Source organism: Legionella cincinnatiensis (assembly GCF_900452415.1).
Classification (GTDB): Bacteria; Pseudomonadota; Gammaproteobacteria; order Legionellales; family Legionellaceae; genus Legionella; species Legionella cincinnatiensis.
Genome location: NZ_UGNX01000001.1, coordinates 979,246 through 1,036,916 on the forward strand (window position 1 = coordinate 979,246; position 57,671 = coordinate 1,036,916).

The following is a 57,671-nucleotide window of genomic DNA, read 5'->3' on the forward strand; positions in this document are numbered from 1 at the left end:
TTACGGCAGCACAAAATGCGTTTGCACAAGCTAAAGAAAAAAGTTTGCTTGATCAGGTCACGTTCGCAAGTTTTATTAATTTAGCAGGGAAGAATGGAAAATTTGAAGCAGCTCAAAATGCCTTTGAGTTAGCTAAAGAATATAAACTAGTCAATGAATTTACATTTAATTGTTTCATTAACATCGCAGGAAAAAATAGACAGTTTGAGGCAGCCCAAAGGGCTTTCGAATTAGCCAAAAAAATGAGATTGGCTAATGCAGTTACGTTTACTAGTTTCATTGATATAGCCGGAAAAAATGGGCAGTATGAGGCGGCGCAAAATGCTTATGAGTTAGCTAGAAAATGGAAATTAACGAATCATTCAAATGTTATTTAATGAGAATATTGTACTAAGCTCTGAAACAGCGTAAATACTTTTTTAGTCCGACGTAAACGAGATGATGTTTCAATTGTTTACCAGAAAACACATCTTTTCGAGCAAATATTTGCATTGGAAAGCAGATGTTGCTTAGGTCGTTTGTTATAGCGAACAAACGAACTGGTATATTACCAGTTCGAAGTTTATAAATTCAGATAATTACGCAGCCATTGCCTTTACACGTGCTACTAAACGGCTTTTAATTCGTGCAGCTTTATTTTTATGAATCAAACCTTTTCCTGCAGCTTTGTCAATAATAGGTTGGGCTTTGGTATAGGCAGCATGAGCAGCTTCTTTATCACCTGATTCAACAGCTTTAAGCACATTTTTGATGTAAGTGCGGAACATAGAACGTGCACTGGCATTATGTTGACGCAGTTTAACGTTTTGGCGAGCGCGTTTGATTGCTGATTTAATATTTGCCACTTAAAAATCTCCACTCATTCAGTAGGTACAAAAGATGTTGATCATGCACAACAAGATATAAATTGTCAATATAATTTATTTGTCCAAAGCTCTTTATTGTGTTTCGTTATTGAGACATCTATAATTGCGTTGCAAATTTCATCCGTAATTTACAGGATATTAATGAATACTGTCTAAACAGAGTTGGGTTTATCTATGTTCGGTATAAAAGGCATTTTTATGCTGTTTCTGTCGTTAAATAGCACTACAAAAAGAGAGTAACATTGAATTCGTTGAGTACAGGATGATTTTGCGTTATTTGTTTCTCAGTGATGAATGATGGTTTCATCTCTCATGCATTATTAAGATTATGTAAGAGAAAGGATTTAGGTATATCATAAGATATCTTTCGTTTTATTTTTAAAATTATGTCAGCAACAGATGCAGAAATTATGGTACCTAAACGACAAAGCTTATTGCGCTCAACTACGTTAGTATCAGTGATGACGTTTATTTCACGTGTTGTGGGTTTTGCGCGTGATATGGTTCTTGCCAATTTTTTTGGTGCTCAAGCCGGTATGGATGCTTTTTTTGTGGCATTTCGTATTCCTAATTTTATGCGTCGCTTATTTGCGGAAGGGGCTTTTGCACAGGCCTTTGTTCCGGTACTGGCAGAATATCAAAAAACACGTACTCCAGAGGACGTTCGTGTTTTTATTGCTCGTATTGCTGGGTATTTAGGATCTATTCTCAGTGTTGTTACTTTAATTGGTATATTTGCAGCGCCTGTAATTATTTTTTTGTTTGCTCCGGGATTTAGCCACGATAGCAGTCGTGCCGTATTGGCTACAGAAATGCTGCGTATTACTTTTCCGTTTTTGATGTTAGTTTCTTTAACAGCTATGGCTGGTGCAGTGTTAAATACCTATGGTTATTTTGCAATCCCTGCATTTACTCCAGTCTTGCTTAATATCTGCATGATTCTTGCAGCAATTTATTTATGCCCTCATTTGCCAACTCCTGTAGTAGGTTTAGCGTGGGGAGTACTGGTTGCAGGAATTATACAATTAATCTTTCAAATTCCTTTTTTACATCAACGTAATTTACTGGTAAGACCACGTGTAGTGAGAGATGATGCAGGGGTTAATAAAGTATTAAAATTAATGATCCCTGCCTTGTTTGGTGTTTCTATCGCCCAGCTTAATTTAATGGTTGATAGTATTTTTGCATCTTTTTTAAAAGTGGGCAGTGTCTCATGGTTATATTACACCGATCGTCTCACTGATTTTCCGTTAGGTGTTTTTGGAGTGGCTGTTGCTACAGTAATTTTACCCCACTTGTCTAGAAGATATTCTGAACAAAGTATAAACCAATATTCGAGTGCATTAGATTGGGGATTACGATTAATTTTGCTGATTGGAATTCCTGCCGGTTTGGGGTTATGTTTATTTGCAATGCCTTTAATTGCCAGTTGTTTTGCCTATGGCAAATTTACCGCTTATGATGTGCTGCAGACCCAGAAGAGTTTAATTACTCTTGGAGCAGGTGTTCCTGCTTTTATGATGGTTAAAGTTTTGGCTTCAGGTTTTTATGCACAACAAGATATCAGTACTCCGGTTAAAGTAGGCGCTATTTGTATGATAGTGAATACTCTATTATGCTTTTTGTTTATTCGACATTTTGCTCATGCTGGCCTGACTTTGGCTTCTGCATTAGCAGGTTATATAAACTGTGGCAGTCTCTTGTTTTTACTGATTAAACGTGGAGTATTCAAACCCTCTCCAGGATGGTTAAAATACAGCATCCAATTAATTTGTGCTAATATTGCAATTAGTATTTATTTAATTTTCACGACTGAATCAGTAAGTTACTGGCTTAGCTTTTCTCCGATAAAGCGTTTAAGCGTATTATCACTCCATATATTGGTGGTAGTAGTCATTTATTTATTGGTTCTAGGATTAACAGGGTTAAGAGCTTCCCATTTTCGTGGCCAAGTGAAGGAATAAGAAATATGCAAGCAAAATTATTTTATGAAACTCAGAGCGATAGGGCAATTCCTCTTTATTTGATGTCACAGGAGCAGTGGGAAGAACAAATCAATATATTAACGGCTGCAGAACGAAATTGTTTCGCTTTACATCAATTTAAGGGAAACATAGGTGACTCTTGTTTCATTTTTAATGCAGATGGCCTAATTGATAAAGCCTATATAGGCTGCGGAGATGGAAACCAAGCTCAGGCTATGGCAAATGCGGCTTTATTACTTCCTCCTAATACTTATAAAGTACAAGGCTTCTGTTCTCAAGAGGCATCAATGAATTGGGCATTAGCACAATATGGTTTTGAAGCCTATAAAAAAAGCGAAACCAAACCACGTATTTTGGTGGTCAATGCAGATGATTTAAACGATCTCTTAAATTTAGTACAAGCTCAATTTTTAGTTCGAGATTTAATTAATAAGCCAACAAGTGATTTAGGGCCAAAAGAAATGGCTGAAGTAGTTGAGCAATTAGCTAAAACCCATAAGGCACAATTTAAACAATGGGTTGGAGATGAATTAATCAAGGATAATTTTCCAGCTATCCATGCCGTAGGACGTGCTTCCAAATCTGCACCGCGTTTGTTGTCGTTAACTTGGGGCGATGAGAATCATCCTCGTGTTACTCTAGTAGGAAAAGGAGTATGTTTTGATAGCGGTGGTTTGGACATTAAATCAGCCTACGGAATGCGTCTTATGAAGAAAGACATGGGGGGGGCCGCCCATGTGATTGGACTTGCACAGTGGATTATGACGCGTCATTTACCTGTTCGATTACATATGCTGATTCCTGCAGTGGAAAACTCTATAGGACCTGATGCATTTAGACCAGGGGATGTTTTAACCATGCGTAACGGTTTAACTGTAGAAATACACAATACTGATGCGGAGGGTCGTTTGATTTTGGCTGATGCTTTAGTAAAAGCCTGTGAAGAACAACCGGAATTATTAATCGACTTTGCTACGTTAACCGGTGCTGCCCGAGTTTCCGTGGGAAGTGAAATCGCTGCATTTTTTACGAATAGCGATCAGCTTGCTAAAGAAGTAAGTGATGTTTCTGTGAAAGCAGTTGATCCTGTTTGGCGTTTGCCGTTATTTGAGGCTTATGAAGAGATCCTTCGCTCCAATGTGGCTGATTTAAGCAACGCAAGTGATCATCCATATGCAGGAGCAATTGTTGCAGGTTTATTTTTGCAGCGATTTGTGTCAAAAACCACCCCTTGGATACATCTTGATATTATGGCATGGAATTTAAGTAGTAAACCAGGGAAGCCAGAAGGTGGTGAAGCGATGGGATTTCGTACAATTGCAGCATATTTGTTGCAAACTTACGGATAATTACAGGATGAAAAAAATTAAAAGGAGATTTTGATGCTCGTTACGTTTCATACTGATGCTTATGAAGACATTACCTATTTTGCGGATGTAGCCAAGCGTTTACTTTCTTTAATGGGCCATAGCGGCGCTATTCCGGGAGCAATCAAATCTGAAGATCTTCCTGAAGCTTTGAAAAGATTACAGTCTGGTCTTGGCAAAGAAGAAAAAGTAGTAGAGGATGATGAGGAAAACGATGCTCCAATCAGTTTGAAAAAACGTGCCGTTCCTTTGATTAGTTTATTACAAGCAGCCATTAAAAAGGATAAAGATGTGCTTTGGGATTAATCCATTAAGGATGCCGTTACGGTACACTCTCAAAGAGCTCCTCATTTTGAGATAAAAAAGTTTTTAATGGATTGCTCGTAATAGGTCACCCCTAATAAACTTCAAAGAAGTTTATTAGGGGAGCTCATCTTCAATATATTTCAAAGCGCAGAGGGTCAAAAGATCCCCCAAGATAGAGAAATATCTTATGGATTTTTGTGTTAAAACAAATAAAATAACCGATCATTCATGCACTTAAATATTTTTTAATGAACGTACACTTACCTGAGACAATAGCGGACTGTCATGAGTTGATAAAACGACTTGTTGAGATCACTGATGCATTAGTTTTACGGGTTGAACAGTTAGAACAAGAAAATAAAGCACTTAAAGAGCGCTTGGATAATAATTCATCGAACTCATCGAAACCGCCCTCACAGGACTTTAAAAAGAAAAAGACTAAAAAGAAGCCCAACCCGAATAAGGGTGGAGGAGTTAAAGGACATCAAGGGCATTTTCGAGAGTTGTTGTCAGTAGAAGAAGTGGATGAGGTTGTATCCTGTAAATTGCCAAAGCGCTGTATTTGCGGTGAAAAGAACATAAAAAACCAAGAGGTGTTAAGACACCAAGTCTATGAACTACCCCTAATAAAGCTCAACATCACTGAATATCAGTTAGAAAAAGGAACGTGTGTTTGTTGCGGCAAGAAGCGACTGGCCACTTTACCTAACGGCATTACGAGGGGTATAACAGGTCCCCGATTAACGAGCTTGATGTCCCACATGCTCTCAAAATACAAGTTGTCTCGTCGAGGACTTCAATCTTTTTTAAGCGAGCAGTTCTCATTTACTCTAAGCATGGGGTGTATTTATAAAAAACAACGCCTCGTTAGCGATGCGCTAAAAGAACCTGTAGCCGATTTATTCAATCAAGTGAAAGAAAGCCCCTGTGCGCATATGGATGAAACAGGGCATCGCCGGGACGGGCTCAATCAATGGCTTTGGGGAATGATGTCCGAATCAGCTGCTTTTTTCTCTGTTGAGCCTTCTCGAGGGAAGAAAGTGATTGATTCCTTAATGGGGGCGTTTGATGGCATTCTTGTTTCCGATCGCTATGCCGGATATAACTATTTTCCCAGTGATAAGCGTCAAATCTGTTGGGCTCATTTAAAACGCGACTTCACGAAACTTTCTGAGAAACAAGATAAACCAATTGCTCGTATAGGAAGTGAGTTATTAAGTTGCCAAGCTGATTTATTTGAACTGTGGCACCAATACAAACAAGGAGGTTTCTCTCGTTGGGAGCTCATACGAAAAACTAAGTTCATCCGGCATAAGGTAGGGGAACTTCTGGAGCAAGGGACTTATACAGACCCCAAATTAAGAATCGTGCGGTTTTGCTCAAACCTATTGACGCATTTTGATGCCTTATGGACTTTTATTTTTAATGAAAATGTAGCGCCAACAAATAATCATGCCGAGCAATGCTTAAGGCCTGCGGTGATTTGGCGGAAAAATTATTTTGGTACACGATCGGATTATGGTTCTGACTTCGTAGCCAGAACCATGTCTCTTATTACTTCCTGCAGATTACAAGCGAAAAGTGCTTTTGATGTCTGCTACCAGATTTTGACTGACTACTTCTCGGGACAAAAATCTCTGGTTTTTGCTAACCCCACGTGACCTATTACGATTGCTCAAATTAGAAAAAAGAGCATTATTCGGGTTTTTAATTGGTTATATCTTTAAGTGTATTGAAGACTTTGACCAGACTCGTTTTTATCCAAATTATCATCTTTTGGGCTACCACTGTTCTGTACCTGAGTGGTGCCGAGATCAAGTTTCTTGTGACTGTCTGATGGCGCTGTTAATGAAATACAGCTTTTTTCTTGTTTCGCTGTTAGGTCTTTTTCAAGGGACTGGTTAAATCCATTAGCAAGGCCAGAGAACCCCCCAAATAATGCTCCTTTAATTGTACTTCCTATGGTTGAGAGTCCTTTTCCTTCCTGAAATCCTTCTGCCATGCCCTTTATAGAACCTTTTACACCTTCGCAGGTAGCGTTCACAAAGGCTTTAGATAGACTAAATAGTTTAGAGGGTAAATAAGTCTGAGAATCATCCAAAACAGCATTAAAATTTTTTGTTGCACTAACCACATCGCTCCCTAATTTCTCTAGAGCTTTGGCTCCCTCTAAACCACCAAATTTTTGAGGAGAGTTAAAATCATGGATAACTTCTAATGCTGTATGCATTAATGCTGAACCTGCGCTCGTTAAAGATAAAACCCGTAATGAGCCTACAATTTCAGAACCTTTTTCTGGCTTACTATTTAATCGGCTTTCTAATTCAGATAAATATTTTCCTTCTTCCTTTAAAATTTCAATTCGGGCTTTATTGGCTTCAAGTGCAGGGTCTGATTTGTTTGCAATTTTTTTATAAAGTTCTAGGAGTTCATTACCATGCTCTTGTCTAAGATTGTCAATCATTTTTTTCGCTTTTTTCTTATCATCCAGAAATGAATCTGCAAATCCTCTTGAGCCTCCTAATGCTGCACCCATAGTAGCACCTTGGAGAACACCTCCCAGAGTTTTAGAAAACCCTTCATTTTCAACGAAACCTTGCCTTACTCCTTTAGCTGCTCCAGTCGCTGTATCTAAACAAGTAGTTACAACTGATTTCATGCAAGTAAGCAATTTATTGCCTGCAGACCTAGACGTATCGAAGGTCATTTCGTTAAAAGTATCGCCAATACGCCTCGTTTCATTTGATAGTTTAGTTAAGAATGAAGGATTACTCTCTTTTGCCAGGAGTGTCAGCTTAACACTATCTACAAGAAAATTCGTTTTATCTAAGTTTTCTTTTATAGTTTGGAGCGCTTTTAAAGCCTCTTTCGGATTTGTTTCATTTAATTTCATTAAACGGGAAGTTTCTTTTTCTGTCTCTTCACATAAGCTATCAATATCTGTTTTCAATTGAATTGGTAAAGGAGAACTGACATCATCTGCTTGGGTTCTCAAACTGTTTCTAGCGGAATTGATTTGTTCTAATAATTCTTTTACATCAGAAGGCATTACTATCCTGGTCACTAAAAATGCTATATGTAAATTATAGGATAAGTTTGATTTTGTCGCAAAAAGCGATGGTCTGTGTAATTTTTTTATTAGGTTAAACAAGACTCACTTTTTGCGCGGATTTATAAATCTATTGCAGTTGATGTGTATGTAACTCGCATCCTTTGGCCCGATAATCTCTATAATGAGCACGGCTTTGTTCTTTGTCAGCCTCAATATTGAGAACTATTTCTATGATACGCCTGAACTTAGTATAAAAAGGAGGAATACTATTTGAAAGATTCAACAAAATATCATTAAATCCTCTTGGCTCCCGCTCATATCCAATTTGTATTGGGGGTGGAGGCTCGGGCCCCTCGCCTTGCAGGTGATGAGGAATAAAGCTGTCTTCTTTGAAAGTCCATAAAAGTTCATCAAGAAATTCAGCATCTTGTTTGTTCGCGCACAAGACATAAACCTTATGTCCTTTAGCATAGGCTTTTTCTAAGAGGCGGCATGCGAGTAACCAACGAGCATTCTTCTGCTCATTGGCTAACAAGTAAAAATCAACGCGAATTGGCGGCATGGCGTAATATTTGAATTAATAAAGGAACGGGTCTGCCAGTAGCATTACGATTTTTACCAAAAATCCAAGCAGTGCCTGCAATATCTATATGTGCCCAACGATATTTTTCGGTAAAACGAGATAGGAAACATGCAGCAGTAATACTACTGGCTGTTCTATCAAAACCGGCATTGATCATATCTGCTAAAGGGCTTTCAAGTGCATCCTGGTACGCGTCATCTAAAGGCATACGCCATACTCGGTCATTACTTTCTTTCGCGGCTTTTTCTATGAGCTGTGCTAACTCCTCATCTTGAGTCATAAACCCTGATGCAACAGTTCCTAGAGCGACAATAATTCCGCCAGTCAGAGTAGCAACATCAATGACAAATTCAGGTGTATAACGTTCTGCATAAGTGAGCGCATCGGCCAATACAAGACGGCCCTCCGCATCAGTATTGATAATTTCAACAGTTTGTCCTGACATGCTTGTAACAATGTCTCCTGATTTTACTGACGTACCGCTTACCATATTTTCAGCACTGGCAATTAAACCAATGACATTGATTGGAAGTTTTAGTAGAGCACAGGCTTTGATTACCCCTAGGACACTGGCCGCGCCACACATATCATATTTCATTTCATCCATAGCATTAGCAGGTTTGATGGATAAACCGCCCGAATCAAAAGTGATGCCTTTTCCCACAAGAATAATCGGTGGATTATTTCCTGCTCCCTGATAGTGGATGTCTATAAGTTTTGGCGGTTGGGCTGAACCTTGGGCGACTGCTAATAATGTTTCCATACCCATTTCACGCATCTCTTCTGGACCCATTACTCTACAGCTTATTTCTTGAGGAAATTCTTTTGCTAACTGAAGAGCTTGCTCACCAAGGTAAGTCGGTGTGCAAATATTAGCGGGCATATTCGCCAAGTGACGAGTTAGCTCAATCCCAGTTGCAATGGCTTTACCTAGTTTTATACCGTGCTCACTGGCATTAGGTAAATAAAAAGTAATTGTTTCTAGTTGATGTGGTTTTACTTTTTTCTTTTTGAAGTCTAATAATTGATAACGTTGATTATCTATTAGGACAACCATCTGCTCCAGCTGCTGATCTGAAGAATATTCAGTCACTTGTGGTATGCATAAAGTTGCAGAGTTGATACGATGCTTGATTAAGGCACCCATTACCTCTGTTAAGCGTTTTTGTAACTGGTTCGCATTAAATTTTGCTTTTTCGCCACATTGTATTATTAATACACTTCCCTGGGAATTATGATGCCAAAGTAGGTCACCTGGTTCCGTTGCTTTGTGAATCAGTTTGCTCAGCAAACCATGATGTTCTTTATCTATATTTAGAGCAAAATCAGCAAGCTCTATATCAGAAAAGACCCCAAGCACAAGGCATTCATTCGCAGATAAAGAGGGTTTAGAGGTTAATCCGTAATTCATTTTATAATCCTAATCGTTAAACAGATGTTTTACAGTCTGTTAAAGGTTTTTGAGGCAATACCACTTGCACATTGATGCCCTTAATCGTAGGGCTATTTAGCGCTTTTTCAAGGTAGTCAATCAGTGGAACATCAACTACTTTGCCATATTCGGATGAAGCTTGTCGAAAGTACAATTGTCCTTTATCGCGAATCGCGAACCCTAAATGTGAAATATTTAATGAGGTTCCAATTTTTTGGCTGAGATCCCAATTAGGGCGGACTATTTCAATGATTGCGCCATTAGGAATTTGGGCAAATAAATGCATATTGGGTTTGTTTTTTTCAGGAAACAATGCTGCGAAGGGTAAATAAGGAACTCTTTCTGAGGTGATTTCCAATTTGGAACCTTCATTTTTCAATTCAGTCAGGCGCTCCTCAGCAGTTTCTTTAGTCGCATTTTCTAATCTAATTGTATCAAGAGTTTTATAGGCGTACCAATTGGGTTTATTAATAACGGCCTCAGCAATTTTAGCCACTGACTGATGGTTTTGATCTTTGAAACTTAGGGTAATGTCTTTGAGGAGTCCTCTTTGTTGATTATTTTGATTCCAGTCTAAACCTGTAAAATGATTGCGTTGTATGTAAGATACATTTCCGTTTTTATAGCGTATATTTTTTACACATTGTTGAAAAGAAGTAAGTGAGTTTGCTAATGCCAAAGACAAAACGGTGTTGACATAAGTATCACAATCAAAGGCGTCAACCCTATATTGAGGAAATTGATCATACAATGCTTTGGGGCCTTCCCCCAACGAACCTAGTAAATAATGTACTCCTAAAAATTGACCACTGATCCAGTCAATTCTTGCGGGCATGGAATTATTCGGCATGCTATTTAGTCTGTGGTATAGTTCCTCTATTGAGGAGTTAGCCTGTTTTTCAGTAGCACTTGAGTCAAAAGTATAACCAACAATAGAAGTGCTCAAGCAGGTTAGAAATACCAAATGTCTTAGAGGGTTAAATGTGTGCTTCATGAGTTTTTTCAATTTAAAACCAAAATAAAAAGTACATATTAACCTGTCCCAGAGGAGGGAAGCAAGAATGCTGAATATAATTTGGCTAAGTATGATATTTATTTCCGTAATCGTTGGTATTATTGAAGGACGAATCGATGAAGTCGCCCGAGCTGTCACTGATTCTGCTAAATTAGGTTTTGAAATAGCTCTTGGTTTAGCAGGGATTATGTCTTTATGGTTAGGAATTATGTCCATTGCTACTGAATCAGGGTTGGTCACCCTATTAGGAAAGTTACTGCGGCCGATTTTAAAATGGCTCTTTCCTGATATCCCTCCCGAACATCCTGCTATGGGGGCTATGACGATGAATATCGCTGCTAATATGTTAGGGTTAGCGAATGCTGCAACTCCATTTGGACTTCAGGCAATGAAGGAACTGCAAACTCTGAATGAACATGCAAAGATTGCTACTAATTCTATGTGTACTTTTCTGGCAATTAATACGTCGAGTGTGCAACTCATTCCTGCGACTGCTATTGCGTATTTAGCGGCGAATGGGAGTACTAATCCTAGTGGGGTGATTGTTAGTTCTTTGATCGCAACAATAATTTCTACTGTTGTTGCCATTATTTCGGTAAAACAGTTAGCCAAATTACCCATCTTTCGTATTAAAAGGACAACGAGTTTATGAATGAATTTGCCAATCAATTATCTAATTGGATGCTTTTAGCATTTGTGGTGGGTATTCCTTTATATGCTGCAGCAGTCAAGAAAATTAATGTATTTGATGCGTTTATTGTTGGTGCAAAACAAGGTTTTGATACGATTTTAAATATAGTCCCTTATCTTATTGCGATGATAGTTGCTATTGGAATGCTACGAGCATCCGGTTTTTTTAGTTTAATGGCGAAATTACTGGCACCACTTCTTGCAATGATTGGTATGCCGCCTGAAGTATTACCTTTGGCTTTGATCCGACCGTTTTCTGGGAGTGCTTCAACTGGATTGATGGCAGAGTTAATTCATCAATATGGTGGCGATTCAATGATTGCTAAAATTGCAGCAACGATGATGGGAAGTACAGAGACTACTTTTTACGTCATTGCAGTGTATTTTGGTTCTATAGGCATTCGTCGTACACGACATGCAATTCCTGCAGGATTATTAGCCGACTTAGCCGGTATTATCGCAGCAGTAATAATCTGTCGTTATTTATTTGGATGACCCCCAGATTTTAGTTAGCTCTTTTGGTCTTACATTACCGTGAGTTTCAGAAAAAGAACTCCACTCTCCATTTTGACTCGTTCAGCCTGAGGAGGAGCAAAATGCCCCGTCTCGAAGGCCTGGTATGCTTCTGTTAAGGCTTAGCGACAGCGCTATGCGCTTCCCCAGCCCGAACGATCTACGTGCAGAATCGATCTTTTTGGGAGGCTCTCTCAATTTTGGAGGCATAGGCATGGCTCGCAAAAATGAGTCCCCAGTCATTGTTTAGAGCCGTTCAGCCTGAGGAGGGGCAAAATGCCCCGTCTCGAAGGCCTGGTATGCTTCTGTTAAGGCTTCGAGACAGCGCTATGCGCTTCCTCAGCCCGAACGATCTACGTGCAGAATCGATCTTTTTGGGAGGCTCTCTCAATTTTGGAGGCATAGGCATGGCTCGCAAAAATGAGTCCCCAGTCATTGTTGAGAGCCGTTCAGCCTGAGGAGGGGCAAAATGCCCCGTCTCGAAGGCCTGGTATGCTTCTGTTAAGGCTTCGAGACAGCGCTATGCGCTTCCTCAGCCCGAACGATCTACGTGCAGAATCGATCTTTTTGGAGGGCTCTCTCAATTTTGGAGGCATAGGCATGGCTCGCAAAAATGAGTCCCCAGTCATTGTTTAGAGCCGTTCAGCCTGAGGAGGGGCAAAAAGCCCCGTCTCGAAGGCTTGGAGGCTTCGAGACAGCGCTATGCGCTTCCTCAGCCCGAACGATCTACGTGCAGAATCGATCTTTTTGGGAGACTCTCTCAATTTTGGAAGCATAGGCATGGCTCGCAAAAATGAGTCCCCAGTCATTGTTTAGAGCCGTTCAGCCTGAGGAGGGGCAAAATGCCCCGTCTCGAAGGCCTGGTATGCTTCTGTTAAGGCTTAGCGACAGCGCTATGCGCTTCCTCAGCCCGAACGATCTATGTGCAGAATCGATATTTTTGGGAGGCTCTCTCAATTTTGGAGGCATAGGCATGGCTCGCAAAAATGAGTCCCCAGTCATTGTTTAGAGCCGTTCAGCCTGAGGAGGGGCAAAATGCCCCGTCTCGAAGGCCTGGTATGCTTCTGTTAAGGCTTAGCGACAGCGCTATGCGCTTCCTCAGCCCGAACGATCTACGTGCAGAATCGATCTTTTGGGGAGGCTCTCTCAATTTTGGAGGCATAGGCATGGCTCGCAAAAATGAGTCCCCAGTCATTGTTGAGAGCCGTTCAACCTGAGGAGGGGCAAAATGCCCCGTCTCGAAGGCCTGGTATGCTTCTGTTAAGGCTTAGCGACAGCGCTATGCGCTTCCTCAGCCCGAACGATCTACGTGCAGAATCGATCTTTTTGGGAGGCTCTCTCAATTTTGGAGGCATAGGCATGGCTCGCAAAAATGAGTCCCCAGTCATTGTTTAAAGCCGCTCAGCCTGAGGAGGGGCAAAATACCCCGTCTCGAAGGCCTGGTATGCTTCTGTTAAGGCTTAGCGACAGCGCTATGCGCTTCCTCAGCCCGAACGATCTACGTGCAGAATCGATCTTTTTGGGAGGCTCTCTCAATTTTGGAGGCATAGGCATGGCTCGCAAAAATGAGTCCCCAGTCATTGTTTAGAGCCGTTCAGCCTGAGGAGGGGCAAAAAGCCCCGTCTCGAAGGCCTGGTATGCTTCTGTTAAGGCTTAGCGACAGCGCTATGCGCTTCCTCAGCCCGAACGATCTACGTGCAGAATCGATCTTTTTGGGAGGCTCTCTCAATTTTGGAGGCATAGGCATGGCTCGCAAAAATGAGTCCCCAGTCATTGTTGAGAGCCGTTCAACCTGAGGAGGGGCAAAAAGCCCCGTCTCGAAGGCCTGGTATGCTTCTGTTAAGGCTTAGCGACAGCGCTATGCGCTTCCTCAGCCCGAACGATCTACGTGCAGAATCGATCTTTTTGGGAGGCTCTCTCAATTTTGGAGGCATAGGCATGGCTCGCAAAAATGAGTCCCCAGTCATTGTTGAGAGCCGTTCAACCTGAGGAGGGGCAAAAAGCCCCGTCTCGAAGGCCTGGTATACTTCTGTTAAGGCTTAGCGACAGCGCTATGCGCTTCCCCAGCCTGAACGATGTAAGTGTAGAATGGATCTTTATTGTTTTTTTGGAGATTCCCCTAAGTACCCAGAAAAATAAGGAGGAGCCCGTCATTATTTAGAACCGTTCAGCCTGAGGAGGGGCAAAATGCCTCGTCTCGAAGGCTTGGTATGCTCCTGTTAAGGCTTAGCGACAGCGCTTTGCGCTTCCTCAGCCCGAACGCTCCAAGTAGAGAGTCCGAGCAAAATGATTTTTTAGTTTAAATTTTGGGGGGATATCTCAGAACCCGAACGGTTCGATAAAGATGCTATTTATTTTTTCTAGAGTTCATGGGATGCGCGATCTATAATGGGATGCTCTATTAATCGAGCTTTTTCACTAATATCCCTGCATTGAATCACATACAGTTGTTGATCGGCAATAATCCACTCAATATCCTGCGCTTTGCCAAATAAAGTTTCTAATTGACGTCCTAAGTGATATAAATCTTGGTATTGCTTCTTATTTAGTATATTTTTTTCACCTTGTTCATAGAAGGTTTGACCTTGTGCATTAATGTGTAATGATGCTAGAGCTCCATTACCTTCTGTTACTCCCTCAATTCCATTACTTGCAACTTCAACGCACATTAAATCCGGAGTTTCACTTTCAGTAAATAATACACCACCCGCTTGTCCTTTAATGTAGGGTTGGATAATGAGATGTAAGTTTAATTCATTTTCTCCACTGTATTCTTTGACTATTGTACGCCTCTTTACCATGTTTTCCCATGAGGAGCAGATGGCTGAAATAAATTTGTCCATATTGTGGATATTGGCTTGAGAGTAAAATATCCCTGCATAACTGTAGGCACTTGAGTCTTCTACATTTGTTGATGAGCGTACAATAATCGGGGTATCTGTTGCTACGAGATCAAATAATTGTTTTAGTTCTCCATAGTATTCTTGCCACAACGGATGTTCGCTGGAAGAGGAAACTAAATCGTAAATTGTTTTAATCGTATTATGTTTTAAAATGATACTTTCAGGAATATTAAATCGATTATGGCTCAATAGTGCTAAGCGTTGGGCTTTATTGCCTATCGCTGTATTATCTTTCTGCTCTTCAAGAAAGTCCCAATCAAGTACTTTGTTTTTCAAGATGTTGACCTGATTTCCTGAAATGATTAATTTGATTTTATCGTTAAGTGTTGTTATTGGAAATTGGGCAATCATGACCATATTTTTTTCGCGAGCGATGATCGCACTATGGCTTAGATAGCCTCCTTGTTTTAAGATAACTCCCTTGATGTGCTGACAAGCAATAATTTGTTCCGGTAATAGGTTATCTGCAATTAAAATAGTACATCTACTCAGGGTTTCAAGGTTGAGTCCTTCTTTAAATACTACTGCAGTACCGGTACATATATGTTGTTTTCCTGCGACTCTAATTGCTAAAGATTGAGGTTGGATATTCGTAATTTGTTCGGCTGTGTTTAAAGGCATTTGCTCAATGTCATGGAATGAAAATGTACTAGGGAATTGATACTCATTCCGTAGCTTCCATATTGTATAACGGTCTTTCAATAAATCAATGAGTATGCTTCGTTTCTTAGGCAGAGAGCGGAACTCATTCATTGTTAAATAGGAGAGGCTTAATGGTAACTCTAATTGTTGTGTCAGCTTCTCCACGAGTAAGTTTATTAGTTGCCATTCTTTTAACTGAGATTGTCGCAAATGCGTGCGTACGTATTCTGTATTTAAAAAAGAATCATGAATATTTGCTTTTTGCTTTAAATTTATTTTAAAGTTTGCTTGATCGGAGAGTTCGTAGTAAGAAGTGATTGCTAAAGATTGTGGTTCTGCAAAGGAGGAATGAAGTAATTCGGATATATTGGAAGAGGTCTTGGTTGCTGCAATTTGTAGTTGGCGAAATGCATTTTGATGTAAAAGGCTGCTGTAGAACTGCCACATGGTACTTTGTTTGTATAAAGCTGTAAGAGCGCGTTTGAGAATTCGTTGCAATTCCCATACCGATAAAGGCTGATGCAGATATTCAGTAAGTTTCATTATTCTTAGCTGAGTCTTAGGGGCTATGAGCATGTGGTAATCTTGAAGAATGCTTTCTGTAGCCAGGTGAAATTGCAACCGCACTACTTTGTTGCGAATCCACGTAAGCAATTTATTGCTGGAAAAAATCGCTTGTTCCAATGCATTATCAATATAAATTTGATTGCAAAATGCAATAAATTGCTCTTGAGTTATTTCTTTCTTTTTAATCAATAACCCTAGTTTACGCAGGGCTTTCAGGCATCCGCCTTCATCACTCCAACGTTGTTTGAGAATGCTCAGCAGTAGTGGTGTTGGATTTGCAAATGTTTCTTGTAGCGGCAACGATGTAAAGCGTTGATCTTGGATAAGTCCCGGAAGCATTTGATAATGTTTTAATAAAATATGGCGATTTAAAACTCTGCTGTCATGATAATTATGATGTAATTTAATTAAAATAATCCGATATTCCTGATCAACAGTAAACTCTATATCTTGTTGAAATAACAGTAATAAATTTCGAGTAATACCTGACAGTTTTGTCAGTTTTCCTTCTTTTAAATCATACTCTTCTTGAAACGATGCACTTTGGTTGGACTTATTACTATTGATAATCTCGCTCGTGAACAAGCCTAAGTAGAGGGGTTGATGTTCAATGGTAAGCTGAATTGTACCTAAAGAGCGTTCGCTATTGGTATTTATTTGGATAAAAGAGTTTCCTTCGGGAGCACAATCATAATGGCACTGTTGCAGCAAACTTAATGCTTGCTTATCCGTATTTTTAAATTGATAAATAAGCATATATAGTAGTAAATCAACAACAATAGGGACCAATAGAAAAATACTAATAATAAACATGCTTGATAATGAAAGCGGAATTAAATAAAGCACGTATAGGCAGGTAGAGGGAATGAGGATCACTTTCCATGAAATTTGTCGCACTGTGAGTTTGCTTTGAGTAGGGGCGAAAACAGCATTTAATTGGTATCGTAAGAAATCGAGTCGTTTTTTCTTAGGATACATAAGATGTATTCCCAAGACCAAGACAAAAAGCGTATAAATTGGAATAAGGTAAGCTGCATTCATAGGCAGATTGGGATCGACTTTATAAAGATAAACATCGAAGGGGATCGCCAGTTGCATGCTGAATGCGATAGTAGGTACTGTCATAATAAGACTTATCAGCACATTAGCCCATTGATACCATGCTGAAGTTTCAGCAAATAAGCTTCGTAGCAATTCTTTACGACGGATGAAGAGCATTGTGGCAAATAAAATGCCTAATACCATTACAAAACTTGTGATTGGAAACGGCTGTATTTGATTATTAGAGGTAAAATAAGAATTAACGCTCTTGAATTTGTTATTTAATTGCTCAGCAAGCGCATCATGAGATTGTTGATAACTCATGATGGGAATATCTTGTTTGGAGACAATTTGTTGGTATTGGGCTAGTGCTTGCTTGTCCTCTTGAAATGGAAGCAGCATGAATGGCGCTTTTTTTAACAAATACTGTGTGTACTCCCAAGGAACATTAATAACAACAGGAGCCGGACTTTGCTCTCCTAGCGTCATGAACTGATATAGTCCATCCGGAAAATAAAAAAGCCTCTTTTCATGATGTACTTGTTTTAATAAATTTTGGTCAGCATCTAACCAGCTTAAAGTGGCTGATTTGAAACCATTGTCACAATAAAGAATGATTTTTTTGTCAGTATTCTTTTTTAAATAATCATTAAGACCTGTACCTGCAGGGAAATTAAGGGCTCCTGCTATATGAATTTTGTCGTATTCGCTACTATCACGTAAATCAATAAAGACAAATTGGGAGTTTCTTTCTTTCCAATGTTTTATCATTTGGACCGTTACAGGAGTATTTCGAATTCCTATTGAGGGAATGCTTGAAAAACCCAGAGCGAATATTGATAGTATAAGAATGAAAATAATCCAAGGCTGATAAAGACGCCACAACATATATAATTTTGTTTTTATCCAAATGTATTTAAAGAAAATACTTATAAGGCCAATGACTATTAGCCCGGAATAAACAAGGCTGCCTCCCAGAAAAGCTAAAGTTTCGGGAGGGGGGATAGCATAAACAGGATTTGCATAAGTAAATAAAAGGCACAAGACAATAGACTTCGTTCCAAACGCTACTGTAGTGGAGAACTGCTTCGTCGATACGGTGCTCGAATCCTCATGTACTGGCGTGTACACTCCGGTTCTGTGCTCCGTCTCTCCTCGCACTTCCCTCACTACAGCGAGTTTGGAAAGAAGTCTAATAAAGGGTTTAATTAAAGCCCATTTTAATGGTGAAGGCTGTGATATTGAGCGCATTGATGAGGAGTTAGGGAGCAAGAACTTCATTTTATTAATTCTATATACAGATTAATAGGCTTTAGAATTAGTATAATCCCAAAAATAGAAATATGCGAAGTTCCGTTCTTTAGTACTAAATTAGGGTCTGTTGGCTTTATTGAGTAGCCTAAAAATTTCCAAATTCCTCCTTAGAATCTGGGTAGTAATCGGCCGGGTTGTACTTTGTGTACAAGCTATTGGTGAAAGACTTATTTTTCTCATACAAACTCGCCATTATTGTATGCAACTTCGCTCCTTCGGACTCCCCGCATCTCTCAAACGCTTGAGCAATGCTCATCTGGTTATCTATTTTTTTTTGCCAATATAAACTTAATTTACTTGTGGTGCTGACATCTGACTTCCACAGCGGTGGTGTATCCATATCTTCCGCTATTGCATCATAGGCTTCTTGGTGTAACGGAACTGCTTTTTCATCAAGATAAACATTGACTGGAATAATCGTATTTTTATGAAATTCCGAGCTGTCCATACATTTCTCATGTAATTTTTTCCGTAATGGGCAATTAAACGTTTTAGAAGATAAGTCGTCCTGAGGAAAAATGTAGTTTTTGATGATAGAAAGCGGAAGAGTTAAAAAGAGTGAAGCTCCTTTTGAGCTTGGACTCTCCTTCACACTTGGATTGGTCTCCTCAGCATTAGATTGTTTCAGTTTCATTTCATAGTCAAGCTGATTCATTTCATATTCATAGTCAAGCTGAGTTTCATCATCAGGCATTCCCTCAAATTCAGATTTCTCTTCACTCATTGTAGTCACCAAATCAAAGTAATATACAAACTATACAAAAAGATAAAATAAAAATCAAGTTGATCAAATATTGAAATATTATGATTCAAATTTCCATTAGGATTGACTTAAAATCGGCAGTTATATAAGGCAAGAAAGTTCCAAAATTTTTTTGCTCTGGAAAATATTAGGGTTTCGTTATTAGACAAGAGTTATGGAGTTACTATAACAAATTCAACGTGTTGCGTATCAAATAGTATTACGGAAAACGTATTAAGATCCGCACCAATTAAAAATATACGTTAGTTGTTGAATTTTTAATAACCATATTGTACTATTTATTCCATGAATTCCCTGCAGCTACCGAAGAATTGTTTATTAAGGAGTTTTAATGTTTAGCCGTTTTTGGAGTCGTAGTTCGAAGCCTACTTATGAACGTTTCACCACTCAAAGAGTATTGCTTGATAAATATGGTAATGGCTCTAATGAAGGTCTTTGTAAGCCCCTTGCAAATAAGTATGTTGAAATGTCACTGAAAGGAATGGAGGGTGAGTGGTTAAAAAAACCTGATTTCGAAATTTATAAGGATGCTGTCGAAACTGAAAATTATCAATATGAACTCGATCAGAAAGGCCAAGATGGACGTCATTCTGCTTTTGAAAACTTAGAGCATGAAGATCTCCTAGTGGAGGAAAACACAATCACTAATCCTGATAATTTTGAAAAACTTATGGGTGACTCTGATTGTGCGATAATTTCTTATCGTCAAAAGGGAGGTGATGCACATCAGGTGGCCTTCAGGAAAAATAAAGGAAGCTGCGCATTTTTTGATGCTAACCACGTAGGTGGCGAAATAAAAGGAAGGTGTCCGCTAGTTAGAAAATTTGTGAGCAATTCAATTCGATCCGAGATAGAAAATGACTCTAAAGCCCTGATAGGCCTCTTAAAATCTTCTCCGAAAGTATGAACGTTATACATGTTTTCGTTAAAACTACTGAGTAGGAGGCTTCAATAACGAGCAGATGCAGGATATCCAAAGTCTCTTGAAGCATGCTTATTACGATGCCTATCAAACCCAAAATAGTTATTAATTTTTTCAAATTGACTTTTTTTTGACTTGATCTATAAATTAGTTATTGGGTTTTTAATTTGGTAACTAAAATGAGAACTGTAAAAGCGCTAAAAAATCAAAAGGAATGCGCAATAATTTCTTTAACACCTAAAAGGAAATTACTCCCACAATTAAAGGATATTTCTGAAGATCTTCTTTCCTTACCGGAGGAAAAAATCAATAAACTTCTAAATGATCGTTTACTAAAAAGGCATACGGTTCCAGTTTGCATTCCTTTATTGAAGACTCCACAGGATTTATATCTATTTATTAAAAATAATAGTGAAATATTGTTTGATTTTATGTTAACAACTTGGCCCTTTCCAATAAAACAATGGGGATTTTCCGCTAATGGAATTGATTTAATTGACGATTATATTGATATTCAATACTTCCCTACAGTATGTAAATCAATTACTAAACCGTTTAAAGATACCATGGAATTAGCGGTAACATTGATTACTCCTACATCTACATTCATTGATTACATTGCGGAGAGCATTGCCTCAAAGAAAATTATTAGAAGTGAAGAGGAAATAACACTAATCAAGTTTTTAGTATCCACAGGAATTGCTGTTGTTACAAATAAATTAGAAAAATCAATAAATCAGCAAACAAAAGAATTTATTGCTACATTGAATGATTCAAAAAATTATTTATCGTTTCTACAAGATAAAATACTAGAAACTCTTTTTGGTTTCTATTTTAAGAGTAAAGAAGAGTTTCCTTCCGATCGCAGTGATGAATTTCTTAACGTATGGTTTGATACAAATACCTGTTTAGGCCTATATTTGCTTACGAAGCCGCTCTCCGATGAACTACGGGTTGCGTGAATTAGCTGAGGCATAGTGTACAAGATCATAAATCTGTTCTAATATTAATCTAAACGGGCTTTAGTGGAATAGTATTCTTTTGATCAAAGACATTAAATTTTGGCAAAGTGATTCTTGAACAATAGTTTTTTTATTGGTTTGTATATGTCTAAGAGAACTTTTTGCAATCTAAAGTTGAGATTGAATGTGGCTAAAATTCCTGGATATCAAAGGGACGCGAATATTTTTGCTATTTATTCATTATTATCAAAAGAAGACTTTTTCAAGGGGGCTGAAGGAAATGTTCCTCAGATTATCACGGTGATAAAAAATATTTTAGAAGATATTGATTTAGATAGCGAAAGAGAAATTTCCAAATCAATACTTAAGATTAAAAAAGAAATAGAGAACTATCACGATCATTCTTCTAATTCAAATGTAAATGATTTATTAAGCGCATTCAGTTGCCCAACTAATTTAACTTATAAGACCATTCGTAGTACTGTATGTGTTAAAAACGAAACCATGAAAAATATTTTGTCTTCTTATGATTAAACTCAGTGGGAATGAATCTATAAAAGAAGCCTCTAATTGAAGGCATTTTACGGTTCGTGCGACGAGTTCACACTTCCTACAAATTAACCCACTTTAGTCTTCTTTTTTGATTGAGCATTTTTTTTGCTTTTACTTGCATAATTTGGATTTTCAAGCAATTTGAATTGAGCGAATATTTTTTGAGTTTTTGCTTTAAATGCAGCCATTTCTCGAGTAGGAACTGGAGATGATGTGGGTAAGTAGGTTGTAGTTGGGTTTCTTGGTTGATTATGGACATGTAGTTCATAATGACAATGTGGCCCTGTAGCAAGACCTGTTTGACCTACATAGCCAATGACTTGGCCTCGTCTTATTTTACTGCCTTTGGAGAGGCCTTTTTCAAAGCGAAGCATGTGCCCATAAAGCGTGCTGTATGTTTTATCATGTTTAATTTCAATCATATTACCATAGCCGTTATGCCTACCAATGTTGGTAATGACTCCATCACCCACTGATTGAATAGGAGTACCAATTGGTGCTGCTAAATCCACACCTTTATGAGCTCTTCTATAGTGTAATATGGGATGCTGCCTTGAGGCAGAAAAAGTTGAACTGATATGGCTAAACTTAATGGGATAGCGTGAAAAGGCCTTTTTAAAGCTTTCTCCCTTAGGAGTATAATAATCACGGTTACCATTTCTGCTAATATGGCGTACAGCCTGTGCTGTTTTACCTTGATTGGTATAGCTTACGGCAACAATATCACCGATACCTACCATTTTGTCTTCTACATAAAGACTGTCATAAGCAATTGAAAAGTGATCCCCACTACGAATCGAACGTGAAAAATCAATTTCTTTACGTAAAATAGCAGTCATTTGTTGAATTAGTTTTCTTGGTATGCCTAAACGTTGCGCTGTGGTATATAGAGAACCTTTGACTACTCCTGTAATGTATTTCTCTTTAGTGGTAACTTTTTTAGAATCAACTTTAGTTTTATAAACGGCCCCATCCCTATAAACGGTTAGTGTTTGGATGTTATTCATGGGGATGATTAACTTTTCTAATTTATGTTTGTTAATTAAAAATTGTAACTCTTGTTTAGGGTTTATCGCCGTAAGTGCTTTAGCATGAGGGTTTTTCTGCAGGACCAGCTGTAAATTCTGTGCAGTCAGGCCCAGGCGTTTAAATATAGTAGCCATAGAATCGCCTGAGCGAGGCTTAATCGTTTGCCATTCATTGTCTTTAACAATTTTTTTAGCAGGTTTAATTGCATTAACGACATTTTCAACAACTGCTTTAGCTTTATCTTCGATTATTTCAAGTTTGCTTTCTTTACTTACTGGGGCTTTCTCCTCAGTCACGGAGCTTTCTTCATTCAGATCATCTTCACCTTGATCTTGATAGTCATCATATTGTTCTTCTTGTTCTTCTTGGTTAGGTAATGAAATGGGGTGGATAGTAGATTCGTTATAGGAGTCATGTGAAAATTGTTTCACAAGAAAATAAGGCAGCGAAAAGGCAATAATCAAGGCAAAACCCATTAATACCTTAGAAGGCTTAGATTTTTTATTTTTATTTGTTCTTCGTTTTTCGATGTATAAATAAGGTTTTTTATCCATTGTTTGCCTATACATTGTCATTCGAAAGCATGCTATTGTCTCATTGAGACAATTTCGAGTGACAAATTATCTTAAATCACCTTTTTAGGTATGGCAGGAAATTGCCAACCGGGCTAAGATACTCGGTGTGAGAAGATAGGTCAATCATTTAAAAGGTTTTGATGCGATGATAGTTGAAGATTCAGTGTGTTCTGAACTAGTAAGAGGGTGTGAGGAAGTACTTCCTCTGCATGAATTAGAAAAAAAATTACAAAAAGGAACGTGCTTAAAAATTAAAGCGGGTTTTGATCCAACTGCACCTGATTTGCATCTGGGACATACTGTATTACTTAATAAGTTAAGACAATTCCAACAATTTGGCCATGAAGTTATTTTTTTAATTGGAGATTTCACCGCAATGATTGGTGATCCAACTGGAAAAAATGTAACTCGCTTGCCTCTTAGCCAAGAAACAGTATTGGAAAATGCTAAAACATATCAAGAGCAAGTATTTAAAATTTTAGATCCTCTTAAAACAAGAGTGGCGTTTAATTCGCAATGGCTTGCTCAATTTAATGCAGTAGATTTAATTCGCTTGGCTGCAACACATACGGTAGCGCGTATGTTGGAACGTGACGACTTTAATAAGCGTTATACCTCTGGTCAGCCAATAGCAATCCATGAGTTTTTATATCCATTACTGCAGGGATATGATTCTGTGGCACTTAAAGCAGATGTAGAGCTTGGTGGCTCTGATCAGAAATTTAATTTATTAATGGGACGGGAATTACAAAAGCATTATGGTCTTGAACCCCAAGTGGTGATGATGACTCCATTGATAGAGGGATTAGATGGTGTCAAAAAAATGTCTAAATCTCTAGACAATTATATAGGGATTAATGAACCTGCTGCAGAAATGTTTGGTAAAATAATGTCACTCTCTGATGAATTAATGTGGCGTTATATCAATTTACTAAGTTTCCAAACAGGAAGTGAAATAGCAGCATTAAGAAGTTCTGTGGAACAGGGTGCAAATCCAAGAGACATCAAAATTGATTTTGCGAAGGAAATCGTTACACGCTTCCATGATCAACAACAAGCAGAGAAAGCACATATAGAATTTATTGAGCGTTTTCAGAAGGGCGTTATTCCTGAAGATTTAGAAGAACAAATCTTAACCCTACAAAATTCACTTTCCTTAGCGCAGCTTTTAAAACAAGCCAATTTAACTCAAAGCACTTCAGAATCAATGCGCTTAATAAAGCAGGGAGCAGTAAAGATCGATGGCAATAAAGTTGAGGATGCAGGCGTAGAGTTGGCTATTGGTAAGACTTATATAATTCAAGTTGGCAAACGTAGAGTGGCTAAACTGCGCTTACAATAAACAGTGTGACATCATTTTTTAAAAAAAATTAAAAAAGTGTTTGACACTGGATGTGAAATGAGTAGAATACGCAGCACACCTTGAGGGTGAGTTCATTAAGAAGAGAGAAGACAAACTGTGTGGGCACTTTGGAAGGTTTTGAGTGCTTAAGAAGTAAATAGAAGAAGTAAGAAGCTGGTTTAAGACTAGCACAGGAATTGAACTGAAGAGTTTGATCCTGGCTCAGATTGAACGCTGGCGGCATGCTTAACACATGCAAGTCGAACGGCAGCATGACCTAGCTTGCTAGGTTGATGGCGAGTGGCGAACGGGTGAGTAACGCGTAGGAATATGCCTTGAAGACTGGGATAACTTGGGGAAACTCAAGCTAATACCGGATGATGTCTGCGGACGAAAGCTGGGGACCATTTTGGCCTGGCGCTTTAAGATTAGCCTGCGTCCGATTAGCTAGTTGGTGGGGTAAGGGCCTACCAAGGCGACGATCGGTAGCTGGTCTGAGAGGATGACCAGCCACACTGGAACTGAGACACGGTCCAGACTCCTACGGGAGGCAGCAGTGGGGAATATTGGACAATGGGGGGAACCCTGATCCAGCAATGCCGCGTGTGTGAAGAAGGCCTGAGGGTTGTAAAGCACTTTCAGTGGGGAGGAGGATTGATAGGTTAAGAGCTAATTGATTGGACGTTACCCACAGAAGAAGCACCGGCTAACTCCGTGCCAGCAGCCGCGGTAATACGGAGGGTGCGAGCGTTAATCGGAATTACTGGGCGTAAAGCGTGCGTAGGTGGTTGATTAAGTTATCTGTGAAATCCCTGGGCTTAACCTGGGCAGGTCAGATGATACTGGTTGACTCGAGTATGGGAGAGGGTAGTGGAATTTCCGGTGTAGCGGTGAAATGCGTAGAGATCGGAAGGAACACCAGTGGCGAAGGCGGCTACCTGGCCTAATACTGACACTGAGGCACGAAAGCGTGGGGAGCAAACAGGATTAGATACCCTGGTAGTCCACGCCGTAAACGATGTCAACTAGCTGTTGGATATATGAATATATTTAGTGGCGTAGCAAACGCGATAAGTTGACCGCCTGGGGAGTACGGTCGCAAGATTAAAACTCAAAGGAATTGACGGGGGCCCGCACAAGCGGTGGAGCATGTGGTTTAATTCGATGCAACGCGAAGAACCTTACCTACCCTTGACATACAGTGGAGCTTGCAGAGATGCGAGTGTGCCTTCGGGAACACTGCTACAGGTGCTGCATGGCTGTCGTCAGCTCGTGTCGTGAGATGTTGGGTTAAGTCCCGTAACGAGCGCAACCCTTGTCCTTAGTTACCAGCACGTGAAGGTGGGAACTCTAAGGAGACTGCCGGTGACAAACCGGAGGAAGGCGGGGACGACGTCAAGTCATCATGGCCCTTACGGGTAGGGCTACACACGTGCTACAATGGACGATACAGAGGGAAGCGAAGGGGCGACCTGGAGCCAATCTTAGAAAGTCGTTCGTAGTCCGGATTGGAGTCTGCAACTCGACTCCATGAAGTCGGAATCGCTAGTAATCGCGAATCAGCATGTCGCGGTGAATACGTTCCCGGGCCTTGTACACACCGCCCGTCACACCATGGGAGTGGGCTGCACCAGAAGTAGATAGTCTAACCTTCGGGGGGACGTTTACCACGGTGTGGTTCATGACTGGGGTGAAGTCGTAACAAGGTAGCCGTAGGGGAACCTGCGGCTGGATCACCTCCTTAAAAGATAAGGCATGAAAGGACCTCAAAGTGCCCACACAGTTTGTTTTCAGAAAGATGAAGAATCCTAAGCTCCGAAAGGAGCGAAAGATGCTCGGTAAAGCGAGAGCGAAGCGCGAGCGAAAGCTAACGCAAGTCGAAGCATTTTTGGCAAGAATTTTTGTTTTAATCAAGGCGCGAGCGTGAGCAAGCGAGGGAGCATACATCAGTATGTGACCGACCGAGCGAACGATTGCAACGCGGAGTAAAACGAAAAATCGCAGCCCAAAAAAAGGGGTCGTAGCTCAGCTGGGAGAGCACCTGCCTTGCACGCAGGGGGTCAGGAGTTCGATCCTCCTCGGCTCCACCAATTTTAGGTATTTTTCTAAGGATAGTCCAGATTAAAGTGCTTTGCGGAGTATTTTCATCTGGAATAACCAGACGTTCATTAAAAAAATGGGTAAATAAAGAGGTAACACAAGCGACTTGTATTGAGCAGTAAAGCATATAATTTTGAGGTAATTGAGATTATATGGTCAAGAAGAGAAGCGCAAACGGTGGATGCCTTGGCAGTAAGAGGCGAAGAAGGACGTGGAATCCTGCGAAAAGCTTTGGTGAGCTGGAAACGAGCGCTGAGCCAAAGATGTCCGAATGGGGGAACCCGGCCATGCGTGAGCATGGTCATCTATGACTGAATACATAGGTTATAGAGGCGAACTCGGGGAACTGAAACATCTAAGTACCCGAAGGAAAAGAAATCAAAAGAGATTCTCCAAGTAGCGGCGAGCGAACGGGGAGGAGCCTGGCGTGATTTATTGTGAGAGGAAGTGGAACAATTTGGGAAAGTTGGCGATAGAGGGTGAAAGCCCCGTACACGGGAAGCTCATGAAGAACTAGGCACGCGAATAAGTAGGCCGGGACACGTGTAATCCTGGTTGAAGATGGGTGGACCATCATCCAAGGCTAAATACTCCTTACTGACCGATAGTGAACCAGTACCGTGAGGGAAAGGTGAAAAGAACCCCGGAGAGGGGAGTGAAATAGAACCTGAAACCGTTTGCGTACAAGCAGTGGGAGCATGGCTTAGGCTGTGTGACTGCGTACCTTTTGTATAATGGGTCAGCGAGTTACTTTCAGTGGCGAGGTTAACTGAATAAGGGAGCCGTAGAGAAATCGAGTCTGAATAGGGCGAGAGTCGCTGTGAGTAGACCCGAAACCGGGCGATCTAGTCATGTGCAGGATGAAGGTTGGGTAACACCAAGTGGAGGTCCGAACCGGGTAATGTTGAAAAATTATCGGATGACGTGTGACTAGGAGTGAAAGGCTAATCAAGCCCGGAGATAGCTGGTTCTCCCCGAAAGCTATTTAGGTAGCGCCTCGTGAATGATTGTTGGGGGTAGAGCACTGTTTCGGCTAGGGGGCTGTCATGGCTTACCAAACCGATGCAAACTCCGAATACCGGCTAATTGAATCACGGGAGACACACGGCGGGTGCTAACGTCCGTCGTGAAGAGGGAAACAACCCAGACCGCCAGCTAAGGTCCCCAAGTACTAGTTAAGTGGGAAACGATGTGGGAAGGCACAGACAGCCAGGAGGTTGGCTTAGAAGCAGCCACCCTTTAAAGAAAGCGTAATAGCTCACTGGTCGAGTCGGCCTGCGCGGAAGATGTAACGGGGCTAAAACTAGTCACCGAAGCTGCGGATGTGTGCTAGGCACACGTGGTAGGGGAGCGTTCTGTAAGCTGATGAAGGTGCATTGAGAAGTGTGCTGGAGGTATCAGAAGTGCGAATGCTGACATGAGTAACGATAATGAGGGTGAAAAGCCCTCACGCCGGAAGTCCCAGGTTTCCTGCACGACGTTAATCGGAGCAGGGTGAGTCGGCCCCTAAGGCGAGGCTGAAGAGCGTAGTCGATGGGAACCAGGTTAATATTCCTGGACTTTTTATAAGTGGTGAAGTGGGGACGAAGAAGGCTAGGTGAGCCAGGCGATGGTTGTCCTGGTATGTGCATGTAGGGGGATGGTTTAGGCAAATCCGGACCATTATTAACTCTGAGGTGCGACATGGTGCTGACACTTCGGTGTACGGCGAAGTCATTGATGCCCGGCTTCCAGGAAAAGCTGCTAGCCATAACTTATAGAGAACCGTACCGCAAACCGACACAGGTGGACAGGTAGAGAATACTAAGGCGCTTGAGAGAACTCGGGTGAAGGAACTAGGCAAAATGGTACCGTAACTTCGGGAGAAGGTACGCCCTTTTCGGTGAAGGAATTTACTTTCTGAGCTGGAGAGGGCCGCAGAGACCAGGTGGCTGCGACTGTTTATTAAAAACACAGCACTCTGCAAATTCGTAAGAAGACGTATAGGGTGTGACGCCTGCCCGGTGCCGGAAGGTTAATTGATGGGGTTATCTTCGGAGAAGCTCTTGATCGAAGCCCCGGTAAACGGCGGCCGTAACTATAACGGTCCTAAGGTAGCGAAATTCCTTGTCGGGTAAGTTCCGACCTGCACGAATGGCGTAACGATGGCCACACTGTCTCCACCCGAGACTCAGTGAAATTGAAATCGCTGTGAAGATGCAGTGTACCCGCGGCTAGACGGAAAGACCCCGTGAACCTTTACTATAGTTTTGCACTGGACTTTGATGATGACTGTGTAGGATAGGTGGGAGGCTAAGAAGTATCCACGCTAGTGGGTATGGAGCCGACCTTGAAATACCACCCTGTTGTTATTGAGGTTCTAACTTGGTCCCATTATCTGGGATAAGGACAGTGTATGATGGGTAGTTTGACTGGGGCGGTCTCCTCCCAAAGAGTAACGGAGGAGCACAAAGGTACCCTCGGTACGGTCGGACATCGTACCAAGAGTGTAAAGGCATAAGGGTGCTTGACTGCGAGAGCGACGGCTCGAGCAGGAACGAAAGTTGGTCTTAGTGATCCGGTGGTTCTGAATGGAAGGGCCATCGCTCAACGGATAAAAGGTACTCCGGGGATAACAGGCTGATACCGCCCAAGAGTTCATATCGACGGCGGTGTTTGGCACCTCGATGTCGGCTCATCACATCCTGGGGCTGAAGCAGGTCCCAAGGGTATGGCTGTTCGCCATTTAAAGTGGTACGCGAGCTGGGTTTAGAACGTCGTGAGACAGTTCGGTCCCTATCTGCCGTGGGCGTAGGAAAATTGAGAGGAGCTGCTCCTAGTACGAGAGGACCGGAGTGGACGAACCTCTGGTGTACCGGTTGTCACGCCAGTGGCATTGCCGGGTAGCTAAGTTCGGACGGGATAACCGCTGAAAGCATCTAAGCGGGAAGCCTCCCTCAAGATGAGTTTTCCCTTGAAGCCCGTTGAAGACTACGACGTTGATAGGCAAGGTGTGGAAGCGTAGTAATGCGTGAAGCTAACTTGTACTAATTGGCTGATTGTCTTGACCATATAATCTGAGTTACTTCAGAGTGAAACGAATATAAGTGACACCATGACTCTCTTTGTTTACCGGAAGTAACGCGCTCCAAGGCGCGCTACTCAAAACAGTTTTCCTGGCGACCATAGCGGTTTGGAACCACCTGATTCCATCTCGAACTCAGTAGTGAAACGAACATGCGCCAATGATAGTGTGAGGTTTCCTCATGTGAAAGTAGGTCATCGCCAGGGTCTTTTTCTTAAGCGGCTTTTAGGCCGCTTTTTTTTTTGCTTTTACTTTTATCTGCTAATAATATTTTAAATTAAATTGTGCTATTTTGATTTGATCCAAATACTATTTAACTCACATTGGTTTTGGGGTTTATGAAGTTAAGAAACTGGATCAGCCTGATACAGAGTTATTGTATTTAAAAATAAAAAAGAATAGTTAGTGACCTAAATTTTTATCTCGATAAAAAACAATTAACAAGATACACTCACATTAAAAAAAACCAGGTATTTTTTAATGAAAAAAATTAGCCTAATGATTTTTTGCTTTAAAACTATTTATCTTAAGGATTGCAAATGACACTTGAAAAGCGACTGGTTGAACTGGAAGAAGAAATTGAAACAATTAAAGAAATGAGTCATTTATTAGCTGCAAACAATCAGAGATTAGAAATGCTTCTAGAGCGCATGGATCAACAACTTAGCCACTATGAAAAAACAAAACAACAGGCAGCGATGAATTATGGAGAGTTATTGCATGCTTTTGGCATAATGAATCAACAAAAACAACAGGAGCAGGAGTTTGTAGAAGATGCTCCTGTAGATAATCTGATTAAAAGTACTATCTAACTCAAATACTTATCTTTTAACCGCACATAATGTTGTGCTGAATACTCTAAGTGATCTTGCTCTTGAGCTGTTAACTTTCTAACAGCTTTAGCAGGACGTCCAAGATATAAATAACCACTTTTAAGGATGTTGCCTGGCGTTACTAATGAGCCGGCAGCAACCATTACATGATGTTGTATGTGCACCGCATCTAATATAATTGCTCCCATACCAATAAGGCAAAAATCATCAATCACACACCCATGCAATGCCGCTTGATGACCGATGGTAATTCCTTGACCTAAAATCAAGGACTGGCCGTCAGAGGTATATGGCCCTTCATGAGTAACATGTAACACAGAACCATCTTGGATGTTGCACCTATTTCCTATTTTAATGGAATTGACATCACCGCGAATAACAGCCATAGGCCAAACAGAAACATCATCTCCCAAGTGTACATCACCAATGACTAGGGATTTAGGATCAATATAGACTCGTTGACCTAAAGAAGGAACTTTACCTTGAAAACTACGAATTGCATCATTCATATCAATTACACCATAGTTACAAATTCTTCTGCGCTTGTGGGATGAATAGCAATAGTATTATCAAAGTCTTTTTTGCATGCTCCCATTTTTACAGCGACCCCAAAACCTTGAAGCATTTCGTCGGCACCAAATCCGATAACATGGAGCCCAATAATCTTTTCTTCCTGACCTAAAGTAACTAGTTTCATTACAGTTGGTGTCTTTTGGGTAGTAAAAGCATCAAACATGGGTGTAAAACGAGTTTGATAAACTTTGATGTGTTCTTTACCATATCGCTCAGTTGCTTCTTCCTCACTTAAACCTACAGTTCCCATAGGTGGATGACTAAATATTACCGTACTTATATTCTCATAACTTAAGCAAGCATCGGGTTGTTGACCAAATAAGCGATCTGCCAAGCGACGTCCTGCAGCTATAGCTACTGGGGTAAGCGCAGGTGCGTTAGTAACATCTCCTATAGCATAAATTCCTTTAGTACTTGTGTTTTGAAAAGCATCGACTAAAATCAAACCCTGCTTATCGGTTGTCACGTGTGCCTTTTCTAGCTGCAGATGGGATGTTCGAGGGGATCTCCCCACTGCAACAATGATCACATCTATATCGTGAATAATAGAGCCGCTTTGACATACAATCGATTTTCTACCATCACTATGTAAATTTATTTCTTGGGCACGATGATTTTGGTGAATGTGAATTCCTTGCTGTTGCATGATTTCTAGCAGAGTATCGCCTAAAATGGAGTCGAAGCGACTTAAAGGCTTTGTGCCTCTCATTAAAAGATGAGTTTCGCTGCCCAGAGTATGTAAGACCCCTGCTAACTCAACACCAATGTAGCCACTACCAATTACGGCTACTTTTTTAGGCTGTTTTGTCAAGGAAAAGAAACCATCTGAATCAATTGCATGTTGTATTCCATGAATTTGTGGTTGGGATGGTTCGCCTCCAGTTGCAATAATAATATGAGGTGCTTGATAAAGCGCATCATTTACTTTGATTGTGTGTTCGTTATGAAACTCACCTTTACCTTGAATGAGCGTGATGTCGTATTGAGATAGACGTTTTGCGTAGTTTTCTCTTAGCCTATCGATATATGAATTACGCTGATTGACAAGAGTATGCCAATCCAGGTGTACCGTCACAGAATTAAATCCATAATCAGGTGCATGGTGAAGCATGTCAGCAATCATGGATGCATTGAACATGATCTTTTTAGGAACGCATCCCAAATTGACACAAGTCCCTCCTAAGTGACTCGCTTCAATCACTGCTACTTTGGAACCATATTTTGCAGCGCGCACAGCACTGGCAATACCGCCGCTTCCGCCACCAATGACAATAAGATCAAAATGTTTGTTTTTCATAGACTTTTTTAGAAAAATAAGTTTATATTATCAGGAACTGTCCAAGTAACCAACTCATTATTTTAAAGTGAGTGCGGGATAAGAAGGCGAATCATTACCCCGGAGCGTTCGGGCTGAGGAGGCGCATCAGCGCCGCTTGAAATCTTGACAGGTGCTTTTGAACCCGATGTCAAGGCTTCGAGACGGCGTCTACGCCTCCTCAGCCCGAACGGTTCGTGATAGAGACTCGTTATAATTATATTCTTATCCATAACTGACATTAAGTTAATGGCAGTGCTCCTCAGGCCGAACGACACTAGGCAGGCATTGAATCGAATGAAATCTCTATCTTGAACTTACGCTATTTTGGCATAAATGATGCATCAAATAATTATTTGATGGATAAAGTTGAGTTTTTCAGCACCTCAGGTTGCTTTTCAGGAGAGTTGTTCTTTTTTTACTAGTCGTAGTTTTATTTGCTACTGATTATCTTTTACATAAAATTTGTAATCTTTTATTTCTGATCGTTCGTCCTTAGGCATCATCAAGGATTAGATGATTTGGGTGATACATTTTTCTTTTTGTGCAATTTAGGTGAGTGTTATGAATCAATAATCATTAATAAGGAGATTAATGTGGCAATGATTAAGATTAGCCGGATTGTTGTACTTGGAGATAGTTTGTCTGATAGAGGAACTTTTGATAAACGTAAATTATTTGGATTTATTCCTTTAGGTGATTTTTATGAAGTAGGGTTTGATGCCCCTAGAGGTAGATTTACGAATGGATTTGTTTGGGGAGACTATTTTGTAACGGCGATTATTGAGGATTTTGAAATCGATTATGTAAGAAAAAAATTAAAAATTAACCATGATCCTCGGGGCAATGCTGATGTAGGCGATGCAATTTTAACTAATGATTTAAACATACTGAAAAAAAATGAAAAAGCATTTAGTTTAAATAATGATAAACATATTTTATTTAAAGGAGAACGTTTTGCACGTTTTTATTGTGAAGCGGGGTTAACCTCTGATAACTATGTGAGACAATTTACAATAAATCCTAAATATGAGTTTCTAAGGTTAATATTAGCCAGACTTGAAGATAAACAAAGACAACTCTCTGATGAGGATAAAAAATATAAAATCACTAAACAAGAAAAATCTGAAACCTTGATTATTGAATGGTCTGGAGCTAATGATTTGCTGACTGTTAATGCAGAGCCAACTTTAATTGAGGCGGATAACGCAGTGAGTGCTCGTATCGCAAATCTTGAAATTCTTATTCAGCAAGGTTATAGAAATTTTGTATTGTTAAATTTACCCGATCTTTCGTTAACTCCCAGATTTCAAGCAAAAAGTAAAAAAGAACAAGAAAATGCAGCCAAATGTTCTGAATATTTTAATGATCAATTAGAAACCAGAATAAAACAACTTATTGAAAAATATAAAGATTTAAATATACCCTTGAATGTTTCAGTATTTGATGTCAATACTCCATTTAAAAATATATACACTCATTGTGAAGACTATGGATTTGATAAAGATAAATTAAAATCACCTTATATTGATTCGGAAGAATTTAAACAAAATCAAAAAAATCCAGAATATCAAGAGAAACATATCTCTCCTGCAGATGGTTATATGTTTTGGGATGACATACATCCCAGTATGGATACCCATAGTTGGTTAGCTGTAATGTTTAAAGAAGCTTATAATAAGGTTTTTAAATTTACCCCACCAGAACCCATAAAAAGAAGATGCAGTAAAGAAGCGGAAGACAGGGTCCACCCTTGTATCCCAGCTTCGTATACTCATTTGCCTGCTGATGTGACAAAAATAATAAATACTATTTGTTTCGATGCAAACAATTTAGATCAATCCTGGTGTCCGCAACGCCGCGAAGAAGGTGAATTGTTAAAACAGTTTGTTTTTGAACTGAAATGTCAAAGTGGTAATTTGCATGAAATAGATACATTGATAAAAAAATTTACCAAAGACACTGAGAATATGAAAATAATAAAAAGACATCAGTATCCTATTTATGATTTTTTTGCGGGTAAGAAAACTACTCGTTTGGAAGACGCGATTAAGGCACTGGCAACGGCAGTTAACGAGCATCTTCATGTTTCGAAACAAATGACTATGAATTAGTTCTTAAACCTAGTAAGAGCTGATGCTGTAAGGTGAAATTTTTAGCAAGTTTGCTGTCTTTAGAACTTCCGCTTTTGCGGCGTTGTTGCATAGATTAACAACGCCGCTGTTGTGGAAGGGGGTATTTTTCAGGCTATAGTTATTCAGTAATTACTTTAAATTTCACCTCAATATTATTACGAGTCGCATTTGAGTATGGGCAAACTTTATCTGCTTTTGCTACTAGTTCTTCCGCATCTTTTTGATTTAAACCTTCTATATAAGCATGTATTTCAATTCCAAGCTTAAATCCTTTTTCAGGGGTTGGATATAAGGAGACTTGAGAGAGAATAGAGGCTTCTTTAAGAGGTATGTGCTCTAATCGAGCTACATGACGAATGGCACTTTCAAAGCACGCAGAATATCCGGCAGCAAATAGTTCTTCAGGATTTGTACCCCCGCCTTGACCACCTAGCTCTTTAGGCATCGCTAGGTCGATTTTTAATAAGCCATCTGATGTTTCAATATGTCCATTTCTGCCGCCGTGTGTACGTGCTGTGGCTGTGTAAAGTGCTTTCATCTTAGTCCTTTAATTAAGTTAGATATAAAAAAATATTATTTAGTTAACCTTATATACTTTATTACAATCATTTGGAACTATAGGGCTTTTTACTCCGTAAAATAACCCCTGTTCCTCATAATCGCATATTTGTTGCATATTCAATTCATTGAGGCATTGAGATAAAGTTTTATTGCGACAATAAGGAAAAATTGCATTGGGATTATTTAATGCCTGATACTGTTGGTTTCCCCACTTATCTAAGTGACTGGTATAATAAGTGGTAAAATTATCAACCTTCATTTTCTTGTTCAGCGAGAAGACCTTCATTCCAGGGTAATTATGATGATTACGACTGATGCCTGGCGTAGAGAAGCCATATATGTTAGTGCCATTGTCCAAATGAATTTTTCTGAATTCATCCATATGGGAATGAGAGGTTAATAGGGTGATTTCTCCATATGATTGTTGGTTTTTGTTAAGTATGTTTATAAATTTTTTTAAATATTGTTTGCGCCAAACTGGTTTACCAATATAGGAATCGCCTGGTGGTTCATGCATGGCGATTAATAATTGTTCTGCATGGTGTTCTTTTAATTGTTGGTTCAACCAAGATAGCTGTTCTAAAGCATCTTTTTTCTGGTGAGGGTATGGTGAGAGCAATGGTGTTTCTGCCCATTGATTGGCGTTAAGCGCAATTAAGATGATTTTTTTATTTCCGGGGATGACATAACTTGAATAATAGCCATCATGATACATGTGATCATCGTTAATAATTAGCTCCTTACAATGAGCGCATGCTCCATGCCAATTCGTAGCAAAATTTAAAGGAGAAACTCCATTTGCTCTAAAAGGTTGATAATTTCCACTTAGAGAGTCATTATTACCAGTAACGTAAAAAATGGGTTTTAAGCCTACGTCGTTTACATATAATTCGTCAAATACCTTTTTTTCATAGGCTCCTTTTGTAGTGGTATTAAATAATGAATGAGTGGGTAAATCACCTAAGCAAAGAATAAAGTCTACCTGTTTACTTAATTTTTTGAATTTCTTCATCGTGATGTTGAGAAATTCTGGTCCGGTATCTTCTCCATCACGAGCTACGTTATTTTCACCATAATGAATGTCACTGATGGTGAGAAAATTCAAATTTGCATAGGCGGCATGAATAAACCAACTGATTAAAAAAATAAGCTTAAAGAGTGATTTCAATCAATTTCTCCATAATTTTTTACTTAAACTTTAGGGGCAAATATTGGATAATTTTATCTATTCTTAAGTTGCTTCGTGAATGCTCCAAACTCGCTGTACTTGATTTGGATTTTCTAATGTTTCTACCCATAATAATGTGGGGCCGCCAGCAGGATTTATCGTTAAATTCTTGGAGGATAACATCACTGCAAAAGGATATTTTTTAACAACAGATTGTAATGCGGACCATACTTTGCCAGGATCTCCTTGGTTATCGTTGACGATAAGTTCATTGCTACGATACATCACACTAACACCTTGGTCTTTTAAAGACATACGTATTGCAGACTCCAAACGCCTCCATTTCGCTTGATGCGCTTTTTGTTTCTCAGCTTGAGTCGGATTTAATTGAAAACTAATGCGTTGATGTGGTGAAAAAACGCGACTCAATCGGCTACTACTCGGACTATTTTTTAAGAAATAAGTACATATCGCATCTAAAACAGGGCGTCCAGGACCTGATGATTTTCCAGGTTGTCGGTTGACGTACAAAGCAAAGGCTAAGGTATGGCCATTAGCGGTATAAAGATATCCAGAAAGGCTATTTATTCCAACCATAGTACCTGTTTTAGCACGCACAAAACCTTGTTGGCTTGGGATGCGAAACCTCTTTTGTAAGGTTCCATCACGTCCAGATATGGGCAAAGCAGCTATATATTCGTAGGATAAAGGAAAGCGTTGGTATAAAAACTTTAATAAGGATATGGTTTGTTCAGGAGTGACTAAGCTGTAGCGAGATAAACCTGAACCATCAGTAATGATTGCATTTGTAAAATCAATGCCTGTTTGAGATTGTAAAAAATTTTTAACTATAGGTTGAGCCGATTGCCAGTTAACAGGAGAACCATTAAGTGTTGCTGCTGCATGTAAATACAGGCTGTCTGCATATAAATTATCAGAAGGTTTCAATGTATCAGCCATTAATTGTGATAGAGGTTTTGAATATTGTGTTGCTATTAATAATGAATTACTCGGAGTTTTACCTAATTGCACTTGACCATTAAGTTGAATATGTTCTTTGGCCAATTGACTTTGGATCATTGCCTGGGCATACATTAACGGATTTTTGATTGCCATTCGTTGTTGTACTGCCCATTGCCCAACACCCACGCAACCACGTATCGTTAAATGATTTTCTTTATCTAAACTAAAACCTACACCACAATCTTGAGCTTTGGCTTTAGTCGTTGCTTGATTATTTAAGGTGATGTTTCCTCCGCCATCATCTACTTCAACGAGGGCGGGATCACCTGCGTGTGTTCCTGGATTTACAATAACGGTCAAACGATTTGCATCAAGCATTACTGGTGCGTTAGGGGCGCCATAACTGTATGCTAAGTCAGAGGCTAGCCACCCTGGAGGATAGGGATTCACTTCGGCTACGCTGCTGTCAATATAGACATTACCTTGAATGGTATGAATCTCTAATTCTTTTAAAGAAGACAGAAGTTTTTTGAGGTCCTCTCGACTAAAAGAAGGATCACCGCTGAGTTGCAGGTAAACATTTCCTTGTAAAACACCTTGCTGTATTTTGCCTGCTCCCATACTGAGTTGATTTTTAAAATGGTAATCAGGTCCAAGAACCATTAATGCTGCGGCTTCGGAAAAAAGCTTCATGTTGCTTGCAGGGATATATAATCGTCCAGCATTGCGTCTATATAAAGTTTCTCCTGAGGTAAGATCAACAACAACGGCGCCAAGATTAACGTTCGGATTCATTTGGTTAATTAATCTATCGACTTCATTTTGTACCCGAGCACTTTGTGATACCGAGGATAATGTCACGAAAAATGCGCCAATTAACGTCTTTTTCATCAAGGTCGTTCCTCTTTTTCTTGAAGAGATAAGCATGTTCTAATCATATCGCAAGCCCAAACGCTCCAAAAGTCCCGCAAGCGTATCATTATCATAAAATTTTACTTTGAGCCATCCGCCATTATCAGTATCATTTATTATTTGTACAGGAGCGCCTACTTGTTCCGCTAAGACGCTTTGTAAGCGTTCCACATCACGATCTTTTTTAGCATTTTGAGGAAAAGAGCGTGCATTATTTTTTTGTATTTTTACTGCCTGTTCGAGTTGTCTTACTGACCACTGTTCGTTTATAGCTTGAACCGCCAAATATTCTTGTTGAGCAACATCAAGCCCTACGAGCATGCGGGCATGACCTAGGGATAAGGCTTTATCACGAATTAAATTTTTTATTGGTTCACTTAGGCTTAACAAGCGTAAAATATTAGCAATATGGCTACGTGATTTTCCTACCAGAGTGGCTATTTCATCTTGCTGATAATTAAATTCATCAATTAAACGTCGATAGGCACTTGCTTCTTCAATCAAATTTAAATTTTCGCGTTGAATGTTTTCGATCAAGGTAAGGGCACAAGCTTGCTTGTCCGTGTAGTTTCCTATAAGGCACGGTACGGTTTGCAATCCTGCTATTTTTGCAGCTCTCCAGCGCCTTTCTCCGGCAATAATTTCATAACGATGTTTCGCAATGGTACGCACGATGAGCGGTTCTATTAAGCCTTGTGAGGCAATGGATTGGGCAAGTTCTTGTAAAGCAGTAGTGTTAAAATCTTCTCGTGCTTGATATTGGCCAGCTTGAATGCTTTCAATGGGTAAGTGGTGAAATTCAACGTGCATGGAAAAAACACTCAAATGGAGAATGGGAAATTGTTTCACATTTTGGTGAGAATTAAAATAGCCCTGCCTGGTGAAAACATGATTAAATAATGATAAAAAAACTAATCTTTTAATATAGTGCTATAGCTGCAAAATAAGCTTGTATCGGTGTGTTTTGCAGCTAATTATAGGAGGGTATAAAGATGAAAGTGAAGTGAGTTTTTTTGATTCATTTATACTTGTCTCTTGGTGAAAAGATTGATTTAAGCGCAGGTTGCGCTAAAATGATATAACACGAAGTTAAGGCTCTAGTCTACGTTCCGTGGCTTGTCCACGGGCTCCCGAGCTCTAGTCCTCGTGCGTGATTCTTAAGATTTTGAGCTTTCTCTAAAGAGCAAGTAGCTGTGTGCGTTATCAATCAAATTTCAATATTCCAATTACTATCAAATAAATAAGAGCATAAAAATACAGATTGATTCATTTAAGTCTCTTGTGTATAATAAATGTCATGTCGGACGTTAATAATTCAGGAGTATACATGTTAGAATTAGCACAATTGGAAACGGGTTATGATTTTAACAAGCAAGAATTAAACCTAGAGTATCAAGAATTAACAGATGCGGATATCCCTACAGTTTGTGCCTTTTTAAAAAAACATCCCGACATCACGAACCTTAACCTATCACATAATAATCTAACAGATAAAGGAACTCAACTTTTCATAAATCAAACATCTATTTCAAAACTTAATCTCAGTCATAATGATATAGGTCCTGAAGGAGCGCGATTTTTATCAGAAGATAAACACTTATCTATATTGGATGTGAGTTTTAATCACATAGGTGATGATGGGGCTATCTATTTGTCTAATAATGAAAATTTTAAAGTGCTATATGCTCTTTATAATGATATTAGTGAAGTTGGTGCTAAAGCTTTAGCTAAATCAAAACTTCAAATACTTGATCTATGTTTAAACATTATTAATGATGATGGTGCTATGGCGTTATCAATGAGCAAGACAATACAAGAACTATTAGTAAGTGCTTGCGGCATTACTGATATTGGTGGGATAGCATTAGCTAATAATAATGTCCTAAAATCGTTATTTATTGGTAAGAATGAACTTACTGATAAAAGTGCCAAAACTTTTTCTGACAATACGTCACTAATTATTCTTCATCTGGGTGCAAATCAAATTACCGGTAATGGTGAGAAAGTACTTAAAATGAATAAAAGATTAAAAGATCTAGATTTAGTAGGTAACCCAATAGAAACACAAACTGAAACGAATCAACTCAGTGAAGAGAAACCAATAATTAAACTGGCAAAATTAAGTAAATTAACTTTTATTAATAGTTTAAAAAAAATTCACGATGATCAACAAGAATCTCAAATATTGGATTTATCACCCTAGAGCTCATTTAATGACTTAGTTTATCCCTGTATGTTTTTGGCATAAGTATATTGAAATAAATCTTGATAGTGTCACTATCGATTAAATCTAAAAAAGAACTTTCCTAAAGAAAGTCAATAAAACAATCTCGAAAAAAGTGCTACACTTAAAATTAACAATATGATCAAAAAAAATGACATATTGGTTAAGTGATTTATTGGAGATGTGTTATGCCAACGCCTAAACAAATAAGAGATAGGTTAATACAAGAACAATATCAGAAATTTGTAGTTGCTGATATTGGAACTTTCCGCTGGTGTCTTAATAGAAAATCTCCAGAGGGTGTTGCAAGCGAAAAGCGTTATGATGCATACAGTAAGAATCCCCTATCAAGAACTCCGCCTTTTAATCAATGGAGTTCACCTCAGTTAATTGCTCCAGATACTGCGCAAGGGTTGATTAATTTCGCAAAGAATAGAAATAAAAAAATGGGGTTTACTCTTAATGAAGATAATGAAAAATTGCCTGTGCGAGTGTCTGAATGTAGTAATTTTGCTTATCATTCAGCAGGCGTCTTATTAGATGATCCCGAAATAAGAAAAGATTATGATGTGGCTGTAATAGGTAGCATGTACAATAAAAAAACAGACCAGTATCAGCATAACATAACTTTGCTTGTTCCAAAAGGAACTGTTTTACCACAACCACCTGAGCAATTAACAAAAGAAAATTTTCCATCAGGAACATTAATTGTAGATCCTTGGGCTGTTGGAATGGGACATTCTCCTGAGCATGCATTAGCAGTTACTATGGATAAATTTGCATTTGTACGTTCTCTTTTTCCAGCTACAGTGAACTACCAATCTTCCTTAGATAAAACCCTTGCTGAAACACCCACAGGTAATTTATCACCCTATACAGGTAGTGTTCCTTCTTCAGTTGAACATCCTCGTCCATCAGTTGAGAGTCGTCCACCCAACATTCCAAGAAGTTCAAGCCAACCATCACAACTTCAGTTTAAGGGTTTAGAGCCTCTACCCGAAAACTTTACCCCATTACTAAAACGTTTCGATGAACAATTAAAGGAAGTAAAAAAACAGGCTATAAGTCTAGAGACTAGAGGTCATTCCTCTGCTGCTCTAGAAGCACAAAAATTTTACAATAATTTAGTGGATGAAAGAAATAAATTTATTAAGCAAGAACCTAATGACACAAATAAAAAAGCATTTGTTGATAATTGTAGTAACCATATTCGAGAAGCCCAAAATAGTGAATTAAAACACGCCAGAGGATGGAAAAGCATATTTTTCAATATAGCAAAAGCAGTAGCTTTTGTATTTACGGCGGGTTTCTATACGAAACAAACAACGTCAATTCAGAAAGTAAACTCAATGAAAGAGGCTTTAAACGACATTAAACCTAAGAGTGTAGAAGGGGAGCAATTACAGGAGTCAAATTCTCCACCACGATCTCCTCTTCAACACAGTAACTAATAGGCTTGGGAGAGTTTATTGCAATATCAGTACAATATGTCTGTAAGCTCAAAGCAAACCATACACTATCGCTGAAATCGCAATAATGCCCATAATGGTAGTAAACACATTACTGATCACTGCGGTGCGATATTTTTTCATTGCTGGAATTTTAGCAATCGCATACATGGGCATGATAAACAGAAGTATGGCGATGATGGGGCCTCCCAGCGTTTCTATCATTTTTAAGATATTGGGATTTATCGTAGCGACTAACCAGCAGGTCAATATCATGAAAATTTCCACAATTCGCTGTAATTTAGTGTCACTGAGTGTTATTTTTGAGGGTTTGAACAGATTCATAATAATACTGCTTAGTCCTTCTTTCGCACCCAGATAATGGCCTAAAAACGATTTGGAAATTGCAATAAAAGCAATGATTGGTGCAACAGTAGCAATCAAAGGCGTTTTAAAGTGATTTGCCAGATAGGAGAGTATAGAGATGTTTTGTTGTTTCGCCTGTAATAAGTCTTGAGGAGAAAGACTAAAAACACAGCTAAATACAAAAAACATGACTGAAAATACCATCAATAAATGACTGTATTGCATAATCCACGTACTGTTACGATCGGCATCATGCCCATAGCGCTCTTTTTGATTTACAGCAAAAGAGGAAATAATAGGAGAGTGGTTAAACGAAAATACCATCACAGGGATAACTAACCATAAAGTCATCAGTAATCCATGGCCACCATTAGCATGTAAGGCGTTATTTTGTTGCAAAATGGCATCATTCCAATTGGGAATTAAATAAATGGATAAAAATAAAAGAATTGTTGCAAAAGGATAAACCAGTACGGACATTGATTTTACTATAATTTCTTGTCCAAACCGGACTATGGCCATTAATGCAAGAATAAGGATGATGGCTAAAAGTGCTCTTGGAGGTGCTGAAACACCTAATTGATGCACAAGAAAACTTTCAGTAGTGTTGGTAATTGCTACACTATACATCAGTAGGATTGGGTAGATTGCAAAAAAATACAAGACAGTTAAGATTCGTCCTGAAAAAACACCAAAATGTTCTTCTACTACATTGGTAATATCATTTTTTGTCGTAGAGCCTGATAAAACAAAACGGCATAAAGCGCGATGAGAATAGTGGGTCATCGGAAATGCGAGTAAGGTCATTATAATTAATGGCCAAATCCCATTGAGTCCAGCATCAATAGGCAGAAAAAGAGTTCCTGCTCCAACAGCAGTTCCATAAAGACTTAACATCCAAGTTGTATTGTTTTTTGTCCATGATTTTTTATTTGCGGTTAGCGGTGATAGTAGCGTTGTAGATTCATTCGATGCCATTAAAACAACCCTTAGATGTATACCCAGCATATTCTGTTCTATTTTAACACTATTGGGATAATGTCTCAACAATATTATATGTATCTGAGTAAAAATATAAAGTTCAACTTGCTTTGTACCGCAATTTTTACTCATCTGTAAAGTAAATTTAATTTTCAGGACCTAGCATTCCAGTTTTGTTCCATAAAGTCTATCTCCTGCGTCGCCTAAACCAGGAATAATATAGCCTTTTTCATTGAGCTGTTGGTCTATTGCTGCAGTAAAAATTGGCACCTCTGGATGTTCCTCATGGAACGCTGTTATTCCTTCAGGGGAGGCAAGAAGGCAGAGAAATTTTATGGATTTAGGGCCTAAGGCTTTTATTTCATTGACTGCTGCAATGGCAGAATTGCCAGTGGCTAACATGGGATCAACGACAATGACATCGCGATCTTGGGTGTGTTCTGGAAGTTTGAAATAATATTCAATGGGTTCTAATGTGATAGGATCACGATATAAACCAATATGCCCAATTCTTGCTGTGGGTACAAGTTGTAACATGCCATCGACTAATCCGTTGCCAGCGCGCAAAATAGAAACAAACACCATTTTTTTACCTTTTAAAACAGGAGATTCCATTAACGCTAAAGGAGTTTCGATTACTTCATATTCTATTTCCAAATCACGAGTTATTTCATAAGCCAAAAGCATGCTAATTTCGTGCATTAGGGCGCGAAACTTAACTGTGCTTGTGTCTTTTCGACGCATAATTGTTAATTTATGCTGAATTAATGGGTGTTTGACGACAACAACATGTTGATTATTCATTAGTTACTCCATAAAACGTGTTCATCCAGCTAGGGTCTGTTTCCAATTCTACTTTCTTGGCCAAAATGCTACGATGCTCACATACTTCGTGTATGCTGCGCTTCGCTGCTCGAAAATCAAAGCATTTTGACTCAAGCTAGCGAATTGTAAACAGACCCTACTTTTTTCTTGATTAAAAAACGGTTCCATCACTAATAATTTGGAGAGGAGGGGTGCCTAGAGAGCGTTTTTGTCTGGCAATTCGCCGTCCTGCTTCCCAAGTGCCGCCTTGCAAAATCTTAGCTAAGGGTAATTCAGTCTGATTTTTTCGTAATTTTTTTCTGATTAAATCAGCTAACTCATCTAATAAAACTACAGTGAGGGCACGCCATTCTACGATAATTTCTGCATCAGGTAAGTGTGCTTTTTCCAGATCTTTTTTATCTTTTATACGGAGTAACTCACTATCAATCAGTAATCCACCATTTCGGTATTCAGGTAATCCAGTGAGTTCATCAAGATGCGTCACTGAAATTCCAGCATGTTCTAAAGGTTCGATCAATGAATAGGTTAACCATTGGGATAATTTATGAAATGGAATATATTCAGAACCCAGTTCATTGGTTTTTAATGCCTTATGTTGCCAAACGTCTCCGAGGGAAATACCATGAAATAAAAGCCTGGCTGGCCAGACTGCATTAAATGTATTCAGTACTGTTTGAAAAATTTGTGGTGCTGTGAGCCGCTTATGGCTTGCTAATGAGCTGATGTAAGTAAAAAAATTGCCTAATCGGTGGTCTTTGCCAAAATGTTGCTCATCATGCTGTATGAGTGATCCTAATCGATTTAATAAGGCAAGTCGTCCGGAAATACCTTCCAAAGGGTTGCTTTGAGTGACTTGAAAACCTTGTTGAAGCTCGTGTTCACTAAGGGTCAATAAGCGTGCTGCATCTACTCTAAAGGGTTCAGATGAATAGGAACTAAAAACACCCCTTTGATAAAGTGATAAACTGGCTAATGCTAAGCCTTCTGAGCGTGAATAGGTAACTCCTGTTTCTGGTTCTTGGTAGCTCCAATATTGGCCCGCACCCGCATCTAAAAATACGCTGATAATAACGAGTTCATAAAGAATTTTTCCACGCTCCTCAATGGATAAGGAACTTAATTGTTCTTGCATTTTTTTTATGCGATCGATACCTCCGGCCTCAAAATGTCGCCACCGACTATGATAAGGAATATCTAAAGTGGGATAGTTATCCTGAATCACATCAATAATAAAGGATGCAGTGCTGGTCATTTTTTCAGGTTCTAAGACGAAGTATGCTGATTGATCGTGTTTTATTAGATCGAGAATTGCTTGTGACCTTATTCGGATCGTTCGAGGATCCATAAGTGTCGCAATAACTTGGTCAATTTCTGGTTGTTTATTACTCATGGAGATCACGTCCTTTGGTTTTTGCTAATTCATTGATATCTACAATACGCTCCGGGGAGTAATAACCGGCTGCTCGTTTGGCATTCATTTCTACCTGTGCGTCGGGTGGAACGAGTTCATCAGGTATGGTGACACGTTCTGCGATGTTAATGCCTGATTTGAGTAAGGCATCATATTTCATATTGGACATGGACACAAAACGATGAATTTTAGTGATGCCCAGCCAGTGTAGGACATCGGACATTAGTTCTTGAAAACGCATGTCTTGAACGCCTGCGACGCATTCCGTTCGTTCAAAGTATTTGGCTGCCGTGTCTCCACCTTTTTGTCTTTTGCGAGCGTTATAGACCAAAAATTTAGTGACCTCTCCTAATGCTCGGCCTTCTTTGCGATTGTAAACAATCAACCCAGCCCCACCTTTTTGTGCGGATTCAATAGATAATTCAATTCCATGAACTAAATAAGGGCGACACGTGCAAATATCAGAACCAAAAACATCAGAACCATTACACTCATCATGAATACGGCAAGTGAGTTCAATTTTAGGATCATGGATGGTGGTAACGTCACCAAAAAAATAGGCGGTTAATCCGCCAATAGGAGGTAAAAAAACATCCAAATCAGTGCGTGTAACCAGTTCAGGAAACATTCCTGCTGTTTGTTCAAATAAGGTGCGACGTAAGCGCGACTCTGAAACTCCAAAGCGCTCAGCAATTCCCGGTAGATACCAGACAGGCTCTATGGCTGCTTTAGTAACGGCGACATCACCGGATTCTTTTAATATTTTTCCATCTGGTTTTAATCGGCCTTTTTGTATCGCTGTATGTAATTCAGGAATATTAATATGGGCTTTGGTCACAGCGATTGTTGGTCGAATGTCGTATCCTGATTTAATCTCTTCGGAGAATACGCTGGCTACGAGATGCCCCCATGGATCAAGAGAGATAATTTTCTGAGTACCGCTCCATTGATGGTGTGGGCCTATAGCAACTGGCGGGGTGGTATCGGTTAGATCGGGAACATGTTCAGGATCCAAAACCCCTGCGGCAACAGCAAGAGCTCGGTAAACAGAATAAGATCCAGAATGAGTGCCTACAGCATTGCGATTTTTTATATTGGTGAGTGAAGCAATAACTGGGCCTCGCTCTTTAGGGTCTTGGGCCCCCCATTTTATTTTTAAAGGTACAGCTGTATGACCAGCTGGATGTGATGATAAAATGATATGACCTTTGGATTTTTTTTTTGATTCCTCTTGCACCATAGTATTAATCCTTTAAATAATAACTGCTTGATAAACTTATCATAACAGAAGAGATTCAAAGGTAGAAAGTATTCTATGTCAAGAAAACTGATGTTCTTTAGATAATTAAGACTATGGAGCTAAGCATTTATAAATTAGAGAGCATTGTACTGGGGTGACATTCCCGTTATGATGATTCAATTTTTATTTACAATCAGGAAGATTGGTTGATGACCATTTTAATTGTATGCTTGTTTCTTGCAACGTTGCTGCCTTATCTTCTAAAGCTCGTTGTTGCCAGTTTTATGCAAAAAGAGGGGAAATACGACAATCATTACCCAAGGTTGCAACAGGCTAGATTAGAAGGAATGGGTGCAAGAGCTGTGGCTGCGCATCAAAATAGTTTTGAGTCCTTGCTTGTATTTGCCATTGCTGTGTTGGCTGCAATTGCTACAAATCATGTGGGCACAGCAGTTCAAGTCTTGGCGGTTATTTATATTGTTTCACGAATTATTTATAGCTTTTTTTATATCATGGATATGGCTTCGCTAAGATCAGCAATTTGGTTTGTTGGTTTTTTTTGTTGCTTGACTGTTTTAGCGTTATGTATGATCTGATTATTTGTGAAATAAGAATTAATGCGTAATTATGTTGGAAAGGGTTTTTAATGCACGAAAAAAATAATATGCACCAAGTCTCATTACAGCCTTTGTTGGTTTTTGTAGTTTTAATGCTCATGGTCTTGATGCAAATGACTACCGATCAGTATGTTCCGTCGTTACCTGCTATTACTAAAGTTTTTAATACGAATGAAGCGTCAATTCAATTAACGCTTTCTCTTTTTATGCTTGGATTAAGCATTTCACATGTATTTTATGGTCCTTTGTCCGACAAAATTGGTCGCAAACCGCCGTTAATGTTTGGTGTTGGTTTAAGCATCTTGGGCAGCTTATGCTGCTTTTTAGCACCCACAGTTTTCGTTTTAATCATTGGTCGTTTTATTCAAGGTTTTGGTATTGGTTGTTGTGGTTCAGTAGGGCGCTCTTTAGTTCGAGATCTTTTTACAGATAGAGTTTTATCAAAAATTGGTTCCTATGTAGGTATCGTGAGCGTTTTTATTATGGTTGCCTCTCCTGTCCTAGGTGGATATATTCAAGAACATTTTGGGTGGCGCATTAATTTTTTATGTTTATTCGTGTTAGGTATCGTCATATGGCTTTTTGCATTATGTACTCTTCCAGAAACCAATAAAAATCTTAATCCAGAGGCAACCAAAATAAGAGTGATGCGGGAGAATTACTTCACTTTATTGCGCTCAAAAGTTTTTTTAGGTTATGCATTATGCGCGTGTTTTGCTTGCGCAGGGTTACTTGCTTATCTTGCAATTGCTCCTTTTCTTTTTCAAGATGTCTTAGGATTGAGTCCCATAGAGTTTGGTCAATTGACTATTTTTATTGCAGGAGCAATTTGTGTGAGTGGGATCATTAATAGTCAAATGGTGATGGGCAAAGGAGTATCTCATATGGTGTTTCTTGGGGTAATTTTTATGATTATTGGTGGCCTCACCATGCTTTGCCTGGCTTTTTTAGGGATGAAAAATGTTTTATCCATCATGATTCCTGTTTCTTTTTTTAGTGTGGGGGTTGGTTTTACTTTTATTAATGCCTTTGCCGGAGCTTTTCATCCTTTCCCGCATATGGCAGGCACGGTAGGTGCTTTATATGCTTGTATGCAAGATTTAAGTGCAGCATTATCTACGGGTATTGTTGCGCTTGGTAAATGGTATGGGCAGTATTCCTTAGCGACAATATTTCTTGTTTTGGGGGTAAGTTCTTTAGTTTCATGGTATTATCTAGCCTCTCAAGAACATTAAGGGGTATTTATGAAAATTACTGAGAGTGAATTAAAGAATATTATTGCCAAATTATCGGGTTCTAACGCAGATGAAATTCATGATGAAACTGCTTTAATAGAGGACTTGCATTTAGATTCTTTAAAAATTGTAGAACTGCTCGCCATTCTCAGTGAAGAATATAATTTAGCAGTGACTGAAGATGATGCGATGAATTTCCATACCTATAAAGATTTATTTGATTTTACGCAAGCATAAAAAAGATAAGTTGAAAACGAGATCTCTTTGCCTTATCAGAGTTTTTTCTGAAGAAACTAAAAAATGCAAAAGATCATTGTATGGACATTTGTACCACCTCTGTAGGTAAAAGTCCTCTCGTTAGTGTATTAAATTCTATTCTATTAAAGAAACTATGGGTATGGGGATTTTAAGAGGGAAAAACTTTGCTAGGGCAAGAAAAGAGATTTGGGTTCATTTAATCGTTTATAACCTCCTTCGTAGAATTATGTTAGACTAGGCTCTATTACATGGAAAGAAATCTTCTCACCTTAGCTTTAAATTTGTCTTACAATCATTTCGAATCCTTTATCCAGTTGATTTAGGCTCGTGAATACACTTACTTTACTCACACAAATTTTAGCTTACAAAAAAAAGAGATAACAACCTAATCGGCTTCAACCCAGAGCAGTTAAAAAAACCAAAAAGATTCCTTAGACTACAAAAACCTAATTAAAAACAGTTCGACATAAAAAATCACGTTCTTGAGTAAACTCTTCTCATCTAGATTTCCTGCAGCTTGTCCACGAGATCCAGAAATCTTGCGCTAGGATTAGATCTCTGGGGCCTTAACTGAACGTGAGTTTCATATAAGAGAACGTGGTTTTAGTTTGATCCGTTCGGGCTGAGGAAGCGCATAGCGCTGTCTCGAAGCCTTAGTACGAATTTTCAAGTTCTGGACTAAGGCTTCGAGACGGCATGAATGCCTCCTCAGCCCGAACGGTTCGAGATGGAAGCTGGATCTAAGAGGAAGGCTTGATCTAAAATAGATTCTTTATTAGCTCTTTGATTCCGTGGACAAGCCACGCGAAGTAAGCACGGGTCTTAACTGAACGTGAGTTTCGGATAAGAGAACGTGGTTTTCGTTTGCCCCGTTCGGGCTGAGGAAGCGCCTAGCGCTGTCTCGAAGCCTTAGTACGAATTTTCAAGTGTTGGGCCAAGGCTTCGAGACGGCATGAATGCCTCCTCAGCCTGAACGGTTCGCGATGGAAGCTGGATCTAAGAGGAAGGCTTGATCTAAAATAGATTCTTTATTAGCTCTTTGATTCCGTGGACAAGCCACGCGAAGTAAGCACGGGTCTTAACTGAACGTGAGTTTCGTATAAGAGAACGTGGTTTTAGTTTGATCCGTTCGGGCTGAGGAAGCGCATAGCGCTGTCTCGAAGCCTTAGTACGAATTTTCAAGTTCTGGACTAAGGCTTCGAGACGGCATGAATGCCTCCTCAGCCCGAACGGTTCGAGATGGAGGCTGGCTCTCAATAGATTCTTTATCTGATACCCACGTTAATTGGGTGCCATTAGAGCATATCAGTATGTGAGACGTCCAACTTATTATTTTCGCGCAAGAGGTGTTAAATAAAGCCTTGCAGCGATGGAGTCCAGAAATCTCGCGTGCTAGGATTAGATCTTTGGATCTCATGCATAAGCCTTAACCGCACGTGAGTTTCGGATAAGAGAACGTGGTATTACTTTGAGCCGTTCGGGCTGAGGAAGCGCATAGCGCTGTCTCGAAGCCTTAGTACAAATGTTCAAGTTCTGGGCTAAGGCTTCGAGACGGCATGAATGCCTCCTCAGCCCGAACGGTTCGCGATGGGGGCTGGATCTAAGAGGAAGGCCTGTCTAAATAGATTCTTTATTAGCTCTTTGATTCCGTGGACAAGCCACGCGAAGTAAGCACGGGCTTTAACCGCACGTGAGTTTCGGATAAGAGAACGTGGTATTACTTTGAGCCGTTCGGGCTGAGGAAGCGCGTAGCGCTGTCTCGAAGCCCTAGTACGAATTTTCAAGTTCTGGACCAAGGCTTCGAGACGGCATGAATGCTTCCTCAGCCCGAACGGTTCGCGATGGGGGCTGGATCTAAGAGGAAGGCTTGTCTAAATAGATTCTTTATTAGCTCTTTGATTCCGTGGACAAGCCACGCGAAGTAAGCACGGGCTTTAACCGCACGTGAGTTTCGGATAAGAGAACGTAGTTTTACTTTGATCCGTTCGGGCTGAGGAAGCGCATAGCGCTGTCTCGACGCCTTAGTACAAATGTTCAAGTTCTGGACTAAGGCTTCGAGACGGCATGAATGCCTCCTCAGCCCGAACGGTTCGAGAGGGAGGATGGATCTAAGATGGAGGCTTGATCTAAATAGACTCTTTATCCAATACTCACGTTAACTTAATGCTATTAACCTATGCTCCGCTTTTCTGGAGTTATTTTTATATAACTTGCTTCAACCTGCCCGTTCAGCCAAGATTCACCATCCCCCGTGATCTCTGAGGTTTTTATGAGGGTTTTAAAAGGGTACCTAAGCCGCTTTTATTACCCTTAGTAAAATACGCCATCAACATGCAAACAGCTACTGCCCCTGCAAGCGCTAATCCGCTATAAAATATAGAGTTTCTGAAAAAACCATTCGATTCAGGGTTTTTTCCATTGGGAGCGCTAGGGACTATCGATTTTTTCTCTGTAGGAGGAGTAGAAGTTTGATGCTCTTCATGAATAGGTAATTTATCCTCTTCATCAAGGATAGGACTCTTTGAAGAGCTGATAATAGATTGATAACGTTGTCGTAGGCTTTCCCATTGATTTCTATGTCTCTCTTCATAGATCTCAGCTTCTTCTTTAGATAAGGTACCATGGTTGTTTTCGAGATCGGACTGTTCAAAAAATTCCAAATACCTTGTATGTATGCCATCAATTGATTCTGCAAACTCTTTTTCGCTATAACGTGTTTTGGCGTTATGTTTTAATCGGATTTGTGCTTGTTTAGGGATTGAGCTATCTAGATCCATATCTGAATTTTCTTTTAAGTTTTTAACAAGATCAAAAACTTGAAAAGCAATCTGCGCACTGTCATATTCGCATAGTTTTTGTGTTTGAGTAACTGCTATAGAGGCAGAGGAACAATCAATTCCAGCAGACTCTCCTATTTTTTGGAGTTGAGCTAATTGTTTTTCAACTTCAGTTGTTGAATTTTTTTCATCAAGTATCCATCCGGCATAAGCTCTAGTATGTTCTTGCTCTAAGTAAAATTTTACTTGCTTAAAAAGATCAGCAAAATGTTTGGGATCATTTAATTTACCTTGCAATGAATTTTCCATATCAACTACAAGTTGTTTGGCAAACCCTAATAATTCGTTGATTTCAGCGAAGACAAGTTTTTGATTATAGCGCGCATCGTGAATCACTTTTTCAGTAGTTAATGCACTATATTTTTTAATTTGAATATCAATCAGTTGACCTAAAAATTCGAATAACTCTTTTTTATTTTTCATCGTGTGTCCCTTCTTATTTTGAGCAAGTAGATTATCTTATGACTTTAATTGATGCAATTAAATCATTTTGTTTGATTTTATTTTTTTACAATTAGTCCATGCGGACGAATTGTAAACACGCTTTATTATTCTCCATTTTTCTTAAAAGACTTATACTAAGAATAAGGAGGGGATTTTTTGTTAGGAAACAATATGAAAACTGAGCGCGGGTTATTGGTGACCACACAGTCATCGCAAGTAATAGAAAGCATTGATCATTTCCATCATCAAATCCTAGCTGCAGGTAAAGAACCTCATTTCATTTTAGAGGCAGTTAAAAAACATCCTGATAATCTGCTTCTCCAAGTATATGCCGCTTCATTTTATCTTTATGGTCAAACTAATCCTACTACAAAGAGAGCAAAAGAACATTTATTTCACGCGGAACAATTGTTGCATTCAGCAAATTTAAGAGAAAAATTAGCTTATGAAGCAGCTAAAGCTTGGATGAGCTTGGATTATGCAGGTGCTTTAACTCTGTTATCGGGTTTAACTACGATTTATCCACGGGATACTTTAGCCGCAAAATTTGCTGAATGGTTATTTTATTGTACTGGGCAAGCATACAATAGCCATCATTATTTGGTATTTTGTGAACGTATTGCTCCCTATAATCAAGATGAATCTCATTTTATAGCCATGCATTCTTTTGCAGCCGAATTATCAGGGCATCTATCAGAAGCACAATGTTTGGCTGAGAAAGCTCTTTTGCTCGAAACACTCACGCCATGGGCGCATCATACTCTAGCTCACATTTATCTTAATACCAGTAATTTGGCCAAAGGAATTGCTGTTTTAGAGACGTTTCGCGTAAGTTGGGAGGAGATTTCGCCACTTTTACGAGGTCATAACAGTTGGCATTTAGCTTTATTTTATCTTGCATTACGACACGTAGAAAAGGTCATGGCCTTATACCCTGCGATTTTTGGTTGTTCTCCAGAGGTGATTTCTGAGCAAATAGATGCTCTATCGTTATTATGGCGATTGGACATGGCTGGATTTCCTCAATTAAAACAGCTTAAAATTATTGCAGGTTATGTGGATGAGAATCCTTATACTCATTATATTGGTTTTAATACAGTTCATTATATATATTGTCTCGCGCGTTTAGGACGCGAAGATGAGGTGCGAAAAGCCATTCTATCTGTTGAAAAATACGCTAAAACTCTGACCAAAGGATACAGTCAGACACTTTGGCAAGAGGTCATTTTACCTTTAAGCAAAGGGATACATGCTTTTGTTGCTCATGATTTTCAAACTGCTCATGATTTTATGACTCCGTGTATTTCGAGACGTACAGAAATTGGAGGCAGTGATGCGCAATCTGAAATTTTAGCGCAGGTTTATTTGCTTTGTTTATTGCAAACAAATAAGAAAAAAGCGGCTAAGGAGTATTTTAATCTTCATTTGAGGCATTACAAAGGAACTCCCTTAGCTGACTTCTGGTTTGCTTGAACTCTTTTAAATGACCTCTAAAAGAGCGCTAGCAGCAATTCCACCACCACCTGCGGCAACCAGGAGTACTTTATCTTTTTTCTTAATGTCTGCATGTTCTCGTAAATAATCAAGAGCAATGCCTACGCTTGAGCCTGATGTATTACCCGTTTCCTCTACCGTTTTGATGATACGCTCTTCAGGAAAGCCTAATTGTTTTGCTACAGATAAAACTAAGTTCTTATTTCCTTGATGAGGCACCAACCATTGAATGTCGGTAGTGGAAAGATTTAATGCCTTGAGAAACTCTTGAGCTCCGTCTACCATACCGTGCACTGCTTTAACAAATAAGGCTGTATTTTCCTTGATGGTTATGTAAAACTGCTCAGAGTTGGGGCAGCTTGCTGCAGGCAAGCGTGAGCCTCCTGCGGGAGTAGATACTGTATCGCCGACTTCTCCATCAGCAAATAAAGAAGAGGCAATAAAACGAAAATCTGCACTTTCTTTATCGGTAGAAATAATGCAAGCGGCAGCTCCATCACCAAAAAGAACACTGGTCGCAAAATTATTTTTATTTAAAAATTTGGAGCGAATTTCACTAGCGATTAATAAAACGCTTCCCATACTCGCCTGAGTAATAGCTACACCTGTATGTAAACCGACGACAAAACCCGCACAAGCAGCCCCTACATCAAAAGCGCCAATATTTTGCAATCCGAGGCGATGTTGCACTAGAGGGCTAGTGGGTGGGGCTAGGTAATCTCCTGAAATGGTTGCCAGTATCAGTTGGTTGACTTTATTTTTTTCGGAAGGTTTTGCCGCAAAAAGTGTTTCTGCTGCAAGCACCGCTAAATCACTACATGCTTGATCCTCATTGACCCAGCGTCTGTTTCTAATTCCTGTTGAGAAACTGACCAAAGTGGGACTTTGAGTGCTATTCATCCAATTGAGTACATCTTGGTTGCTCATCACCTTTTCTGGTAAAGCGGTGAAGGGTCCTTTAAGATAAATGTTTTTTTCGGCACGTAACAAATTCATGATGATAATAATCCTTCTGAGCGCATGAGTGGTAAACCACCGCTTACGGTGAGCACTGAGCCTGTCATAAATGAAGTTTGGGACAATAAAGGATCCAGGGCTTCAGCGACTTGATCTGTTTCTCCCATCCTGCCTTGAGGAATAATTTGCGCCATTTTTTCTTGGTAAGCTTTTCTTTTCCAGAATTGTTCGGTTCTTGAGGTTTTAATCAAGCCAACACGCACAATATTGGATAAAATATTTTGTGCACTATAATCTACTGCCAAATTTAAAAATAATCCTTCTAAAGCGGCTTTAACCGTGCAGTATGCACCATAACGGCTAGTTCCTGTGATGGCAGAAAGACTGGAAATCAAAATGAGCCGCCCAAATTTATTCGCTAATAAGGAAGGCAATAATTGATGAATCAACCAAATATTTCCGTGCAAATTGTCATCAATATAGGTACGCAATGAAGGATAAGATAAAGCGTGTAATTTGCGCAGTTGATTTACACGCGTAAATGCATTGAAGATGATGCCGTCTAATGGTTCCTGGAGTAGATTTTGCAGTGCATCGTGACTGGCTTCTGGGTTGGAAAAATGATACACAAAACCCTGGATATCCATACCTTGTTGCCTATAGTATGCCAATGTTTTATTTAAGCTTTCTTGATTAGAGCTGGTTATAATGATTTTATCGCCAAATTGCAGACGTCGTTTGGCAATAGCTTGGGCTATATCTGACGATCCTCCTGTGATTAAAATATTCATTGGGCCCCCAAATCGATTAAGTGTTTAGCAATGCTCTCTATAGATTCATAATGTTCTTTAACTAAAGGCATTACCGGAATCTTAATCTTGAACTCACGTTCCAATTCAATGATTAATAAAGCTAACATCAAACTATCGAGTCCACCTTGCTCTAATTTAGCATGTGTGTCTTGTGGAAGATTGGTTAAACCAATTCTTTCTAATGCGTTGCGAATTCGTTGCATGTGCATGTATTTATTCCTTGTAATTGCTTAAAAGTAGTGCTTTTCTATCAAGCTTCCCATGCTGATTACGGGGTAGCTTTTCTAATAATTGCACACTAATAGGAAGTTTTTTGGGTAAAAAATGTTGTTTTAATTGTTCAGTAAGCATTTGTTCCGTTGTGTTGGTGCTGAATGCCTCTCGCTCCAAGTAGACAAGTAAACGAACACCATAAAGTTCATCCGCTAAGGGGAGTACAATTGCTTCTTTAATTTCTGCAAATTGACAAATTTTGTGCTCTATATCAATTAAATTTACTTTTTCACCGCCTATATTAACTATATAATCCAGACGGCCTTTAATTCTCACCAAGCCGGAAGGGAGTATCTCTGCTAAATCTCCGGTGTAAAACCATCCATTTTTGATTTTTGGTGATTTTTCTTCCCCAAGATAACCAAGCATCAGTTGGCTTCCTTGGATGAGCAACTCCTGTTCTTCGGATAAGCGCACTTGCCAATCACCTACTGGATATCCGGCATAATCTTTGAGAAATAACGGGTCGTTACTGGAGTAAGTTAAAACACGAGGAGACGCTTCGGTTAAACCGTAATTGTTATAAATTAAAGCATTAGGAAATGTGTGGATCAGATGTTCCCGTAAGTGTACGGCCAAAGGAGCTCCGGCAGAAACTATAGCTTTTATTTTTGCTGCACTGTTGGGATAGAGTGCTGCCATTTTAGTCATAGCCACCCAATGAGAAGGTACGCCACTCCACATTTGAGGCACTACTCCAGTTTCCAAAAGGTTTTTAATGTCCGTAAATTGGGTTATTAATTGGGTTTTTATTCCAGCGATTAATCCAGGGAGTAGTTGACCAAGTAAGCCAAAAGAGTACGATAAAGGTAAAAATAATAGTTGATCGTTTATCTTATAAAACTCCAATGCTTTGATCACTGCATGACAATTAGCAACAATATTGTTTAAAGAAAGCTGAACTGCTTTCGTTTGTCCCGTACTGCCTGAAGTAAAAAGTACTAGAGCTAATTCGGGATGATGGTGATTATGATTATTTTCTTGCAGCTCTAGAAGTTCTCCAGCTTCATTAATGGTCATGTTGGTACTTAAAATGGTTCTTTTTTGCTGATCGCATTCTTGATGAGAAATGAGGGCAACGGGTTTGCCAATGTTTAAAGAGGCTAACAATTGAATGACAAATAAAGGATGAGTTCTTGCTTGTAAAACCAGTATTCCTGGAGGTAGTTTTTGCAATCGCAAAGACATCTTTTGTATTTCTGCAGCTAATTCAGCAAAGTTTAAATTTTGATCTTCGCAGCTTAATGCAATTTTATGGGGGGAGTTTTGAGCCAGAAATTGCATGTTTTATCCCTCAACCTTATTTAATTTCCAGGTGGCTATGAGAGGAAGTGTATTATCCAATAAGTGTTGACGACAAAAATTTCGCCGAATTTTACCACTTGTTGTATGGGGCATGGATTTAAGTGGAATCAGGACTATGTGATGAATTTCAAGTTGATGTGTTTGATAAACCAGCTCAAAAATAGTATTGAATAACACTTCTTGTTCTTCAGCCTCCATAAAACGGTTTTTTACTTCACACATCACCGTAAGTTCATATTCATGATCGGTTTGTGTTACAAAAGCAGCACACTTACCAAGAAGCTTATGTATTGGGTGATGCAAAATTGAGTACTCAATATCTTGTGGATAATGATTTTTTCCATAGAGAATAATTAAATCTTTAATACGACCAGTAACGTAGAGCTCTTCTTCATGAATGAAACCGAGATCGCCTGTTCTTAAGTATTCTTGATGTGTAGCATCATTTTTGATTTTTCCATGAAACGCATGTTTTGTTTCTTTTTCTTGCTCCCAGTAACCATGAGCGACGCTATCACTTTGTACCCAAATTTCACCTACTTGATCATGGGTGCAAAGAGTCAAGGTGTCAGGATCAACAATTTTTACTGTTTGAATCAACTTCCCACAACCGACTAAGCTATGGCTTTGAGGACTTCCTTCTTCAACAAAATGGACGCGATGATCTTGGTAGTGCTCTTTGGCTAAAGTAAGCGTGTTGTAGGGAGTAAAAGGAGAATGGCCTGTTACAAATAAAGTGGCTTCTGCTAGACCGTAGCAGGGATAAAAAGCATTTTTATTAAATCCATAATCTTTAAATGCGTGATAAAAATGCTCCAGAGTTTCTTTGCGAATGGGTTCTGCACCGTTAAATGCAATTCCCCATGAGCTTAGGTCTAATCCTTGTTTTTTTTCTT

The 57,671-nt window shown here is 39.4% G+C and carries 43 protein-coding genes, 1 tRNA gene and 3 rRNA genes (2 of these 47 only partly in view); 23 read left to right on the forward strand and 24 right to left on the reverse strand.

Going from position 1 to position 57,671, the window contains the following annotated elements:
* Positions 1–377, forward strand: the 3' portion of a protein-coding gene (locus DYH34_RS04410; protein WP_058463819.1) for a pentatricopeptide repeat-containing protein. Its footprint begins 808 nt before the window's first position; the window shows 377 of its 1,185 coding nt (coding positions 809–1,185); the start codon falls outside the window, past its left edge; its stop codon occupies positions 375–377.
* Between the two features lie 201 nt (positions 378–578).
* Here DYH34_RS04410 and rpsT read toward each other — a convergent pair whose 3' ends face one another.
* Positions 579–845, reverse strand: coding sequence for a 30S ribosomal protein S20 (rpsT, locus tag DYH34_RS04415; protein WP_058463820.1), 267 nt, complete (start codon positions 843–845; stop codon positions 579–581).
* A 407-nt stretch (positions 846–1,252) separates the two neighbouring features.
* On the opposite strand from rpsT, the gene murJ reads away from it, so the two are divergent.
* The 4 genes from murJ to tnpC all read left to right on the forward strand — a co-directional run bounded on the left by murJ (position 1,253) and on the right by tnpC (position 6,185).
* Positions 1,253–2,830, forward strand: a complete 1,578-nt coding sequence (gene murJ, locus DYH34_RS04420; RefSeq protein ID WP_058463821.1) for a murein biosynthesis integral membrane protein MurJ — start codon at positions 1,253–1,255, stop codon at positions 2,828–2,830.
* Between the two features lie 5 nt (positions 2,831–2,835).
* Positions 2,836–4,200: a leucyl aminopeptidase family protein gene (locus tag DYH34_RS04425; RefSeq protein WP_058463822.1), complete on the forward strand. Its 1,365-nt coding sequence runs from the start codon at positions 2,836–2,838 to the stop codon at positions 4,198–4,200.
* A gap of 33 nt (positions 4,201–4,233) precedes the next feature.
* Entirely contained in the window at positions 4,234–4,524 is a 291-nt protein-coding gene (locus DYH34_RS04430) for a DUF1840 domain-containing protein (protein ID WP_058463823.1), read from the forward strand.
* A 248-nt stretch (positions 4,525–4,772) separates the two neighbouring features.
* Positions 4,773–6,185 carry an IS66 family transposase gene (gene tnpC / locus DYH34_RS04435; protein ID WP_058463826.1) on the forward strand — a complete coding sequence of 471 codons (1,413 nt, stop codon included), beginning with the start codon at positions 4,773–4,775 and terminating at the stop codon, positions 6,183–6,185.
* 62 nt (positions 6,186–6,247) lie between these two features.
* On the opposite strand, the gene DYH34_RS04440 is transcribed toward tnpC, so the two are convergent.
* The 4 genes from DYH34_RS04440 to DYH34_RS04455 form a co-directional block, all read right to left on the reverse strand.
* Complete coding sequence (locus DYH34_RS04440) at positions 6,248–7,474, reverse strand: hypothetical protein (protein WP_238589470.1); 1,227 nt, start codon at positions 7,472–7,474, stop codon at positions 6,248–6,250.
* Between the two features lie 229 nt (positions 7,475–7,703).
* Positions 7,704–8,138, reverse strand: a complete 435-nt coding sequence (locus tag DYH34_RS04445) for a DNA polymerase III subunit chi (RefSeq protein ID WP_058464452.1) — start codon at positions 8,136–8,138, stop codon at positions 7,704–7,706.
* Positions 8,119–9,570 carry a leucyl aminopeptidase gene (locus DYH34_RS04450; RefSeq protein WP_058464453.1) on the reverse strand — a complete coding sequence of 484 codons (1,452 nt, stop codon included), beginning with the start codon at positions 9,568–9,570 and terminating at the stop codon, positions 8,119–8,121. Before DYH34_RS04450 ends, DYH34_RS04445 begins: the two co-directional genes overlap by 20 nt.
* A gap of 16 nt (positions 9,571–9,586) precedes the next feature.
* Complete coding sequence (locus tag DYH34_RS04455; protein ID WP_058464454.1) at positions 9,587–10,585, reverse strand: N-acetylmuramoyl-L-alanine amidase-like domain-containing protein; 999 nt, start codon at positions 10,583–10,585, stop codon at positions 9,587–9,589.
* A 67-nt stretch (positions 10,586–10,652) separates the two neighbouring features.
* Between DYH34_RS04455 and DYH34_RS04460 the strand changes: the two genes are divergently transcribed.
* Both DYH34_RS04460 and DYH34_RS04465 read left to right on the forward strand, forming a co-directional pair.
* Positions 10,653–11,258: a nucleoside recognition domain-containing protein gene (locus DYH34_RS04460; protein ID WP_058464455.1), complete on the forward strand. Its 606-nt coding sequence runs from the start codon at positions 10,653–10,655 to the stop codon at positions 11,256–11,258.
* Positions 11,255–11,791, forward strand: a complete 537-nt coding sequence (locus DYH34_RS04465; protein WP_058464456.1) for a spore maturation protein — start codon at positions 11,255–11,257, stop codon at positions 11,789–11,791. Before DYH34_RS04460 ends, DYH34_RS04465 begins: the two co-directional genes overlap by 4 nt.
* 2,378 nt (positions 11,792–14,169) lie before the next feature.
* On the opposite strand, the gene DYH34_RS04500 is transcribed toward DYH34_RS04465, so the two are convergent.
* Together DYH34_RS04500 and DYH34_RS04505 are read right to left on the reverse strand one after the other, a co-directional pair.
* The gene (locus DYH34_RS04500) at positions 14,170–18,243 is read right to left on the reverse strand and encodes a PEP/pyruvate-binding domain-containing protein (protein ID WP_058464783.1); all 4,074 of its coding nucleotides are present in this window, start codon (positions 18,241–18,243) and stop codon (positions 14,170–14,172) included.
* A gap of 118 nt (positions 18,244–18,361) precedes the next feature.
* Complete coding sequence (locus DYH34_RS04505; protein ID WP_058464782.1) at positions 18,362–19,000, reverse strand: hypothetical protein; 639 nt, start codon at positions 18,998–19,000, stop codon at positions 18,362–18,364.
* A 370-nt stretch (positions 19,001–19,370) separates the two neighbouring features.
* Here DYH34_RS04505 and DYH34_RS04510 point away from each other — a divergent pair, with 370 nt between their 5' ends.
* From DYH34_RS04510 to DYH34_RS04520, 3 genes are all read left to right on the forward strand, one after another.
* Positions 19,371–19,946 carry a hypothetical protein gene (locus DYH34_RS04510; RefSeq protein WP_058464781.1) on the forward strand — a complete coding sequence of 192 codons (576 nt, stop codon included), beginning with the start codon at positions 19,371–19,373 and terminating at the stop codon, positions 19,944–19,946.
* A gap of 194 nt (positions 19,947–20,140) precedes the next feature.
* Complete coding sequence (locus DYH34_RS04515) at positions 20,141–20,923, forward strand: hypothetical protein (RefSeq protein ID WP_058464780.1); 783 nt, start codon at positions 20,141–20,143, stop codon at positions 20,921–20,923.
* Positions 20,924–21,067: 144 nt separating this feature from the next.
* Complete coding sequence (locus DYH34_RS04520; RefSeq protein ID WP_065240102.1) at positions 21,068–21,457, forward strand: hypothetical protein; 390 nt, start codon at positions 21,068–21,070, stop codon at positions 21,455–21,457.
* Between the two features lie 83 nt (positions 21,458–21,540).
* Here the strand turns inward: DYH34_RS04520 and DYH34_RS04525 are convergent, their stop codons facing one another.
* A complete protein-coding gene (locus DYH34_RS04525; RefSeq protein ID WP_058464778.1) occupies positions 21,541–23,058 on the reverse strand; it encodes a M23 family metallopeptidase in 1,518 nt (505 codons plus the stop codon).
* 166 nt (positions 23,059–23,224) lie between these two features.
* On the opposite strand from DYH34_RS04525, the gene tyrS reads away from it, so the two are divergent.
* From tyrS to DYH34_RS04555, 6 genes are all read left to right on the forward strand, one after another.
* Positions 23,225–24,421: a tyrosine--tRNA ligase gene (tyrS, locus tag DYH34_RS04530; protein WP_058464777.1), complete on the forward strand. Its 1,197-nt coding sequence runs from the start codon at positions 23,225–23,227 to the stop codon at positions 24,419–24,421.
* A gap of 199 nt (positions 24,422–24,620) precedes the next feature.
* A 16S ribosomal RNA gene (locus tag DYH34_RS04535) occupies positions 24,621–26,165 on the forward strand.
* A gap of 270 nt (positions 26,166–26,435) precedes the next feature.
* Positions 26,436–26,511, forward strand: a tRNA-Ala gene (locus DYH34_RS04540).
* A 164-nt stretch (positions 26,512–26,675) separates the two neighbouring features.
* A 23S ribosomal RNA gene (locus DYH34_RS04545) occupies positions 26,676–29,572 on the forward strand.
* A 103-nt stretch (positions 29,573–29,675) separates the two neighbouring features.
* Positions 29,676–29,791: ribosomal RNA gene (gene rrf / locus DYH34_RS04550) — 5S ribosomal RNA — on the forward strand.
* The 16S, 23S and 5S rRNA genes sit together here with 1 tRNA gene alongside, the layout of an rRNA operon.
* 333 nt (positions 29,792–30,124) lie before the next feature.
* Positions 30,125–30,397, forward strand: a complete 273-nt coding sequence (locus DYH34_RS04555) for a hypothetical protein (protein WP_058464997.1) — start codon at positions 30,125–30,127, stop codon at positions 30,395–30,397.
* On the opposite strand, the gene DYH34_RS04560 is transcribed toward DYH34_RS04555, so the two are convergent.
* Complete coding sequence (locus DYH34_RS04560; RefSeq protein WP_058464998.1) at positions 30,394–30,927, reverse strand: gamma carbonic anhydrase family protein; 534 nt, start codon at positions 30,925–30,927, stop codon at positions 30,394–30,396. The genes DYH34_RS04555 and DYH34_RS04560 overlap by 4 nt on opposite strands.
* A gap of 5 nt (positions 30,928–30,932) precedes the next feature.
* Positions 30,933–32,288 (reverse strand): glutathione-disulfide reductase, encoded by a 1,356-nt coding sequence (gorA, locus tag DYH34_RS04565; RefSeq protein ID WP_058464999.1) that lies wholly within the window; start codon positions 32,286–32,288, stop codon positions 30,933–30,935.
* A 620-nt stretch (positions 32,289–32,908) separates the two neighbouring features.
* Here gorA and DYH34_RS04570 point away from each other — a divergent pair.
* Entirely contained in the window at positions 32,909–34,420 is a 1,512-nt protein-coding gene (locus DYH34_RS04570) for an SGNH/GDSL hydrolase family protein (RefSeq protein ID WP_058465022.1), read from the forward strand.
* Positions 34,421–34,559: 139 nt separating this feature from the next.
* Here the strand turns inward: DYH34_RS04570 and DYH34_RS04575 are convergent, their stop codons facing one another.
* The 4 genes from DYH34_RS04575 to DYH34_RS04590 form a co-directional block, all read right to left on the reverse strand.
* On the reverse strand, positions 34,560–34,979 hold the full coding sequence (locus tag DYH34_RS04575) for an organic hydroperoxide resistance protein (RefSeq protein ID WP_058465000.1): 420 nt from the start codon (positions 34,977–34,979) through the stop codon (positions 34,560–34,562).
* 39 nt (positions 34,980–35,018) lie between these two features.
* Positions 35,019–36,170, reverse strand: coding sequence for a metallophosphoesterase (locus DYH34_RS04580; RefSeq protein ID WP_058465001.1), 1,152 nt, complete (start codon positions 36,168–36,170; stop codon positions 35,019–35,021).
* A 63-nt stretch (positions 36,171–36,233) separates the two neighbouring features.
* Positions 36,234–38,024, reverse strand: a complete 1,791-nt coding sequence (dacB, locus tag DYH34_RS04585) for a D-alanyl-D-alanine carboxypeptidase/D-alanyl-D-alanine endopeptidase (protein ID WP_058465002.1) — start codon at positions 38,022–38,024, stop codon at positions 36,234–36,236.
* Positions 38,025–38,063: 39 nt separating this feature from the next.
* Positions 38,064–38,855, reverse strand: coding sequence for a ParB/RepB/Spo0J family partition protein (locus DYH34_RS04590; RefSeq protein WP_058465003.1), 792 nt, complete (start codon positions 38,853–38,855; stop codon positions 38,064–38,066).
* A 517-nt stretch (positions 38,856–39,372) separates the two neighbouring features.
* Here DYH34_RS04590 and DYH34_RS04595 point away from each other — a divergent pair.
* Complete coding sequence (locus tag DYH34_RS04595) at positions 39,373–40,248, forward strand: leucine-rich repeat domain-containing protein (protein WP_058465004.1); 876 nt, start codon at positions 39,373–39,375, stop codon at positions 40,246–40,248.
* Between the two features lie 209 nt (positions 40,249–40,457).
* The gene (locus DYH34_RS18520) at positions 40,458–41,720 is read left to right on the forward strand and encodes a hypothetical protein (RefSeq protein ID WP_058465005.1); all 1,263 of its coding nucleotides are present in this window, start codon (positions 40,458–40,460) and stop codon (positions 41,718–41,720) included.
* Between the two features lie 48 nt (positions 41,721–41,768).
* On the opposite strand, the gene DYH34_RS04605 is transcribed toward DYH34_RS18520, so the two are convergent.
* The 4 genes from DYH34_RS04605 to DYH34_RS04620 form a co-directional block, all read right to left on the reverse strand.
* On the reverse strand, positions 41,769–43,061 hold the full coding sequence (locus DYH34_RS04605; RefSeq protein WP_058465006.1) for a serine/threonine transporter: 1,293 nt from the start codon (positions 43,059–43,061) through the stop codon (positions 41,769–41,771).
* A 162-nt stretch (positions 43,062–43,223) separates the two neighbouring features.
* Positions 43,224–43,868 carry a uracil phosphoribosyltransferase gene (upp, locus tag DYH34_RS04610; RefSeq protein ID WP_058465007.1) on the reverse strand — a complete coding sequence of 215 codons (645 nt, stop codon included), beginning with the start codon at positions 43,866–43,868 and terminating at the stop codon, positions 43,224–43,226.
* A 172-nt stretch (positions 43,869–44,040) separates the two neighbouring features.
* Positions 44,041–45,282 carry a URC4/urg3 family protein gene (locus tag DYH34_RS04615; protein ID WP_058465008.1) on the reverse strand — a complete coding sequence of 414 codons (1,242 nt, stop codon included), beginning with the start codon at positions 45,280–45,282 and terminating at the stop codon, positions 44,041–44,043.
* On the reverse strand, positions 45,275–46,543 hold the full coding sequence (locus tag DYH34_RS04620) for a GTP cyclohydrolase II (RefSeq protein ID WP_058465009.1): 1,269 nt from the start codon (positions 46,541–46,543) through the stop codon (positions 45,275–45,277). Before DYH34_RS04620 ends, DYH34_RS04615 begins: the two co-directional genes overlap by 8 nt.
* A 209-nt stretch (positions 46,544–46,752) precedes the next feature.
* Here DYH34_RS04620 and DYH34_RS04625 point away from each other — a divergent pair, with 209 nt between their 5' ends.
* Genes DYH34_RS04625 through DYH34_RS04635 form a run of 3 tightly spaced genes read left to right on the forward strand, consistent with a single transcriptional unit; the run spans position 46,753 to position 48,632 of the window.
* On the forward strand, positions 46,753–47,139 hold the full coding sequence (locus DYH34_RS04625) for an MAPEG family protein (protein ID WP_058465010.1): 387 nt from the start codon (positions 46,753–46,755) through the stop codon (positions 47,137–47,139).
* 50 nt (positions 47,140–47,189) lie between these two features.
* Positions 47,190–48,395 carry a multidrug effflux MFS transporter gene (locus DYH34_RS04630; protein WP_058465011.1) on the forward strand — a complete coding sequence of 402 codons (1,206 nt, stop codon included), beginning with the start codon at positions 47,190–47,192 and terminating at the stop codon, positions 48,393–48,395.
* 9 nt (positions 48,396–48,404) lie between these two features.
* The gene (locus tag DYH34_RS04635) at positions 48,405–48,632 is read left to right on the forward strand and encodes an acyl carrier protein (RefSeq protein WP_058465012.1); all 228 of its coding nucleotides are present in this window, start codon (positions 48,405–48,407) and stop codon (positions 48,630–48,632) included.
* Between the two features lie 2,288 nt (positions 48,633–50,920).
* On the opposite strand, the gene DYH34_RS04640 is transcribed toward DYH34_RS04635, so the two are convergent.
* On the reverse strand, positions 50,921–51,913 hold the full coding sequence (locus DYH34_RS04640; RefSeq protein ID WP_058465013.1) for a hypothetical protein: 993 nt from the start codon (positions 51,911–51,913) through the stop codon (positions 50,921–50,923).
* A gap of 192 nt (positions 51,914–52,105) precedes the next feature.
* Here DYH34_RS04640 and DYH34_RS04645 point away from each other — a divergent pair, with 192 nt between their 5' ends.
* Positions 52,106–53,407, forward strand: a complete 1,302-nt coding sequence (locus DYH34_RS04645; RefSeq protein ID WP_058465014.1) for a tetratricopeptide repeat protein — start codon at positions 52,106–52,108, stop codon at positions 53,405–53,407.
* A 6-nt stretch (positions 53,408–53,413) separates the two neighbouring features.
* Here the strand turns inward: DYH34_RS04645 and DYH34_RS04650 are convergent, their stop codons facing one another.
* The 5 genes in view from DYH34_RS04650 to DYH34_RS04670 are tightly spaced (at most 4 nt apart) and all read right to left on the reverse strand, a layout consistent with a single transcriptional unit that may run on beyond the window.
* Complete coding sequence (locus DYH34_RS04650; protein WP_058465015.1) at positions 53,414–54,424, reverse strand: 3-oxoacyl-ACP synthase III family protein; 1,011 nt, start codon at positions 54,422–54,424, stop codon at positions 53,414–53,416.
* Positions 54,421–55,176 (reverse strand): SDR family NAD(P)-dependent oxidoreductase, encoded by a 756-nt coding sequence (locus DYH34_RS04655; protein ID WP_058465016.1) that lies wholly within the window; start codon positions 55,174–55,176, stop codon positions 54,421–54,423. Before DYH34_RS04655 ends, DYH34_RS04650 begins: the two co-directional genes overlap by 4 nt.
* Positions 55,173–55,406: an acyl carrier protein gene (locus tag DYH34_RS04660; RefSeq protein WP_058465017.1), complete on the reverse strand. Its 234-nt coding sequence runs from the start codon at positions 55,404–55,406 to the stop codon at positions 55,173–55,175. Before DYH34_RS04660 ends, DYH34_RS04655 begins: the two co-directional genes overlap by 4 nt.
* A gap of 4 nt (positions 55,407–55,410) precedes the next feature.
* Positions 55,411–56,754: a class I adenylate-forming enzyme family protein gene (locus DYH34_RS04665; RefSeq protein WP_058465018.1), complete on the reverse strand. Its 1,344-nt coding sequence runs from the start codon at positions 56,752–56,754 to the stop codon at positions 55,411–55,413.
* A gap of 3 nt (positions 56,755–56,757) precedes the next feature.
* Positions 56,758–57,671, reverse strand: the 3' portion of a protein-coding gene (locus DYH34_RS04670; protein WP_058465019.1) for a fatty acyl-AMP ligase. The gene runs 832 nt beyond the window's last position; 914 of the gene's 1,746 nt are visible here — the last part of the coding sequence; its start codon lies beyond the right edge, outside the window; its stop codon occupies positions 56,758–56,760.

Coding starts and splice junctions, on each gene's coding strand:
- DYH34_RS04590 (WP_058465003.1), bottom strand. CDS start 38,855: ATGCACGTTGAATTTCACCACTTACCCATTGAAAGCATTCAAGCTGGC.
- DYH34_RS04630 (WP_058465011.1), top strand. CDS start 47,190: ATGCACGAAAAAAATAATATGCACCAAGTCTCATTACAGCCTTTGTTG.
- gorA (WP_058464999.1), bottom strand. CDS start 32,288: ATGAAAAACAAACATTTTGATCTTATTGTCATTGGTGGCGGAAGCGGC.
- DYH34_RS04460 (WP_058464455.1), top strand. CDS start 10,653: ATGCTGAATATAATTTGGCTAAGTATGATATTTATTTCCGTAATCGTT.
- DYH34_RS04555 (WP_058464997.1), top strand. CDS start 30,125: ATGACACTTGAAAAGCGACTGGTTGAACTGGAAGAAGAAATTGAAACA.
- dacB (WP_058465002.1), bottom strand. CDS start 38,024: ATGAAAAAGACGTTAATTGGCGCATTTTTCGTGACATTATCCTCGGTA.
- DYH34_RS04615 (WP_058465008.1), bottom strand. CDS start 45,282: ATGAGTAATAAACAACCAGAAATTGACCAAGTTATTGCGACACTTATG.
- DYH34_RS04515 (WP_058464780.1), top strand. CDS start 20,141: ATGAGAACTGTAAAAGCGCTAAAAAATCAAAAGGAATGCGCAATAATT.
- tnpC (WP_058463826.1), top strand. CDS start 4,773: ATGAACGTACACTTACCTGAGACAATAGCGGACTGTCATGAGTTGATA.
- upp (WP_058465007.1), bottom strand. CDS start 43,868: ATGAATAATCAACATGTTGTTGTCGTCAAACACCCATTAATTCAGCAT.
- DYH34_RS04465 (WP_058464456.1), top strand. CDS start 11,255: ATGAATGAATTTGCCAATCAATTATCTAATTGGATGCTTTTAGCATTT.
- DYH34_RS04450 (WP_058464453.1), bottom strand. CDS start 9,570: ATGAATTACGGATTAACCTCTAAACCCTCTTTATCTGCGAATGAATGC.
- tyrS (WP_058464777.1), top strand. CDS start 23,225: ATGATAGTTGAAGATTCAGTGTGTTCTGAACTAGTAAGAGGGTGTGAG.
- DYH34_RS04655 (WP_058465016.1), bottom strand. CDS start 55,176: ATGAATATTTTAATCACAGGAGGATCGTCAGATATAGCCCAAGCTATT.
- DYH34_RS04505 (WP_058464782.1), bottom strand. CDS start 19,000: ATGAGTGAAGAGAAATCTGAATTTGAGGGAATGCCTGATGATGAAACT.
- DYH34_RS04510 (WP_058464781.1), top strand. CDS start 19,371: ATGTTTAGCCGTTTTTGGAGTCGTAGTTCGAAGCCTACTTATGAACGT.
- DYH34_RS04595 (WP_058465004.1), top strand. CDS start 39,373: ATGTTAGAATTAGCACAATTGGAAACGGGTTATGATTTTAACAAGCAA.
- DYH34_RS04455 (WP_058464454.1), bottom strand. CDS start 10,585: ATGAAGCACACATTTAACCCTCTAAGACATTTGGTATTTCTAACCTGC.
- DYH34_RS04620 (WP_058465009.1), bottom strand. CDS start 46,543: ATGGTGCAAGAGGAATCAAAAAAAAAATCCAAAGGTCATATCATTTTA.
- DYH34_RS04575 (WP_058465000.1), bottom strand. CDS start 34,979: ATGAAAGCACTTTACACAGCCACAGCACGTACACACGGCGGCAGAAAT.
- DYH34_RS04430 (WP_058463823.1), top strand. CDS start 4,234: ATGCTCGTTACGTTTCATACTGATGCTTATGAAGACATTACCTATTTT.
- DYH34_RS04640 (WP_058465013.1), bottom strand. CDS start 51,913: ATGAAAAATAAAAAAGAGTTATTCGAATTTTTAGGTCAACTGATTGAT.
- DYH34_RS04560 (WP_058464998.1), bottom strand. CDS start 30,927: ATGAATGATGCAATTCGTAGTTTTCAAGGTAAAGTTCCTTCTTTAGGT.
- DYH34_RS04605 (WP_058465006.1), bottom strand. CDS start 43,061: ATGGCATCGAATGAATCTACAACGCTACTATCACCGCTAACCGCAAAT.
- DYH34_RS18520 (WP_058465005.1), top strand. CDS start 40,458: ATGCCAACGCCTAAACAAATAAGAGATAGGTTAATACAAGAACAATAT.
- DYH34_RS04645 (WP_058465014.1), top strand. CDS start 52,106: ATGAAAACTGAGCGCGGGTTATTGGTGACCACACAGTCATCGCAAGTA.
- DYH34_RS04425 (WP_058463822.1), top strand. CDS start 2,836: ATGCAAGCAAAATTATTTTATGAAACTCAGAGCGATAGGGCAATTCCT.
- DYH34_RS04520 (WP_065240102.1), top strand. CDS start 21,068: ATGTCTAAGAGAACTTTTTGCAATCTAAAGTTGAGATTGAATGTGGCT.
- DYH34_RS04660 (WP_058465017.1), bottom strand. CDS start 55,406: ATGCACATGCAACGAATTCGCAACGCATTAGAAAGAATTGGTTTAACC.
- DYH34_RS04570 (WP_058465022.1), top strand. CDS start 32,909: ATGATTAAGATTAGCCGGATTGTTGTACTTGGAGATAGTTTGTCTGAT.
- DYH34_RS04525 (WP_058464778.1), bottom strand. CDS start 23,058: ATGGATAAAAAACCTTATTTATACATCGAAAAACGAAGAACAAATAAA.
- DYH34_RS04625 (WP_058465010.1), top strand. CDS start 46,753: ATGACCATTTTAATTGTATGCTTGTTTCTTGCAACGTTGCTGCCTTAT.
- DYH34_RS04650 (WP_058465015.1), bottom strand. CDS start 54,424: ATGAATTTGTTACGTGCCGAAAAAAACATTTATCTTAAAGGACCCTTC.
- DYH34_RS04665 (WP_058465018.1), bottom strand. CDS start 56,754: ATGCAATTTCTGGCTCAAAACTCCCCCCATAAAATTGCATTAAGCTGC.
- DYH34_RS04445 (WP_058464452.1), bottom strand. CDS start 8,138: ATGCCGCCAATTCGCGTTGATTTTTACTTGTTAGCCAATGAGCAGAAG.
- DYH34_RS04500 (WP_058464783.1), bottom strand. CDS start 18,243: ATGAAGTTCTTGCTCCCTAACTCCTCATCAATGCGCTCAATATCACAG.
- murJ (WP_058463821.1), top strand. CDS start 1,253: ATGTCAGCAACAGATGCAGAAATTATGGTACCTAAACGACAAAGCTTA.
- DYH34_RS04635 (WP_058465012.1), top strand. CDS start 48,405: ATGAAAATTACTGAGAGTGAATTAAAGAATATTATTGCCAAATTATCG.